Genomic DNA, 45,788 nt, shown 5'->3' with positions numbered 1-45,788 from the left:
GGCGCGGCTCAGCGGCCCGGCATCCGGTCGGCCAGGCCGGCCCGGGCCGCCCGGACGTGGGCGGCCGGGAGAGCGGCGAGCAGAGCGTCGACGTCGGCCTCGGTGTTGGTGCGGCCGAGGGTGATCCGCAGGGCGCCGCGCGCCTCCACTTCGCTGCGGCCCATGGCGCGCAGCACGTGGGAGGGCTCGGCCACGCCCGCCTGGCAGGCAGACCCCGTGGACACCGAGATGCCCGCCACGTCGAGCAGGAACAGGAGCGAGTCACCCTCGCAGCCCGGGAAGCTGAAATGCGCGGTGCCCGGCAGATGGTTTTGCGGGTCCGGGTCGCCGTTCACCACAACGGAGGGTACGGCCGAAGAGACGCCGACGACGAGTCGCTCGCGCAGCGCGGAGATCCGCGCGTTCTCCGCTGGAAGGTCGTGCAGGGCGTTTGCCGCGACCGCGAATGCCACGGCCGCCGCGACGTCCTGGGTGCCGCTGCGTACCTGACGCTGCTGCCCGCCGCCGTGCAGCAGCGGCTCGACCGTGGCCCGGCGCGAGAGGGCGAGCGCCCCGATCCCCACCGGGCCGCCGATCTTGTGTGCCGAGACGCTGAGCGCGGCCACGCCGGCCTGGCTGAGGGCGTGGAAATCGATCGGAACGTGGCCGTACGCCGCCACCGCGTCGACGTGCACCGGGATGCCGTGCGCCGCGGCGAGCGCGGCCACCTCGGCGACCGGCTGCAGGGTTCCGACCTCGTTGTTGGCGCTGAGACAGGTGATCAGGGCGATGTCGTCGGGGTTCGCGGCGATGGATTGGGCAACCGCTGCCAGGTCGATCCGGCCGACGGCGTCCAGCGGCAGCCACTCGACTACGGCTCCCTCGTGCCGATCGAGCCACTCGACCGTGTCCATGGTGGCGTGGTGCTCGCCTCCGGGAACGAGGATGCGGGTGCGCGGCTGCCTGGCCCAGAACAGCCCCTTGATGCCGAGGTTGATCGCCTCGGTGCCGCCGCCGGTGAAGACTACCTCGATCGGGTCGCAGCCGAGGCTGGCAGCGACCTGCTCGCGGGCCTCCTCGAGCATCCGTTTTGCGTTCTGACCCTGGCTGTGAACGGATGCGGGATTGCCCACCACCCCCATCGCCCGAACGTAGGCGTCAATGGCTTCGGGCAGCATGGGGGTGGTTGCCGCATGGTCCAGATAGATCGCCATCTCGCTCCTTTCGCGCTCGCTCGAGTTTCGCCAGGTCCCACCGGCGGGTCTCCTGGTGGTAAATCACGGCTTCTGTACTCATTACTCTAGAACGCATGACCCCGCCTGATCCCCTGCGCAGCCTCGGCGTGCGAGTCACGACCCACGGCGGCGAACTCCGCGTGTGGTCGGAGACCGCCGACGCCATCGACCTGTGCATCTTCGACGCCACCGACCCCCACTGGATCATCAAGACCGTGCCCATGGTCAAGGATGAGCACGGCGTCTGGTCCGGACACTCCCGAACCCTCTCCCCCGGACGCCGCTACGGCATCCGCGTCTCTGGTCCCACCGCCCCCCGCAACTCCTTCCACCCCGAGAAGACACTGATCGAACCCTATTCCCGGGGACTCGTGCGGGTCGGCCCCGACCAGTGGCAGTCTTCCGTAGTCGACGGCGATTTCGACTGGGCCGGTTCGGTCAAACCGAGGATCGCCCTGGACCACACCGTGGTCTACGAGGCCCACGTTCGCGGCCTCACCAACCTCAGCCCCTCGGTGCCGGCGAACCTCCGCGGCACCTATGCGGGCCTTGCCCACGAGTCGACCATCGGCTACCTGAAGAACCTCGGCGTGACCAGCGTCGAACTGTTGCCGGTGCAGGCGTTCGTGTCCGAGCAGCGCCTGATAAAGCAGGGTCTGAGCAATTATTGGGGTTACAACACCTTCAACTTCTTTTCACCGCACGCCGACTACGCCACCCAGAAGTCCCAGGCCGCCGGTCCCGAAGCGGTGCTCCGGGAATTCAAGGGCATGGTCAAGCTCCTACACGAGGCCGGCCTCGAGGTCATCCTCGACGTGGTCTACAACCACACCGCCGAGGAGGGCCCGAACGGCCCCGTCAGCAGCCTCCGCGGCATCGACAACGCCGCCTACTACCGGCAGAACAGCGCCGGCGGATACATCGACGTCACGGGTTGCGGCAACACCCTGAACGTCTCCCACGACGTTCCCCGCCGACTCGTGCTCGACTCGCTGCGCTACTGGGCGAACGAGGTGCAGATCGACGGTTTCCGCTTCGACCTGTCCGCCACGCTCGCCCGGGACGAGAACGTCGACTTCCAGGCGGACAGCCCGCTGCTCGCCTCGATCACGGCCGACCCGGAACTCTCGACGGTCAAGCTGATCGCCGAGCCCTGGGACATCGGGATGGGCGGCTGGCAGACCGGCAATTTCCCGGACGGCTGGACCGAGTGGAACGACCGCTACCGCGACCGCATGCGGTCGTTCTGGCTGACCGACCTGGCGGCCGCCCGCGACGGGCACGCCGGGAGCGGGATCGGGCGCTTTGCGACCCGCCTCGCAGGTTCCGCGAACACCTTCTCCCGGGAGCGCGGCCCGCTCGCCTCGCTCAACTTCATCACGGCCCACGACGGTTTCACGATGGCCGATTTGACCTCGTACAACGTCAAGCACAACGTCGGCAACGGGGAGTCGAACCGCGACGGCACCGACTCCAACAACTCGTTCAATCACGGCGCGGAGGGTCCGACCCGGGACCGGGACATCCTGACCGCCCGGCGCAAGGCCATGCGCAACCTGCTCGCGACCCTGCTGCTGTCGGCCGGCGTGCCGATGATCACCGCGGGCGACGAATTCGGTCGCAGCCAGCGCGGCAACAACAACGCCTACTGCCACGACAGTGAGCTCACCTGGTTGAATTGGGACCTCGACGACTGGCAGGAGGACCTGCACCGGGTGACTCGGCGCCTGCTCCAGCTGCGCCGCGAGAACCCGGCGCTGCGCCCGGTACGGTTCGGACGCCCCGGTGAGACGACCCTCAGCGCCAGCGAAATGAACTGGTACAACGCGGAGGGCCGGTCCATGTCCGAGGACGACTGGCACTCGTCCGGTGAGCGCACTCTGCAGTACCTGGCGGCGAGCACCCCGGAGCACGAGGATTTCAACCGTATCCTGCTGATCGTGCAGGGCCGTGAGGAGGAGGTGACGGTGACGCTGCCCCTGCACACGGGCGTCACCTCGTACTCGCTGCTCTGGGATTCCAGCCACGACGACCTGAGCGACGCCGTCATCGAGCACGCCCCCGGCGACCGGTTCCTCGTACCGGCCGCCTCGATGCAGCTGCTCCGGGCGCACTGAGCGTGGGCAACCGGACCATGGGCAACCGGACCATGGGCAACCGGACCGGGGGCCGCTGACCGTGGCCAAACGGGTGGAGGGAAGCGCCGGTACTCCGGCGACGGTGGCGCTGGTGCGCGCCGGCATCCCGTTCACCCCGCACGCCTACGCGCACGAGGCGTCGTCGACGAGTTTCGGCCTGGAAGCGGCGGAGAAACTCGACGTCGCCGCCGGCCGGGTGTTCAAGACTCTGCTGACGGATGTCGACGGCCGGCTGGTCGTCGGCGTCGTGCCGGTCACCGGCCAGCTCGACCTCAAGGCTTTGGCCACCGCCGTGGGTGCAAAGAGGGCCGTGATGGCAGACCCGTCGCTCGCCGAGCGCAAGACCGGCTACGTGGTGGGCGGTATCAGCCCGATCGGCCAGAAGAGCCGGCTCACGACCGTGGTCGACGAGAGCGCCCTGACGTTCGACACCGTCTTCGTCTCCGGCGGGCGCCGCGGTTTCGACATCGAGCTGACGCCGGCCGATCTGGCCCGGGCCGCCTCCGCGGTCTTCGCGGCGATCGCGCGCCCGTAACCGCACGAAAAAACACCTCCGTCGGAACGAAGGTGCTTTTTCGTGAGGCCGGTCAGCGCTAGCCGGCGACGGCGATCAGACCCATCTCGGCGGGGCTCACCAGAAGCGCGTTGTGCGGCACGACCCGCACCGTGTAGCCGAATGCGCCACCACGGTCGAGTTCTATCGTGCCGGTGAAGAGCGTCGGCGTACTGGCATCCGTCGCACCGGTCCCCAACGGTTCCGTATTGAGCGGCAGGGTGTTGACGTCACTCAGGTCGTCATTGGTGAGGCTCTTGCCGTAGACGACCTCGACGGTGACGTCCTCGGGCGCAAGACCGTTCAACTGCACGTGTGCGCGGAGGTGCAGTTCGTCGCCGACCTGCGGCACCGGGGCGACGCCGCCGGATTCGACGTGGGTCACGGCGACGCCGGGCCAGGCCGAGACGATCCGCCCCTTCCAGGCGGCCAATTCCCGGGCGGCCCGGTAGTTGTTCTCGGACAGGCGGGCCGCGGCCGTGCCGGCAGGCCGGTACAGCTCCTGCACGTACTGGCGCACCATCCGACCGGCGTTGAGTTCCGGTGAGAGCTTCGCGAGCGTCTGCCGAATCGAGGAGACCCAGCGTTCGGGCACTCCGTCGGCGTTGCGGTCGTAGAACTTCGGTGCGACCTGGTGCTCGATCAGCTCGTACAGCGCGTCCGCCTCGAGCCGGTCACGTTCGGCCGCGTCACCGGCGGCGTCTGCGGTGGGGATCGCCCAACCGTTGTTGCCGTCGTAGTATTCCGGCCACCAGCCGTCGAGGATCGACAGGTTGAGGGCGCCGTTGAGGGCCGCCTTCATGCCGGACGTGCCGCACGCCTCGAGCGGGCGCAGCGGATTGTTGAGCCAGACATCCGTGCCTGGGTACATCAGCTGGGCCATACCGATGTTGTAGTCGGGCAGGAACGCGATCTTGGTGCGCAGCGCCGGGTCGGCCGCGAACTGCACGATCCTCTGGATCAGGCGCTTGCCCTCCTCGTCGGCCGGATGCGATTTGCCTGCGATTACGATTTGAATCGGGTGTTCGGAGTGCAGCAGCAGCGCGCGCAACCGCTCGGGGTCGTGCAGCATCAGGGTCAGACGTTTGTAGGTCGGCACGCGGCGGGCGAACCCGATCGTGAGAACGTTCGGGTCGAAGACCCGCCCGATCCAGGACGGCACGATGCCGCCCGGGTTCTGGCCCTCCCAGGCCGCGGCGATCCGTCGGCGGGCGTCCTCGACGAACTGCAGGCGCATCTGGCCGCGCACCTGCCACAGGTCCGTGTCGGACACGGCGGGCGACGCCCAATCGGCGTCGGACGTGTCGCTGGTGCCCAGACGGCTCTGCGCGAGCGCGAGAAGGGCCGGGTCGGTCCAGGTGGGGGCGTGCACACCGTTCGTGATCGAGGCGATCGGCACGTCGTCGGCGTCGAAACCTGGCCATAGACCCTTGAACATCACCCGGCTGACCTCGCCGTGCAGCTTCGAGACGCCGTTGGCGCGCTGCCCCAGTCGCAGGCCCATCAGGGCCATGTTGAAGACGTCCGGGTTGCCATCCTGGAAGTTCTCCGCGCCGAGGGCGAGGAGGTCGTCGACGGCGACGCCCGGAAGCAGGTCGGTCTCGAAGTAGCGCCGCACCAGGCTGCGCTCGAACCGGTCGATGCCGGCGGCGACCGGCGTGTGGGTCGTGAACACCGTTCCGGCCCGGGCCACCTGCAGCGCCTCCGAAAAACTGAGCCCCTCGCCGATCAGGCTGGAGATGCGCTCGAGGCCGAGAAAACCGGCGTGACCCTCGTTGGTGTGGAACACCTCAGGGTCGGCCTGGCCGTTGAGGCTGCTCCACTTCTTCACGGCGCGCGCGCCGCCGATGCCGAGCAGCAGCTCCTGCAGCAGACGGTGTTCGCCGCCGCCGCCGTACAGGCGGTCGGTGACCAGTCGCAGGTCGTCGGTGTTCTCGGGGATGTCGGTGTCGAGCATCAAGAGCCGGATGCGACCGACCATCGCCTGCCAGACCCGCGCGTGCAGGGTCCGGTCGTCGGGAAGTGCGAGGGAGACCTGCACGGGCGAGCCGTCGGCCCGGCGCAGCACCGACAGCGGCAGGCCGTCGGGGTCGAGCAGCGGGTAGCTCTCCAGCTGCCAGCCGTCGGGTGAGATGGCCTGGCTGAAGTACCCGGCACGGTAGAACAGGCCAACACCGACCAGCGGCACGCCAAGGTCCGAGGCGCTCTTCAGGTGATCGCCGGCGAGGATGCCGAGGCCGCCCGAGTACTGCGGCAACGCGGCGGCGATGCCGAACTCCGGGGAGAAATAGGCGATGGATGCCGGCTTGTCGCCCTCGAGCCCCTGGTACCAGCGGGGCTTCTCGAGGTACTCGCGCAGTTCGTCGCGGGTGGCGTTCGCCCACGCCACGTAGTCGTTGTCCTGAGCGAGGGCTTCGAGGCGGGCCGTGCCGACGGCCCCCAGCAACGCGACCGGGTCGGTACCGCTCTCACGCCACAATTTAGGGGCGATGTGCTCGAACAACTGGCGGGTCGGCTCATGCCAGGACCAGCGCAGGTTGCCGGCAAGCTCGTCGAGCGCGGCGAGCGACTCGGGCAGCACGGTTCGGACGGTAAATTTGCGGATCGCTTTCACATCCTCAGCCTAGGCGCGGGGCGTGTCCGGCGGGTGAATAGAGGCAGCATTACACCCCCAATCCGCGCTACGGTCAGTAGGTGGCTAAGACAGTAAAACGCACAGGCGCGGCTCCTGAAACCCTCGGCGCGGTTCAGGAAGTCCAGACGACAGACCCGGCAGAACCCCGGATCGGCCGTATCCCGATCCTCGATCTGTCCCCTCAGTTGAACGACGACCTCTGGCCCGCGAAGGCGTTCGTGGGCGAAGCGGTTCCGTTCGCCGCGACCGCGTTCAGGGAGGGACACGACCTCATCGGCGTCATGCTGCTGCTGACCGCTCCCGATGGAACCGAGTCGCAGCATCCGATGTCCCTGAACTCCCCCGGCACCGACCGCTGGGAGACGCTCGTCACCCTCGGAACCCAGGGCCGCTGGACCTACCGCGTGCGCGCCTACGCCGACGACTGGGCCACCTGGCGGCACAACGCCTCGCTGAAGATCCCCGCCGAGGTCGATGTGGAACTCATGTTCCTGATCGGCTCTGAGCTGCTCATCCGAGAGAGCGCCGTCAAGACCCGCCCTCTGAACGAGCGGCGCACGTTCACCGCGGCCGCGAAGTCCCTCGTCGACCCGGCCAAGTCCGTCGCCGCCCGCTTCGATGTGCTCAGCAGCCCGAAGCTGGCTGCCGCGGCCGCCGTGCGCCCGATGGCTAGCCTCGAATCGGTCTCGGAATCCCGGACCGTGCTGGTCGAACGCACCCGGGCCGGCGTCGGCTCCTGGTACGAGTTCTTCCCTCGGTCGGAGGGCGCCGTGAAGCGCGCCGAAGGCTCCTGGCAGAGCGGCACCTTCCGCACCGCGGCTAACCGGCTTCCGGCCGTCGCCGCGATGGGCTTCAACGTGCTCTACCTGCCGCCGATCCACCCGATCGGCCTGGCTTTCCGCAAGGGACCCAACAACACCCTCAACGCCGGACCGAACGACCCCGGCTCGCCCTGGGCGATCGGGTCGGCGGACGGCGGCCACGACGCCATCCACCCGGACCTCGGCACCGTCGCCGACTTCCAGTTCTTTCTTGCGGTCGCTCGCGAGAACGGCCTCGAGGTCGCGCTCGACCTGGCCCTGCAGGCGTCGCCCGACCACCCCTGGGTCACCGAGCACCCGGAGTGGTTCACCACGCTGCCCGACGGGTCCATCGCCTACGCCGAGAACCCGCCGAAGAAGTATCAGGACATCTACCCGGTCAACTTCGACAACGACCCTCTGGGTATCCGCGCCGAGGTGCTGCGGATCGTGCGGTACTGGATCGGAGTGGGCGTCAATATCTTCCGGGTCGACAACCCGCACACGAAGCCGCTCGATTTCTGGGAGTGGCTGATTTTCGAGATCAACGCCGAATTCCCCGATGTCTTCTTCCTCGCCGAGGCCTTCACCCGGCCGGCCCTGCTGCAGGGCCTGGGCAAGGTGGGGTTCCAGCAGTCGTACACCTACTTCACCTGGCGCAACACGAAGCAGGAACTTGCGGAATTCTTCGATGGCCTCGCCCACGAGACCGCCGACTTCCTGCGACCGAACCTGTTCGTGAACACTCCCGACATCCTCTCCGAGTATCTGCAGTTCGGCGGCCCGGCGGCGTTCAAGATCCGGGCGGCCCTCGCGGCCACCGCGGCGCCGACCTGGGGCGTGTACACGGGCTTCGACCTGTTTGAGTGCGTGGCCCGGCCCGGCGCCGAGGAGAACATCGACAACGAGAAGTACCAGTACCGGCCGCGTGACTTCGCGGGCGCCGAAGCGGCCGGCGCGTCCCTGGCGCCCTACCTCACCCTCCTCAACCGCATCCGCGCCGAGCACCCGGCCCTCGGGCAGCTGCGCAACCTCGATCTCCACGAGAGCGAAGACGAGGGGATCCTCGTCTACAGCAAATTCCTCGACGCGCCGTTCACAGGCAGCGGGCACTCGGACGCATTGATCATCGTCGCCAACGTCGACCCCCACTCCGTGCGCCAAACCGTCGTGCACCTCGACGTCGCCCGGTTCGGTCTGCCGTACGGCTCCGTGTTCGAGGTCGAGGACCTGATCACCGGTGCCATCTGGACCTGGTCGGCCGACAACTTCGTGCGCCTCAACGCATTCACCGAACCGGTGCACATCCTGCACGTGAAAGGACCAGCTCAATGAAGCACGCACAGGGAGGTCCGGCGGCCAAAAGGGCCGCAGACAAAAAGACCGCTGACAAGAAGACCCTGGACAAGGCGGGCGCCGCCCAGCCTCAGGGAACCGTCAAGGCGAGCGTGCCGAAGCCTGCCGGAGCGCTGCACTCCCCCGCGCCGTTCGAGCTGCCGGTCATCGCCGACCACGTCCTCCAGGCCGTCTCCACCGGCAGCTACTACAACCCGCACGAGGTCCTCGGCCAGCACCTGATCGAGCAGGCCGGTATCGCGGACCCGCTCACCGTCATCCGTGCCCTCCGCCCGCTCGCGACCGAGGTCTTCGCCGTGCTGCCCACGGGCGCGCATGTAGAGCTGGCTCACCTGGGCCACGGTATCTGGCAGGGCGTGAGCACTCTCGGCCTTCAGGACTACCTGCTGGAGGCCCGCTACAGCGACGCCCCCACCTGGATCGTCGATGACCCCTATCGCTACCTGCCCACCCTCGGCGAGCTCGACCTGCACCTTCTCGGCGAGGGTCGACACGAACGCCTGTGGGATGTTCTCGGCGCCCACTACCGGCCGAACGCGGGCCCGCTCGGCACCACGTCTGGCACATCCTTCGCCGTGTGGGCCCCGCATGCCCGGGCCGTCCGCGTGATCGGCGACTTCAACGCCTGGACCGGCACGCTGCACGCCATGCGCAACATGGGCAGCACCGGGGTCTGGGAGTTGTTCGTGCCCGGGCTGACCGCCGGCTCCAACTACAAGTTCGAGCTGATGACCCGCTCGGGCGACTGGGTGCGTAAGGCCGACCCGATGGCCCGCTACACCGAGATCCCGCCCAAGACGGCCTCCATCATCGGTGAGACCAGCTACGAGTGGGCGGATGCCCGCTGGCTCACCGACCGTTCGGCCACCGACCCCCACAACCGGGCCATGAGCATCTACGAGATGCACGTCGGGTCGTGGCGTCCGGGGCTGAGCTACCGCGACCTCGCCGACCAGCTGATCGACTATCTGAACGAACTGGCGTTCACGCACGTGGAGTTCATGCCGCTCACCGAGCATCCGTTCGGCGGCTCGTGGGGCTACCAGGTCACCGGCTACTACGCGCCGACGAGCCGGTTCGGCCACCCCGACGACCTGCGCTACCTGATCGACCGGCTGCACCAGGCCGGCATCGGCGTCTTGATGGACTGGGTGCCCGGGCACTTCCCGAAGGACGACTTTGCGCTGGCCCGCTTCGACGGCGAAGCGCTGTATGAGCATCCCGACCCTCGCCGCGGCGAGCAGATGGACTGGGGCACCTACGTCTTCGACTTCGGCCAGAAGCAGGTTCGCAACTTTCTGGTCGCGAACGCCCTCTACTGGCTCGAGGAGTTCCACATCGACGGGCTGCGGGTCGACGCCGTGGCCTCGATGCTCTACCTGGACTACTCCCGCGAAGACGGTCAGTGGGAGCCGAACATCCACGGCGGCAACGAGAACCTCGAGGCGATCAGCCTGTTGCAGGAGATCACGGCCACCGCCTACAAGCGCAATCCCGGAGCGGTCATGATCGCCGAGGAGTCCACTAACTGGGGTGGGGTCACGGCGCAGACCAGTGCCGGTGGTCTCGGGTTCGGTTTCAAATGGAACATGGGCTGGATGCACGACACGCTGGAGTACATGCAGGTCGACCCGATGTACCGGGCGCACCACCACAACCAGATCACGTTCTCATTCGTCTACGCGTTCAGCGAGAATTTCCTGTTGCCGATCAGCCACGACGAGGTCGTGCACGGCAAGGGCTCGCTGGTCGCGAAGATGCCCGGTGACTCCTGGCAGCAGCTCGCCAACGTGCGCGCCTACCTCGCCTTCATGTGGGCGCACCCCGGCAAGCAACTTCTGTTCATGGGCCAGGAATTCGGGCAGCGCTCTGAGTGGAGCGAAGAGCGCGGCCTGGACTGGTGGACCCTCGACCAGCCGGCTCACCGCGGCCTGTGCACGCTTGTCGGTCAACTGAACCGGGTGTACCGGTCGAACCCGAGCCTTTGGGCTAAGGACAACGACCCGAGCGGCTTCGAGCTGCTCGAGGGCGGCGCGGCCGCCCAGAACGTGGTCTCGTTCCTGCGCTGGGACACCGACGGCAACCCCATTGCCTGCCTGTTCAACTTCTCCGGGGCGCCGCACAACGGTTACCAGGTCGGCCTGCCGTTCGCCGGGGTGTGGGAAGAGATTCTGAACACGGATGCCGCGGACTTCGGCGGCTCCGGGGTCGGAAACCTGGGTGCCGTGACCGCGCTCGACGTGCCGTGGGCCGGACGCCCGGCATCCGCTGTGGTGACCCTGCCCCCGCTGGCCGGTCTCTGGCTGCGCCTGCAACGCTGACCCGCTTCGCCCCAGTTCGCGAGAGCGCGGAAATGGCCCCGTCAAAACGCCGACGGGGCCATTTTTTTGCCACTTCGGACGCGTGGGCCTGAGCGACTCCATTCCAAACGAATTCGACGGAGATTTTGCCGAAATCAGCGCTAGACACCACTAAAAAGCGGTTCTAGACCAAAATCTCCGTCGAATTGGCTCGACGCCGTCGTTTAGTACAGCAGCGCGGTGAGGCGGGAGCGGGTGGGCGGCACCCGCGGGTCGTCTTGGCCGATGACCTCGAACATCTCCAGGATGCGCTCGCGGATCAGGTTGCGGCCGGCCGGCTCCTGCGCGGGAAAGAGGGCGAGCAGCCGATCGAAGGCATCCTCGATGTGACCGCCGGAGAGGTCGAGGTCGGCGACCGCGAGCTGCGTTAGCAGGTCGTCGGGCGCGGCCGCGGCGGCTGAGCGGATCTCGGCCATGGTCTTGCCGTGCAACCGGGCCAGGAGGCTCACCTGGGCCAGGCCGGCGACGGCCATCTGGTCCCGGGGGTCCCGCGCCAGCGCGGTCTTGTAGAGAGCGATCGCCGCGTCATAGTCTCCGCGGTCGATGGCGTCGTAGGCCTCTTGGTGCAGCGGCGGCAGCTCGGGTTCTCCGGAGGCCGGCGCCTCCGCTTCGGCGTCGCCGGAGGCCTCCGGGGCGGCGGCAATGGCGGTGACGCCGTGCTGCGCCGCGAGCTCGAAGACCCGGTGCAGAACCTCGCGCACCTGGCCCTCAGGCAGTGCGCCACTGAACAGCTGCACCGGCTGACCGCCGATCACGGCGGCCACGGTCGGGATCGATTGCGCCTGGAAGGCCTGGGTGAGCTGCGGGTTCGAGTCCACGTCGACCTTGGCCAGCACGAACTGGCCGGCGTATTCCAGGACGAGCTTTTCCAGGATCGGCGTGAGCTGCTTGCACGGCTCACACCATGCGGCCCAGAGGTCCACGATGACCGGAACACTCATCGAGAGTTCCAGTATTTCGCCGAAATTCGCATCCGTGCCCTCGAGCACGAGGCTGGGTACCGCGACCGGACCCGCCGCGGGTGTACCGGGCACGCCCGGCGCCGGCGGTGCGCCCGGCGCCGGCGGTGCGCCCGCGGCCGGCGCCGGTGGACGGTTCACCAGCGTAGACAGGTCGACGGCTCCGCGCAGGTTCATGCCGGACAAGGACGGGGGGACAACACTCATGGAAGCTCCGTTGATGAGATCAGACCCTGGGAGAAACCAAGGAAGACGATTTTTTCGTTCGAACCGGCGGCCGGAACATGGAACAGGAGCTGGTCGCCGTAGGTGCTGGTGATGCCCTTGGCCGTGGCGGTGATGCCGGAGAGGGCCTTGCTGGCACCCTCGGGGCTCACGGTCGCGCCGGCATCCACCGGTTTCACCGTCTCGGTCTCGGTCAGGCTCACGGCGACGATACTGCCGGAGTCGTTGGTCGCCAATGCCACGGTGCGCCCGGTGCCGGCGGCCGCACCGAATTCGATCGACGCCGTCGAGGGCAGGCCGGCCTGGCGTGAGGTCTTCAGTTCGGTGACCTGGGTGCGGAAGCTGTCGCCCTCCGCCTCGAACAGGGCGTAGGAGGGGCTGGCCTCCCCCAGCTGGAGCACGTCGGCGTAGGCCGCGGCGACCTGGTCGGGTGAGAGCAGGAGGAACGTGGAGTCGGGTGCAATGATCGGGGCGCCGATGGTCGCCGGGGCGACCTTGGGAACCGTGGCGGCCGCTTCAAGCTGAATCATGTATTCGACCAGGTAGTCGGCCCGCGGCGACTCCTGTCGCAGCACGAGGGCCGTCGGCGCGGCGGCAGTGTCAGCCTCGTCCTGGAGGACCGTCATGACGACGCGCGGCCAGGTGGAGGACTGCTGCGGCAGCGTGAGCCGGAGGGGTGACGTGGGCAGCGCCGGCAGCGCGGCGATGGCCGGGTCGGCCCCCCGGATCTTGTAGTTCGCCAGTCGCTTCTCCAGTGCCGGGCCGGTGAACCGGGTGGCGAGGATGTCGGCGTTGAGGTTCGCATCGGCATCCGCGGTCAGCGAGGCGATATCGGCCACGATGCGTTCGAGCTGCGGCACCGTCACGGCGGGCGGCGGCACGTCCTGGGCCGGGCCGGCGGTGTCGGTCGGAGCCGGCGTCCCGCTGGTGGCGGCGTCGGGAGCGGACGTGGCCGGCCAGAAATCGGCCGAGCAACCGCTGAGCACCAAACCGCTGACCAGGATCAGGGGCATGGCGACCATGGACCGAGCGATCGACTTACCGGATCCGTTGATCTGGCTCGGCTTGATGGCCTTCGGACGGGGCACGCGCGGGAGCCGGGGCATCCGTGGCCCGCGGGGCAGATTGCGGCGGGGACCGCGGGAGCGGCGCAGGTGCAGGAGCGCCAGGAGGTAGATGATCAAGCCGATTAGGCCGACGGCCGCGCCGCCGACGATCAGCGGGCCTGCCCAGGGTGTGGAGTTGTCGGTGGGCCAGGACAGGCTGACATCTGTGGGCGCGGAGGCCGTGCCGTCGGAGGCCACGATCAGGGAGATGCCGTCGGGAACCTTGAGAGTGGTGGTCAGCGTGTTCTCAGCCGTGAACTCCTGCAGCCACAGGTCGGAGCCCTCCGGGTTGGTGACCGTCTCCGACTCAGCCGCGGAGTCCGCTGGCGCCGCAGAGCCGGACTCAGACTCGGCGGCCGATTCGGCCTCCGTAGCCGGATCGATGAGTGTGCTGCTGAGGGCGACCGTGTCCTTGTCCTTGCGGATGTCGACGTACGGTTCGTCTCCGAGCCACGCCTTGACGTCGTCGGTGCGCCCGTAGGCCAGGAAAACCGTGTCGGAACCGCTGACGGTGATCGTCTGGCTTCCCGGCACGGCGTTGAGAGCACTGGGCTCGACCACCGCGAAGCGGGCGTCCTCCACGGATGCGCTCAGGCTCACCGAGGCCGGATCGAGAAAAATGGTCCGCTGGGCGATGCCGAGCACAATCATTGCCGCAGCAAGGACGAATGCCACTATGGCAAGAACAAAACGCACGTCAACCCTCCTGTGTCGCCGGCCGCTCATCGCGCACACGGGCACGTTGGACCCGGATGCGGGCCCGATCAGCAACAGACAGGACGTCTTACGATACTGGTTGCCCCTGAGAGGCACCTAATAATCCCTCGGGTTGGGACGCGCCAGTGCCTCCTGAACAGACTAAAATTGTGGAGGCTTCCTTCGTCAGTCCGTAAACGGGGGTCAGAGGCCCATTTTGAGGAGACAGCGTGGCGAACGACGAAGCAGACTTCACCCAGGTATTCCGCGGCTACGACCGCGACGAAGTCGACAAGACCATCCAGGGACTGCGCCGCGACCTGATTCAGGCGAATACCCAGGGCACCGAGGCGAAGAAGGAAATCAAACGTCTCACCACCCAGATCGACGATCTGAACGCGGAAATCGAAGAGGTCGGCAGCCCCACGTTCTCCGGCCTCGGCACCAAGCTCGAGAACACCCTGCGCGTGGCGGAAGAGCAGTCGACGAGGGTGATCGCCCAGGCGGACATCGACGCCGAACGGCTGCGCGCCTCCGCAGCAAGCGAAGTGCAGACCCTGCTCCGCGAGGGCAAGGAGCAGGCCGAACGGGCACTGTCGGATGCCGCGGTCAAGGCCGGCCGCATCCTCAATGATGCCGTCGCTGAAGCCGACGACTTACTCGCCCGGGCCCACGAGGACTCCACCACGCTCACCCAGGACGCCGTGCACGAAGCGGCGGCCATCCGCGGAGCGGTGGCCACCGAGGCCGCCGAGCTGCGCGCAACCGTGAAGCGGGAAGTCGCCGCGATCCGCTCGGAAGCGGAGCGCGAGGCCGCCGAGGTTCGCGTGGTGGCCCAGCGGGAGGCGACCGAGGCCCGCGAGGTCGCGGCCGGGCTCACGAGCGAGACCGAGTTGACCCGCTCCGAAGTCGCCCACGAACTCGACCAGCAACGCGCCGACCTGGCCCGGGAAACCGAACAGGCTCGCATCGACCTCGCCGCCGAGACGGAACAGCACCGCATAGACCTCGCCCGGGAAACCGAACAGGCTCGCATCGACCTCGCCCACGAGACCGAGCAGGCCCGCAACCTTCTCGCGATCGAGATCGAGCAGGCGAAAACCGACCTCGAACGGGAGACGCTGCAGCAGCGCGCCGATTTGTCCGTTGAAAGCGAGCAGGCCCAGACCGACCTAGCCCGCGACCTCGAACGCCAGCGCGCCGACCTCAGCCGCGAGGTCGACAAGGCGCGCGTGGGCCTCGCGGCCGAGATCGAACAGTCACACGCCGACCTCGGTCGGGACAATGAGCAGACCCGCGCCGACTTCACCGCCGAAAGCGAGCAGCTGCGCATCGACCTGGAGAACCATCTGACGGCCACCCGCAAGCGGGGAGAGCACGAAGCCGCCAAGCTCAAGCGCGAGATCGATCAGACCAGGGCCGACCTCGACGTCGAGCTGAAGGCCCGGCGGGACGAAGCGGAGCAGGGCCAGCTGCAGCGCCACCAGGAGGCGGTGGCCCAGACGCAGAAGTTCGTCGCGGATGCCACCAAGCAGCTTGCCGAGACCAACCGGCGCACGGTCGAACTGCGCGCATTGAACGACCAGCTGGACGCCTCCGCCCGCGACGAGGTCAGGGCATCGAAGAAGGTTGCCGAGGAGTCGGCGGAACGTCTGGTGCGGGACGCCGAGACGCGGGCCGCCGCGCTGGCGACCGATGCCGAACTGCGCACGCGCGTGCTTGTGGCCGACGCGGAGGAGCGTCTGTCCCAGATTAGGATTGAGCGTGACGCCGTGGCCGGCTACTTCGAGAGCCTGCGCGGTCTGCTCACACAGGCGGAAAAGGTCGCCGCCAGCGACGACGACGAGCGCTGACACCAGCCGAGGGGATATCAGTGAAGATCCAGAATGCTTTTCGCGTCGGACTGATCGGCACCCTGGGCGTCGGCGTCGGCCTGCTCATCATCACGTCGGTGATCACTCTGCAAACGATCATCACCTACATCGGTGCGGCACTGTTCCTCGCGCTCGGGCTCGACCCGGCCATCTCCTGGCTGGAGAAGAAGAGGTTTCCCCGCTGGGCAGCCATGCTCACGGTGCTTGTTGCCGTGATCGGGGTTCTGACCGGAGTGATCTTCGCCGTCGTGCCGATCATCGTCAACCAGGTCTCCAACCTCTCCAAGGCCATCCCGGACCTGGTCACGTCGATCAACACCTCCACCTTTCTCGCCGATGTACAGAGGCAGTTTCCGGCTCTCCCGCTGTCGAAAATCACAGAGTCGGTCACCGATTTCGTCGGCGGCAACATCACCAACATCACGAGCACGATCATCCAGTCCGGCCTCGCCATCGTCAGCGGACTTTTCGGCGCCCTGATCATCCTGATCCTCACGCTGTACTTCACGGCATCGCTGAACAGCATCAAGCAGGCCGTATACCAGCTGGTACCAGCCTCGAAGCGGGCTCGGTTCGCCGATCTCAGCGAGCAGATCACGACATCCGTCGGCCGATTCGTGATCGGCCAGGGAGCCCTGGCGCTCTGCAACGGCGTGCTCAGCTTCACCTTCCTGTCGATCATCGGCGCGCCGTTCCCGGCGCTGCTCGCGCTGATCGCGTTCCTGTTCTCGCTGATCCCCCTCGTGGGCACGATCTCCGGGTCGATCATCATCGTGCTGACCTGCCTGATCCCCGGAATCGGCAGCTCGACGTTCACAGCGTTGGTCGCCGCGATCTACTACCTGATCTACATGCAGGTAGAGGCCTACCTGCTCAGCCCCAACATCATGAACCGGGCCGTGTCCGTTCCCGGCGCCGTCGTTGTGGTCGCCGCTCTCGCGGGCGGCAGTCTGCTCGGCATCCTCGGCGCGCTGATCGCCATCCCCGTCGCCGCGGCAACCATCATGATCATCAAGCAGGTCGTGATCCCCCGACAGAACAAACTCTAGGCCGATCGGGTACTAGGCCGACGCAGTCCACTCCGTGGGCAGAGGCGCGGCGGCCGGGTTGACCACGGCGACGATCTCGTCGAGTACGCGGCGGGTGGCACTCTCCCCCACCCACAGGTGCTTCCCGCCCTCCACGGCGATGAGCCGGGTGTCCGGCACGCTCGCGAAGCGTTCCCGGGCCTCCTCGGGGCGGAGATAGTCGTCGAACTCGGGGATGACGGCCACCAGCCGCGCGTTCCGGCCGGTCCAGGCGGCCAGCTCGGCGTCAGAGGCCCGGTGCAGTGGCGGAGACAAGAGGATGGCACCCCGGATCGGGTGCTCCAGGCCGTACTTGATTGCAAGCTCCGTGCCGAACGACCAGCCGAGCAGCCAGGGATCGGGCAGCCCGCGCTCGGCGACGAACGCCATCGCGGCGGCAACGTCGAGGCGCTCATCGACGCCGCCGCCGAAGCTGCCGCCACTCGTGCCGCGCGGCGAGGTCGTGCCGCGAGTGTTGAAGCGCAGCACCGCCAGGTCGGCCAAGGCCGGCAGCCGCCCGGCCGCCTTGCGCAGGATGTGCGAGTCCATGAAGCCGCCGTGGGTGGGCAGCGGATGCAGCGTCACCAGCGTCGCCACCGGTGCCCGGCTCACGGGCGTGGCCAGTTCGCCGACCAAGGTCAGGCCGTCCGCGGTGTGCAGCTCGATCTGCTCGCGCACGGCCGGTAGCTCGACGCCGCCGCGAATTTCCACACTCGAAGTCATGGTTTCTCCCCTGGTGCCGCTTGGGCGGTTATTTGATCTTCCAGCAGTGCGAGTGCCAGTGGCGCCTCGCGGCAAGGTCGGATGCCTCACCCATGACGCCGTCGCCGCGCCAGGCGACCACGTGCGCGGTGCCGGGCGCAACCTGGCGGTGGCAACCGGGGCACACGTACGACTTCACGGCTTGCGGCCCCGGTACGGGTTGCACCGTCCAGAGGCCGTCGCGGCGGGTTTCCGTGCGTCGCCAGCCGGCGCGCATCCGCTCAAGGCCGTCATCAGCGGCTCCCGGACCGGGCTTGCGGCCACGGGGTCGGTTGCTGCGGGCCATTGAGCCAGTCTATGTGCGAGCCTGGAAGAACAAGGAGCGCTAGTACCAGCCGACGTCGCCGGAGTGCGCCCAGGCGCCGCAGGGGGTGCCATAGCGGCCCGAGATGTAGCCGAGGCCCCACTGGATCTGGGTCGCGGGGTTGGTCGCCCAGTCGTCGCCGGCGGTGGCCATCTTGGAGCCCGGCAGTGACTGCGGGATTCCGTAGGCACCGCTGGAGCTGTTCTCCGCATTGACGCGCCAGCCGGACTCCTTGTTCCAGAGCGACACGAGACAGTTGAACTGATCGTCGCCCCAGCCGCGGGCGGCCACCGCATCAGCGGCGATCGCCTGCGCCGAACCGGGGTCAGGAACGGCCGCCGATGGAGCCGAACTCGACGCGGACTTGGACGCGACGGGAGCGGCGACGGGAACGGGAACAGGCTTGGGTTTCTCGGTGACGGTGAAACTGTCACGCGTGAAGATGTTCGAGGCTGCCGCAGCGACCTGGATCTCCTGGGCTGCCTCACCGTTGAATCGGTCGCCGGCAACCTGGAAGTAGGGTGACGCCGTCGCGCCGGAATACGGGTCGACGATAGTGACGAGCACGAACGCCGCTGCGGCGGTGAAGGCGAAGAGGGGGACGCGCCCGCGCGAGCGGGACCTTCTCATTCTCACCTTGAAGGGCCTACCGGCGTGTTCGGATGCAATGATGTTCAAATGTCTACCCACGATTTGCCGATCCTATCGGAAATCCGACATAACAGCCAGATAACGGTGCCGATTGACCTCGACACGGCGCGCGGCGCAACTCAACGGACGGCCAGGATCACATCGACGACGCTGTCCAGCACAACGTCGACCTGGGCTTCCCGGTAACCGCCGCGCTGGGGCCGGAACACGGCGCAGCGCACATCTTCCACCGTTATGGGGAGCCCGTCTTCGAAGTACCGGACGAGCTTGTGGGAGAACCGGTCGACATCCGCCCGGCTGTAGCCGACGCTGAGAACGCTCACCCGGTGGAAGCGGTGTCCGTCCTTCCGGCTGAGCCGGTTCACGAGCACCTGAGCGAGGTCATGCACCTCAGCGAGCCACGCCTCGGTGCCCTGCGCCTGCGCCGCACGGTCCCGGTCGCGCGTCGCGAAGGCGTCTTCGAGACGCTCGAGGGCCGCATCCACGTGCGCAGGCGAATATCCGCCCTTGTGCATGCTGAACGCAGTGTGACGGATGTCCTCGGCGGTCAACCCGACGCTGTCGTCGGTGGCGTCATACGCTTTTCGGGCGACAGCGAGGAACTCCTCCACCTGCGGAGCGCTGTAGCCGAGCGTCTTCTTGCCGGTCCGAGGGAAGGTGGAGGTCACCGGAACATTCTGCCTCACTGCCGCGCGCCTGACTAAACCGAGGCCGCTAAGCGAAAATCAGGTAGAGGGCGTACGCGGCTGCGGCCGACGGCAGGATCGAATCCAACCGGTCGAGGAGACCGCCGTGACCAGGCAGCCAGGAGCTCATGTCCTTGATGCCGAGGTCACGCTTGATCAGGGATTCGGCCAGGTCGCCGAAGGTCGCGGTGAACAAGATGACCACACCGAAGACGAGGCCGAACCACCAGGGCTGGTCGAGCATGAACACTGCCAGCAGCACGCCGATCCCGATACAGGCGACGCCGGCGCCAGCGAACCCTTCCCAGGTCTTCTTCGGGCTGATTGAGGGGACCATGCGGTGCTTGCCGAAGCTGAGGCCGGCGGCGTACGCCGCGGTGTCGGCGGAGATGACCAGCAGCAGGAAGGCGAGGGTCCACCACTGCCCGTCGGGCTGGGCGACCAGGAGCACAGAAAAGCTGCCGAGAAAGACGACGTAGGCCTGGATCAGGAAGCCACCACCGATGTCGCCGAGCACCTCCCGGGAGGGAGCGCGGTGGGCGCGCCGGACGAGAAAAGCCAGCCGCCACAGGGCGATCAACCCAATGCCGGCGAGCGTGCCCAGCCACTGGCCCGCCGCGCCGAGGTAGAACGCGGCAGGCACGACACCCACGGATGCCAGGACGACCGGTACGCGCGGCACGTTACGTCCGGCGAGACGGAGAGCCTGAGCGAGCTCGAAGGCCGTGAAGCCCACGAACGCGATCGCGCAGACCATGAACAGGTCTTTGATGAAGATGAGGCTGAACAGCATGAACAAGCCAAGCGCGAGCCCGATCAGGGTTGCCAGGATCAGGTTGCGCCCGGTGCGCGCCTGGATACGTTCCTGAGTCGCATCCAGCTGCGCCCGGGTCGCCAGCATTTGACGTTCGAGATCGGCCTTCTTCGACTGCATCTGGGCCCTGAACTCGGCGCGACTGACACCATGCTCGCGCTTGGCGCGCAGCCCTTCGCGTTCTCCGGAATCGCCTGATTCGTCCGTCATGAGGCTGGATCGTCCTTAGATCTCGAGGAGTTCTGCTTCTTTGCGCTTGAGGGCGTCGTCGATGGCATCCACGTGGGTCTTGGTGATGTGTTCGAGTTCTTTCTCGCCGCGGGCCACGTCGTCGTCTCCCACTTCACTCTTGAGGGCGTCGAGGTCGTCCTTGGCCTTGCGGCGCAGGTTGCGCACCGACACCTTGGCATCTTCGGCCTTGGTGCGCACGATCTTGACGTATTCCTTGCGGCGGTCCGCGGTCAGCTCCGGCAGCGTGGCCCGGATGACGTTGCCGTCGTTTCCGAGGTTGGCGCCCAGGTTCGGAGTGTCGCGAATGGCCTGCTCAATGTCTCGCAGGGCGCCCTTGTCGTACGGCCCGATCAGGAGCGTGCGGGCCTCCTGGTTCTGCAGCGAGGCGAGCTGTTCCAGTGGCGTCGGTGTGCCGTAGTAGTTCACCAGGATCTTGGCGAACATCTGCGGGTTCGCACGACCGGTTCTCACGGTCGCGAAGTCGTCTTTGGCAGCTTCCACGGCCTTGTGCATGCGGGCGGTGGCGTCGGACAGAACATCCGTGATCACGATGACTCCTTCTTCGATGGCGTTGTCAAGCTTAGTTGGAGACAAGGGTTCCCAGATCGGCGCCGAGAATGGCAGCCGTCACGTTGCCGTGCGGGGCCATGCCGAACACCTGCATGGGCATTCCGTTGTCCATGCAGAGGCTGAAGGCCGTCGAGTCGACGACCTTGAGGCCGCGCTGCAGTGCCTCCTGGTAGGTGATGTGGTCGATCTTGTGCGCGTCCGGGTTGGTGCGCGGGTCGTCGGAGTAAATCCCGTCGACGCCGTTCTTGGCGACGAGCACGATGTCCGCATCGATTTCCAGGGCACGCTGGGCCGCAACCGTATCGGTGGAGAAATAGGGCAGCCCGGCGCCCGCGCCGAAGATGACCACGCGGCCCTTTTCGAGGTGGCGTTCCGCGCGACGAGGGATGTACGGCTCGGCGACCTGGGTCATTGCGATCGCGGACTGCACCCGTGTCTCGGATCCGGCCTGCTCGAGGAAGTCCTGGAGGGCAAGGGCGTTCATCACGGTGCCGAGCATGCCCATGTAGTCGGCACGGCCGCGGTCCATTCCACGCTGCGACAATTCGGCGCCGCGGAAGAAGTTGCCGCCGCCGACGACGATGGCGATTTCCACCGTCTTGGCCGCCTCGGCGATCTCGCGGGCGAGGGCGCTGATGACGTCGGGATTGACGCCCAGGCTGCCTGCCCCGAAGGCTTCGCCGGAAAGTTTGAGGAGGACCCTGCGCTTCTTGACCGTATCTGACATTCTGTGCGCTTCTTCCCTCGTGATGCTCTGTGCCGTGCTGTGCTGTGCAGTGTTGCCTTGGGTTGGGTTGGGTTGTGTTGTGTTGCGCCGTGCCGTGTTCCGGCGGTGTTCTAAAACTACTGGGTGGGCTGGTGGGTGCCCACACACAGAAGGAGACCGGATTGCGACTGCAACCCGATCTCCTTCACTACGATCAAACGACCGGTTACGCGCCGACCTTGAATCGGGCGAAGCCCGAGACGGTCAGTCCGGCGTCAGCCAGGACCTTGCTGACGGACAGCTTGTTGTCCTTGGCATAATCCTGTTCGAGGAGTGCAACCTGCTTGAAGTACGCGGTGACGCGACCCTCGACAATCTTGGGCAGTGCAGCCTCCGGCTTGCCCTCGTTCTTCGAGATCTCGGTGACGATCCGGCGTTCGGCCTCAACGAGGTCGGAGGGAACGTCTTCGCGAGCGAGGTACTCGGGGTTCGCGAAGGAGATGTGCTGAGCCACGCTGCGCGCGGTCTCCGCGTCACCTCCGGAGTAACCCAGAACAACGCCGACCTGCGGGGGCAGGTCCTTGCTCGTCTTGTGCAGGTAGATCGCGAACTTCTCACCCGCGACGGATGCGACGCGGCGAAGTTCGAACTTCTCGCCAATGATCGCGGCCTCGCCGTCGATGAGCTGGCCGACGGTCTGACCGTCGACCGGAGCGGCCAGGCCTTCCTCGACCGTGGTGGCCGCGGCAGCGGCGACCGCGTCCAAGACCTTCTCGGCTAGTGCAACGAACTTATCGCCCTTGGCGACGAAGTCGGTCTCGCAGGCGAGTTCGATCAGGGTGGCGGTGTTGCCGATTTCCTTGGCAGCGACGAGTCCCTCGGAGGTGGAACGATCGGCGCGTTTGGCGTTACCCTTCGCACCCTTCATTCGAAGGATTTCGACGGCCTTTTCCATGTCGCCTTCGGCTTCAACGAGGGCGTTCTTGGTGTCGACCATGCCGGTACCGAGGCGCTCGCGCAGCGCTTTGACGTCTGCGAGGCTGATGCTTGCCATGCTTGGTCCTTACTTGGTTTCTTCGGCAAGAGCGTCGGCTGCAACAACGGCTGCGGCTTCGGCTTCTGCGGCTGGGGCTGCGGCGGCTTCCTCGTCGGCAACCGGCGCGGCCACGACGGCCTCTGCGGTCTCGTCGGAGACGGCGACGGCTTCGTCAGCTGCCGGGGCGTTCTCGGCAGGAGCGGCCAGGAGTTCGGCTTCCCACGCGGCGAGAGGCTCGATTTCAGCCTCCGGCTTGGCGTGGCGCTGGATGAGGCCCTCGGCCGCAGCGTCCGCGATGATGCGGGTCAGCAGGCCGACGGAACGAATGGCGTCGTCGTTGCCCGGGATCGGGTACTGGACGTCGTCCGGGTCGCAGTTGGTGTCGAGGATCGCGATGACGGGGATGCCGAGCTTGCGGGCTTCGTCAATGGCGAGGTGCTCCTTGTTGGTGTCCACAACCCACAGCGCCGACGGCGTCTTCGTGAGGTTGCGGATGCCGCCGAGGCTCTTGTGCAGCTTGACGAGCTCGCGCTTCTTGATGAGCATTTCCTTCTTCGTGAAACCGCTCTTGGCGGTGTCCTCGAAGTCGAGCTCTTCAAGCTCTTTCATGCGCGCCAGACGCTTGGAAACGGTCTGGAAGTTGGTGAGGAGGCCGCCGAGCCAGCGCTGGTTGACGTAGGGCTGGCCCACGCGGATGGCCTGTTCGGCGATCGATTCCTGCGCCTGCTTCTTCGTTCCGACGAAGAGGATGGTGCCGCCGTGGGCAACCGTCTCCTTGACGAAGTCGTAGGCCTTGTCGACAAACCCGAGCGACTGCTGCAGGTCGATGATGTAGATGCCGGAGCGCTCCGTGAAGATGAAGCGCTTCATCTTCGGGTTCCAACGGCGGGTCTGGTGCCCGAAGTGCACGCCGCTGTCGAGCAGCTGGCGGATGGTTACGACGGCCATGAGCCGTTCTCCTTGTCCGGCGCGCGCTGCGATGCAGACGAACGCCAATCGGTTTGTGTCGTGATCGGATGATCACCACTCCTGGTGCCCGGCACAGAACCGCCTCGCATCTGAAAGAAACGAGGACCGAGTGGGTCTGGAGGCCGAATGGGCACGCGTAGTCAGCACGCAAGCGCTGCTCCTCAAAGGTTAGCACCCACGGGGGTGCCCCGTGCGCGCACCGGCACGTGCGGGCGTCCCTCCCCAGGCGGGGTGGTACGGGATCCGGTCACGGATACCGCCCTCGCCGGTTTAGGGCGGGACGGAGGCCGCACGGTGGTGGCATGAATGCCTTCCGTCTGCTCATCGCGGCCGCGCTGCTGCCGCTGTCCTGCCTGTCCATGGTGCGGAGCGACGCGGCGGGTGTGACATTGCCCGGGGCGGCGTCGGTCACGGAGACGGCCGCGGAGACGGCCACCTCCGGCACCTGGCACTGGCCGCTGGCTCCGCCGCATCCGTTGCTCCGGGGTTTCCTGGCGCCGGCCACCCAGTATGCGCCGGGCCATCGAGGTCTGGACCTGTCGGCCGAGGCCGGCCGGGAGGTGGTTGCACCGGCCGAGGGTATCGTCTCGTTCGCCGGGGTCGTGGTCGACCGCCCCGTACTCTCGATCGAACATGACGACGGCCTGGTATCCAGCATCGAGCCGGTGTCGGCCAGTGTCGCGGTCGGTGACCGGGTCGCGGCAGGGCAGCCCGTCGGCCAGGTTGCCGACGGCGGGCACTGCGCTGGGCAGTGCCTGCATCTTGGCGCCCGGTTGAACGGTGGCTATGTGTCACCACTGCTGTATCTGGTCGGAGTTCCTCGCGCGGTGCTGCTGCCGGCACTGCTCCTGAGAGGAGACAGCTGAGGGGCCGGCAGCCGCGAGGTAGTCGCGGAGCAGTCCCGGAACCCGTCGCCGGGGAGTCAGGCGCGCGGGTGCGCGGTGCGGTAGCTCTGTTTGAGGCGTTCGGCCGAGACATGAGTGTAGATCTGGGTGGTGCCGAGGCTGGAGTGGCCAAGCAGCTCCTGCACGGCCCGGAGGTCGGCTCCGCCGTCGAGCAGGTGGGTGGCCGCCGTGTGGCGGAGGGCGTGCGGGCCGGCCGGCCCGTTGCCGGGCACATCGGCGAGCAGAGTGGCGACCAGCCGGTAGACCGCCCGCACGCCGAGGCGCTGGCGGCGCGCACCAAGGAACAGCGCGCTCACCGGCGTCGCGGCGTTCTCGGCTGCGGTTTTCGCTGCGTGCGCGCGGTTCTCGGCAGCGGGCCCCACGGTCCCGGCGGGGGCTGCGGTCTCGGCGGGCGCTGCGGTCTCAACGAGCCGGGGGCGGCCCCGTTCGAGATAGGCGAGGATCGCGTGCTGGGCCGGCACGCCGAAGGGAACGACGCGTTCCTTGGAACCCTTGCCGGTGACCCGCACGGTGAGTCGGTGCAGATCGACGTCGGTGACGTCGAGGCCAACGAGCTCCGAGACCCGCAACCCCGACGCATAGAGTAGTTCCACTATCGCGAGGTCGCGCAGCGCCGCCGGGTCGGGACCGGCGGCACGAAGTTCCAGGTGGGTGAGTAGCTCCTGCATTTGGGTGTGGTTGATCACTCGGGGCAGTGGTCTGCCGGGTTTCGGCGAGCGCAGCCGCACGGCGGGGTCGGTTGCGCTGCCGCCGGTGCGTGCCAGCCAGGCCGTGAAGCTGCGGGCGGAGGCCGACCGCCGGGCAATGGTCGCCCGCGCCAGCCCCGACTGGGTCCCGACCCACAGCCAATCGCGGAGCAGATCGAGGCTCAGCGCCGCCGGGTCGATGACGCTGCGAGTTTCGGCGAAGGCGATAAGTCCCGCCAGGTCGGTGCGGTAGGCGCGCACGGTGTGTACGGAGAAGCCGCGCTCAACGGCCAGGTAGACCACGAAGTCGTCGACAGACGCATTGAGGAGGTGCACCGGCGCGGGAACCGGCGGTGGTATGCGAACGGACTCAGGCATAGTCACCTCGGTCAGACCTGCCGCGAGAAGGCCTCGGTGCGCTCGTCGGGCGTAAGCGCCTCCATCCGATCGAGGAAGGCCGCGTCGAAGCCGGTCGCTGCCGGAAACTCGCCGAGAGCCACATGCGAGTGCACGATCTGGTCGTCGTAGACGTGCACGAGGTTGATCGATTGCCCACCCTGCAGACCGCTGAGCGCCCCCTGCGGCGCGGTCGGATCGATCGTGTAGCAGGTCGCTGCGGCGACCGACACCGGGATACCCGCGAAGAGTCCGGTCGTCGCGTAGTGCAGGTGTCCGCCCAGGATCGCCCGGATATCGCTGCCGGCCACCACCTCGGCCAGTCGGGGCTGCCCCCGCAGCTCGAGGATGGACAACAGCGGCAACATCGTGGGCACGGGCGGATGATGAAGCGCCAGCAGGGAGCCGTGCGGAGCAGGCTCGCTGAGCACCTCGGCCAGCCACGCTAACTGCGCGCCGGACAGGTCGCCGTGGTGATAGCCCGGAACACTCGTGTCCAGTGCGATGATGCGCACTCCCCCGATTTCGAATACCCGGTCGATCGGCGCCGAGGATCCTTTTTCCCGGAGCAGCTCGGTGCGGAAGGCCTCGCGCTTGTCGTGGTTCCCCATCACCCAGATGACGGGGGCGCCCATCCGTTCGGCCGCGGCCTCGACAATGTCACGCACCCGGCGGTACGCAGCGGCTTCACCGCGGTCGGCGATGTCACCGGTGAAGAGCAGCGCGTCGGGCCGGAGACCGGACCGCTCCAACTGTGCCATCGCCTGGTACACGGTGGTGTCGGTGTCGACCGCGCCGTAGAGCGCTCGACCTCCGCCGAGGAAGTGGGTGTCGCTGATATGCGCGATGAGGTGGGTGGCTGGAGGGTACTGGCCCAGTTGCACGGCTGACATGGCTCACCTTTCGTGGGTGCCGCCCAGACTACGGCCTGCCCCCGACGTCGGCCTGTCGTCGCGCAAATTCACCCTTCGGTGGGATTCGCGCGAACCCACTATTGGGGGGGCCCGCAGCCCCATTCTGTGGGCTCATCCGGCCTAACGGCGCACACGAGACCGCCCTAGCTTTCAGCACGTGTCCTCACAGATGAGGACTGTCGAGACCCGAAATCGATAGAAGGGCATCACATGACCAAGAAGACCACACCCGAGGCAACCGCCGGCACCGCCAAGCAGCTGCGGGTGAGGAGCATCGCGCTCGTCGCGGCCGCGATGCTCCTGGTCGGCGGAGGCGGAGCGTACGCCTACTGGTCGACGACCGGCTCCGGCACCGGTGCGGCGGCCAACGCCAAGTCCAACGGCTCGCTGGTGCTGAGCGCCCACCTGGCCGACGGTCTGACCCCGGGCGCCTCCGTGCCGGTGACGTACTCCGCAAAAAATGCGGGCACGTCCAGCCTCAAGGTCGCAACCATCTCCCAGACCGGCAGCACTGACGCCCCGGGGTGTGTCTTCGCCGACAACTTTACGATCGCCCCGTCCGTCGTCTCCGACGCGCGCGTGATGGGCATGCCCAGGAGCCAGACCGTCGTCGATGTGACCATCACGGGAGCCTCGACGCTCATGTTCCTTGACACCGCTGACGACCAGGACGCCTGCAAGGGCGCCACCGTCACGCTGACGCTCAAGTCCAACTAGCTCGATCACAGGTGGGCAGGCTCTCTCCGAGCCTGCCCACCTGTGCGATTTTCATTTTGGTACATCTGAGTCCCTGAACATTCATGCTCGTTCGACAGCTGTGAGAGGTTGACGTGACTTCCCTCCGTGCCCACCGTTCCGCATCCGGAAACACCCGCCTCTCATTCTTCGGCCTCACCGCCGCCGTGACCCTTGCCGTGTTGGTCGTGTCCGTAACCGGTGGCGCCTCCGCGTATTACACCGCCCCCGGGTTCGGCTCCGGCTCGGCAGCCCTCGGCACGCTGCTTCCGCCCACCGACGTGCTCGTTCCCGCGACGAGCGCTGGCACCGTGAGCCTGCGCTGGACGGCATCCGTCGGCACGCCCGCGCCGACCGGCTCCTGCGCCACCCGCACCAAGACCGGCACCGGCACGCCGACCCCGGCCTGCGGCACCAGCCCGACCATCATCGTGGCCACCGCGTTTTGCGACGACCTGCTCGTTCTGACCGGCGACTATACCTTCACGGTCACCGCCGTCTACAACGGCTGGACCGCGGCGAGCGCCCCCAGTGGCAGCGTGACGATCTCGAATCCGACGAAAGTCGCGTTCCAGGCCCAACCGTCCGACGCGACCAGCGGCGCCGTCTTCACTGCCCAGCCCAGCGTCGCGATCCAGAATGCCGCCGGAGACACCGTGCCCACCAGTACCAGCCCGGTCACACTGGCAATCACCGGGTCGCCCGCCGACGCCAGGCTCACGTGCCCAACCAACCCGCTGGCGGCAGCATCCGGTGTCGCGGTCTTCACCGGCTGCGCCATCGACAGGGCCGGCACCTATACGCTCACCGCGGCCTCCGGTGCCCTGACCGCCGCCACGAGCACCGCCCTGACCGTTTCCGTGGGCTCCGCGAAGAAACTGTCCTTCACCCAACCTGCCGTTGACTTCTCCATCACCAGCCAGACCACGTTCGCCGCGCCCGTCCAACCGGTGGTCACCGTTCAGGACGCCGGCGGAAACACCATCACCGGCAGCACCGCAACAATCAGCCTCGGCCTCACCTCACCCGCCGGGGCCAGCCTGACCTGCGCCGCGAACGCCCGGGCTGCCGTCTCAGGCATCGCCGCCTTCGCCGGCTGCCAGATCGACAAGGCCGGCAGCTACACGCTCACCGCCACCTCGGCCGGGCTCGTCGACGCCACGAGCAACGGCATCAACGTCACCGCCGGGCCTCCTGAGAGACTCGTCTTCACCGCACAGCCCGCCAATAGCAGTAGCGGCGGAACCCCGTTCTCAACCCAACCTGTCATTGCCGTGCAGGATGCGTTCGGAAACACCGTCACCACCAGCCTCAGCCTCACGACCCAGGCAGGCGCCGCGCTGTCCTGCACCTCAGGCAACCCGCTCGCGGCCGCGTCCGGTGTCGCGGCCTTCACCGGTTGCCGGATCGACAAACCCGGCAGCTACACACTCACGGCGGCCTCAGGGACCTGGACGGCCGAGTCCAGCAGCCTCACCATATCGGTCGGCTCCGTAGCGAAACTAGCCATCGCCTTCCCGACCAGCACCGCCATCAGTCAGAGTGCCTTCTCCACCCAACCGGTTGTCACGGTGCAGGATGCCGGTGGCAACACCGTCACGAACAGCACCGCAGCCGTGACATTGAGCCTCACCAACACACCCGTCGGGGCCACCCTGTCCGCGTGTGCTTCCGCCAGCACCGCCGGCGTCACGACCTTCACCGGTTGTCGGATCGACAAGGCCGGCGCCTACACACTGACGGCCGTCGTGGCAGGCCCCATCACGGCCACGAGCAACACCACCACGATCTCGGCCGGGGCCGCGTCAAAACTCGCTTTCACCGGAACATTCCCTCAGAAGAGCCATAAGAGGAACGACTTCTTCGTGCCTCAGCCGGAAATCACGATCCAGGATGCCTTCGGCAACACAGCGAACGCCGCTGTAAGCGTCACGCTCTCTGCGAGTCCACCGTCCAACAGATCCGGCACGCTGTCGTGCGCGGCGACAACCAGGACTTCTCTCAACGGTGTTGCTACGTTCAGTGGCTGCCAGGTCAGTTACCAAGGCAATCAAGCGGGCCTGTACACGTTCACGGCGGAAGCTTCAAGGCTTGTGAGCGCCTCCGTCATCGTCACGATCGTCCAGTGATCAGGAGTCTTCCAGTGATCATGGATGACAACGACGGGGCCACGGTCGACGTGCTCGTACGCCGAAAGGACGGGGACGACCAGGGGGGTGGTCGGGTGAACGGCGAACCGTTACCGGCCGCGCACCCAGCCGGTCTCCTTCTCCCGAACCACCCCCTCCAGGTCGAGGGCGCCGAGGGACCCCTGCACCGTTGACATCGACAGTCCGGCCCGACGGGCGATGTCGGTCACGCTGCGCGCCGCCCGCGTGCTCAGAGCGTCGAACACGCGCACCTGCTCGCTCGTGCGGCCGCCGAACCCGGCCGTGTCTCCATCGGCGGGCGGCAGGTCGAGGGTGAGGCCCAGCATCCGTTCGCCCACCAGTTCGGCCATTTCCGCGGCTGTGCTGACGCAAACGGCGTCATACTCGCGGATCAGCCGATGGCAGCCGGCCGACGTCGGCGAGGTCACCGGGCCCGGAACGGCCCCGAGCGGCCGGCCGAGAGCGGCGGCATGCCCGGCAGTGTTGAGCGAACCCGAGCGCCAGCCGGCCTCGAGCACGACCGTGGCCGCGCTGGCAGCGGCGATCAACCGGTTGCGTTGCAGGAACCTCCATTTGGTGGGCGCGGCCCCGCACGGCAGTTCGGAAATGATCGCCCCCATCGTGGCGATACGGCTCAGCAGGGCGTCGTGGCCGCTCGGGTAGTAGCGGTCCACTCCCCCGGCGAGGAACGCGACGGTCAGCCCCGAGCTGGCCAGTGCCGCCCGGTGCGCCATGCCGTCAATGCCGTACGCCGCCCCGGAGACGATGAGGAAGCCGCGGTCGACGAGCCCGGCGGAGGCCTCCATCGTCACATGCTCGCCGTAGCCGGTGGCCGCGCGGGCACCCACCAGGGCGATCGAGTTGGACAGCGCCGTCAGAGCGGTCGGGATGCCCCGCCACCAGAGTGCGATCGGCGCGTGGACTGCCAGGTCGTCGACGCCTCTCGGCCAATGTGCATCAGTGGGCACCAGGAGCCCGGCGGACGCGCGCGCCGCCTGCTGCAGGGAACGGATCACCTCGGCCGAGGATAACCGCGGCCGCCAGCGTTGCAGGGCCTGCTCCAGTAGGGCCTGCAGGTCGTCGGTCAGTGGCAACCCCGTTGCGGCCAGCGCGCCCGCGAGCCGGGCCCCGGTCCACAGGTCGAGGACGGCACTGAGTGCCGGCCCGGCCCCCAGCCCCTGCACGAGCAGTCCGGCGGCGCCGTCGCCCGGCTCCGAGATGCCGGTCCACGCGGCGCGCGCGAACACATCGGCGGCGGCCGCGGCATCTGTCGGGCCAGACCCGGCGGATGCCCGCACGCCCCCGGTCAGCGCAACCACCGTGGATTCCTCCAGCCCAAACAGCATCATGACGTCATTCCCTTCCGCAGGTACAAGGCCTGCCCTACCTGTTCAATGCCGGGCCGGGACACGCCCTCGAGGTCGGCGATGGACCAGGCCACCCGCAGTACTCGGTCATATCCGCGCATGGTGATGCCTCCGCGTTCAAGCGCCCGGTCAAGGATGGCCGTGGCCGCTCTGCCCAGCCGGGCCTGGGGGCCGCGCAGCCAGGGGCCGGGCACATCGGAGTTCAGCGTCCACGGCGTGCCGGCGAGGCGCTGGGCCGCGGCGGCTCGGGCCTCGATCACCCGTCCGCGGGCGACGGCGCTCGCCAGTCGGGGCGTCTCGGTGGCCAGCCTCAGCTGGGCGGCAGTGATGCGCTGCACCCGCAGCTGAATGTCGATACGGTCCAGCAGCGGTCCCGAAATGCGCGCCAAGTACCGTCGCCGGGAGCTCGGCGGGCAGGTGCAGTCCAGGTCAGGGGCGCCGTACTGCCCGCAGGGGCACGGGTTGGCCGCCATCACCAGCTGGAAGCGGGCCGGGAAGTGAGCGACCGCGTTGGCGCGGTGAATGCTGATCACCCCGGATTCCAGCGGCTGCCGGAGCGCGTCGAGCACCGCCGAGGCGAATTCGGGAGCCTCATCGAGGAAGAGCACCCCGTGCGAGGCGCGCGCCGCCGCGCCAGGCCGGACCTGCCCGCTGCCTCCGCCGACCATGGCCGCCGCCGTCGCCGTGTGGTGCGGGGCCTCAAGCGGCGGGCGGGTGATCAGGGCGCGCCCGACGGCGCGGCCGCTGAGCGACCGCATGGAGCTGACCTCGAGGGAGGCCTCAGCGTCGAGGTCGGGCAGCAGTCCGGGCAGCCGGGCCGCCAGCATGGTCTTGCCGGCGCCGGGCGGCCCCACCATGAAGACGTGGTGACCGCCGGCCGCCGCGATCTGCAACGCCAGGATCGCATCGTCATTGCCGATGATGTCGACCAGGTCGGGTTCGGCCGTCTCCGCCGCGGCGTCGCCGGGAACGAGGATGGGGTCAACCGGGATCGGTTCGAGTTCGGCGCCATGCCAGATGGCGGCGTCCCGCAGGGAGGCGACACCGATCACCCGCACGCCCGGCACGAGGGACGCCTCATCGACGTTGCCGGCGGGCACCATCACCGTGCCGTGGCCAAGCCGGGAGGCCGCGATCACCGCCGGGAGCATGCCCGGCGTCGGCCGCAGCCGTCCGTCGAGGGCCAGCTCGCCGATGTGCACCACCCGGCCCACCGACGCGGCCGAGACCACCTGGTCGGCCCCGAGGCAGGCCAGCGCGATGGCCAGGTCGAAGCCCGACCCGTGCTTCGGCAACGACGCCGGGGAGAGGTTGATGGTGAGCTTGTTACGGGTGAGCGGACAGCCCGAGTTCTTCGCCGCAGCCCGCACCCGCTCGGTGGCCTCCGACAGGGCCGCATCGGGCAGCCCGATCAGGATGATACCCGGCAGCTGCCCGGAGATGTCGGCCTCCACCTCGACCAGTGCCCCGGTCATCCCGGCCAGGGCCACCGCATGCGTGCGGGCGAGCCCCATCAGAACACGCCCGTCAGGTGCTCGATCACGGGCTCGGTGCCGGGACGGATGATCACGGCGATGGCGTCGACACGGATGCGGGCGGGCCGGGCATCCGCCTGTTCGCACCACGCCGCCGCGAGGCGACGCAGCCGGGCGAGCTTGGCGACAGTGATGGCCTCGAACGGATGCCCGAAGCGGGTTCCCGAACGCGTCTTCACCTCGACGAAGACGACCTCTCCCCCGAGCTCGGCGACCAGGTCGATCTCACCCTGCCCGCAGCGCCAGTTGCGCTCCACGACCCGGTAGCCGGCGGCGGCGAGGAAGAGGGCGGCGCACTCCTCGCCCTGCCTGCCCAGTTCGTCTTTGCGTGCCACGAGCACCTCCGCCCCCAGCGTGCCGGGTAGGCGCTCCCGGCACTCGCGGGGTCGAGAAGCTGTGCGGTCGGCGGCGCGGCCGCGTCTGGGGAGGACCACCCCCGGCCCGGCCTTCAGCACCACCGTCCCGAACGAATTCGACGCCGGCACGGCGGTCCGTCTGTGCTGACCAGCGTCCACGCGGTGCAACCAGCTCTGCCGTTCCGGGAGCGACACAACCAATCGATCAGGACTCCCCCAGCTACAGCCCCAGCGCGGCGAGCGCCGCGTCCATCCGCTCGGCGAGGGCTGCGTAGCCGGCGTCATTGGGGTGCAGGCCGTCGTCGGCCATCCACTCGGGGTGCCCGTCGAGCCAGTAGGAGGCGCCGGAGATGTAGTCTGCGTCGGCGCCGAGCGCGGCCGCCTGAACCCAGCCGATGATCTGCTCCACGGAGTCCGGGCGCTCCTCGGTGTACCAGAACGGCTCCACGACGATGAGGCGCGCCTCTGGCAGGGCCGCCCGGATCGTCTCGAAGTCGCGGGTGATCGCCGCCTCGATCTCGTCGGCGCGGGACGGCATCGAGAAGTTGTCGTTGAGCCCCATGGTGCTGATCACGATGTCCGGCCTGGCAGCGATGACCTGGTCGATCAGATCATCCCCCCGCCGCTGGTTCACGAAGCCGAGGCCGTTGCGGCTCGGGTTGACCTCGGTCCAGTCGCGCTCGGCCGAGACGATGGTCGACCAACGTTTGTCCGCAGCCGAGCCGCCGGTGCCGCGCGTGTAGGAGTCGCCGTAGAAGGCGACCACGGTCTCGCCGGGGCCGCGGGCCGCGGGACCCGGGTCGGCCTCGCCCAGGCCGCGGCCCAGGACGCCGCTCTGGGCGAGCATTGCCAGGGCCACCGCCCCCGCGAGCAGCACGGCGGCGGCGATCCACACGGTGATCCAGAAGGCAGGGCGTCGTCGAGGGGTCATGACACTGATTCGGAGCCGGGCACCGGCAGGGTTGGCGGAACACGCCGGCCCGGCATGCTCAGCGCACCAACCGGGGCACCGAGGCGCCGGATGCCGCGTGTCCGGCGGCCGCGAACGCGGCATCCGTCTCGCGCAACACCCGCAGCACGTTGGCGCCGGCAAGAGCCGCGAGGTCGGCGGCCGACCAGTCGCGCCGGGCCAACTCGGACAGCAGCGCCGGGTAACCGTCGACGCCTTCGAGGCCGGCAGGGAACTCGTCGGTGCCGTCGAAGTCGCCTCCGAGGCCGATGTGGGCCATTCCGGCGACGCGGCGGGCGTGTTCGACGTGGTCGGCGACATCCGTCAGCGTCACGACCGGCGCCGGCCCGGCCCGGTCGCCCTCGAACCAGACCGAGTAGTCCTCGGACAGGAATTGGGGCACGAAGGTGAGCATGAGCACCCCGCCGTTGGCGGCCAGTCGGCACAGCACGTCGTCGGGCACATTGCGGGGGTGGTCACTGAGGGCCCGGCAGGAGCTGTGACTGAAGATGACGGGCGAGTCGGACGCGTCCAACGCCGCGTGCGCCGTGGCCGGGGAGACGTGCGAGAGGTCGACCAGCATGCCCAGCCGGTTGAGTTCGTGCACGTAGTCGACGCCGCGGGGTGTGAGGCCACCGTGCTCGGGTTCATCGGTGCCCGAGTCGGCCCAGGTCGTGTTGTGCACGTGGGTGAGGGTGAGGTAGCGCACGCCCAGCCGGGCGAACATGCGCAGCGCGGCTGGGGAGTCGTTGAGGCTGTGTCCGCCCTCGGCGCCGAGCAGGGAGGCGATGCGCCCGATCGCTCGGGCGGCCTCCACGTCGGCGGCACTGCGCGCGATGCCGAAGTCGTCGGGGTAGCGCGCGGCGAGGCGGTAGACCCAGTCGATCTGCTCAAGCGTGCCCTGCACGGCGTCGGCGCCTGTAAGGTCGTCGCTGACGTAGACCGACCAGAACTGCGCTCCGACCTGCCCTGCCCGCAGCCTGGCGATGTCGGTGTCGGTGGACAGACCGCCCCCGAGACCCTCCACGGAGTAGTCGCGGCTCTGCCGGCACTCCCACGCCCAGTCGTTGTGGCCGTCGATCAGCGGGGCCAGGGCCAGCGCCTGCTCCACGACGACGGATGCCGCGGCGGGCGCGGACGGAACCGGTGTGCTCATGCCCCCACGCTAGTGCCGGCCGGCACGGGCGGGGAGCGGAAGCCACCTACAGTTGAACGGGAACTGGTGAACCGGCTTAGTCGAGGCTCGGCATGCCCCCGACGGCCTGAATCAGACTTGGACCAGTTAGGACCCCCTCTCATGATGGGTGCACACCATGCCATGACCGGCGCCGCCGCCTGGATCGCCGTCACGGCGACCGCCGGGCACGGCCTCGGGCTCTTTCCTGTGACGCCCGTCGGCACGATCGCCGGCTCGCTGCTCTGCGCCGGGGCGGCCCTCCTCGCCGACGCCGACCACAACTCGGCCACCATCTCGCAATCCGTCCCCGTGCTCGGCCGGCTCGTCACCACGGGGATCTCCCGGGCCTCCGGCGGCCACCGGCACGGCCTGCACAGCCTGCTCGGCCTGTTCTCGGCGTGGCTGCTCGCCACCGTGATCGGTCTGGTGCTCTGGGAGCCCGTCTGGGCCACGGAACCGGTGCGCGTCGGCCCGGCCCTGATGAGCGCCGCGGCGATCGCGTTTGCGGCCAAGGTGCTCGGCCTCTCGAAGCAGTCGTGGGGGCTGGCCTGGGCAATCGGCTTCGCCGTGGCGGCTTTCATCGCCGTTTTCGCCCCGGAGCAGCACTCGTGGTTCGTGATCTGCTTCACACTGGGCTACGGCGTGCACCTTCTGGGCGACCTGCTCACCACCGGCGGGCTGCCCCTGTTCTGGCCGTGGATCCCGAAACCGCCCAGATGGTGGTGCCGGGTGCCGGTGCTCGAGAATCTGTGGTCATCGGGCGGCTACCTGTCCGTGCCGGTGCTGGGCAACGCCGGCTCCCTGCGGGAGTGGCTGCTGCTGATCCCGGTCACCGCCTATGCGGGCTACGGCGTGCTGTTCGCGCTGCTGGAGACCTGGGGCGTCAACCTGGAGGCCGCGCTGGTGGACATTGCCGGGGCGCTGCCCCTGTAGCGGGGCAGAAGACGCCGGGACATCCGTCGGTCGCCCCTGTTCACCTCGTAGGCTGGAGGCATGGGACTGCGTAATCGGCTGACGGATCTGCAGATGAAGACGATGAGCGTGCTGCACCGCGCGGTGCTGACGGCCTCCGGCGGGCGCCTGCTCGCCTCGTTCGGGTCGATGCCGGCGGTCGAGCTGCACACCATCGGCCGCTCCAGCGGCAAGCGTCGCACGACGATGCTCACCGCCCCCGTGCACGGGCACCAACGCTTCGTGCTGATCGCCTCGAAGGGCGGCGACGACCGCCACCCGCAGTGGTATCTCAACCTGGTCGCGAACCCCGACGTCGAGCTGACCGTGCGCGGCACCACCCTGAAGCTGCGGGCGCGAACCGCGTCCCCCGCGGAAAAAGCCGAGCTGTGGCCGCAGATCGTGGCGGCCTATCGGGGCTACGACGGCTACCAGCAGAAAACCGGCCGTGATATCCCGGTCGTGATCTGCGAGCCCCGGCCGCGCTGACCCGAACCCGGGCCAACGCCGCTCGGTGACTCAGACCAGGGCGACCGGCTCGATCAACACCTTCGGGAACACCGGCGGATGCACGCCCGCCATCTCCTCGAGCACCCGGATGACCTGGCAGCTGTACCCGTATTCGTTGTCGTACCAGACGTACAGCACGGCCTTCGTGTCGGTGCAGATGGTGGCCAGGCCGTCGACGATGCCGGCCCGGCGGGAGCCGAGGAAGTCGCTGGAGACCACCTCGGGCGAGTCGATGTAGTCGATCTGCTTGTGCAACTCGGAGTGCAGCGACATGGTGCGCAGGTAGGTGTTGAGCTCGTCCTTGGTGGTGCCCTGCGTGAGGGTGAGGTTGAGGATCGCCATCGACACGTCGGGCGTGGGCACCCGGATGGCGTTGCCGGTGAGCTTGCCGGCCAGCTCGGGCAGCGCCTTGGCGACGGCCTTCGCGGCCCCTGTCTCGGTGATCACCATGTTCAGGGCGGCGCTGCGCCCGCGGCGGTCGCCCGAATGGAAGTTGTCGATCAGGTTCTGGTCGTTGGTGAACGAGTGCACCGTCTCCACATGGCCTTCCCGGATACCGAAGCGGTCGTTCACGGCCTTGAGCACGGGCGTGATCGCGTTGGTGGTGCAGGATGCCGCCGTGATGATGGTGTCGTCCGCGGTGATGGCGTCGTGGTTGATGCCGTGCACGATGTTCTTCAGCGCGCCCTTGCCCGGAGCCGTGAGCAGCACCCGGGCGACACCCGGGCAGGCCAGGTGCTGGCGGAGTCCGTCGGCGTCGCGCCAGCGTCCCGTGTTGTCGACCACGACAGCGTTCTGGATGCCGTATCGGGTGTAGTCGACGGTGGCCGGGTCGCTCGAGTAGATGACCTGAATCAGCGTGCCGTTGGCGAGGATCGTGTTGCCCACCGGGTCGACGGTGATGGTGCCCTCGAATGGTCCGTGCACCGAGTCGCGGCGCAGCAGGCTCGCCCGCTTGACGATGTCGTTGTCCGACCCGCGGCGCACCACGATGGCCCGCAGGCGCAAACCCTGTCCCCCGCCGGCGTGGTCGATCAGGATGCGCGCGAGGAGACGTCCGATCCGGCCGAAGCCGTACAGCACGACATCCGTGCCCGCGGTGACGAAGTCACCCTGCCGGTCGACGACATCCGCCAGCTCGGCCCGGAGGAATTCCTCCCGGCCGCGCCCGGCACTTTCGAGTTTGTAGGTCATGGCCAGCCGGCCGAGGTCGATCGACGCGGTCCCGAGCCGGAGGGTGCTGAGGGTCTGCAGCAGCGGCAGGGTCTCCTCCAGGGGCAGTTCCACATCGTCGATGTGGCGCGCGAAGCGGTGCGCCTTGAGCAGTCCGATCACCGACTGGTTGACCAGTCCCCGGCCGTGCACGCTCGTGACGACGTGATTTTCCCGATACAGACGGCCGATCAAGGGGATCATCTCTTCAGCGAGTGCCTCCCGGTTGATCCACGAGGCCAGAGCGCGATCAGATTCCTGAAGCAAAAGACATACCCTTCGTTCTCGACCGCATCGTTGCGCCGAGTGTGCAGACCCCCAGGCCTGAGTCTTCGTTGTGCTACTCGTCGAGCGCGAGTTCCTTCGGCAGTTCGAACTCCTTGGACGCGAGTTCCTCGACGTTGACGTCTTTGAAGGTCAGCACCCGCACCGACTTCACGAACCGGTCGGAACGGTAGACGTCCCAGACCCAGACATCTTTCATGGTCAATTCGAAGTAGAAGTCGTGCTCCGTGTCACGGCGCACCAGCTCGACCTCGTTCGCGAGATAGAAGCGTCGTTCGGTCTCGACGACGTACTGAAACTGCCCCACAACGTCTCGGTACTCGCGGTACAGGGCCAGCTCGACCTCGCGGTCGTAGTCCTCGAATTCATCTTCTTCCATGGTTCCTCAATCCTACGCTGTGATCTTCAGCCAGGATTTGCGATGCAGCAGAGTGGGTCCGAGCAGGGCGATCGCCGCCATGTGGGCGGGGCTGCCGTAGCCCTTGTTGCCGGCCCACTCGTAGCCGGGCGTCACGGCATCCGCCTCGATCATCAGAGCGTCGCGGTGCACCTTCGCGATCACGGATGCCGCGGCCACCGACGCGCAGTCCTGGTCGGCCCGCACGCGCGTCACCACGTTGAGCGGAGTGCTCAGTGCCCTGTTCAGCCAGTCGTCGTTGCCGTCCAAAAGCACCACGGCGCCGGTGATGTCGACCCCGGCCGCGAACAGCTGCGCGAGGGCCCGCTTGCCGGCCAGGCCGAGCGCGGCGATGATGCCCAGTCGGTCGACCTCCAGCGGCGTCGCGAGGCCGACCGCTGAGTGCAGCGCCCAGGCGACAGCCAGCGGCGCAAGGAGCCCGCGCCGGAGTTCACTGAGCATCTTGGAGTCGCGCAAACCGGCCGGGAAGGCCGAAGCTGAGGCGTTGACGACGGCCACACCTACCCCCACCGGACCGGCAAGGGCGCCGCGGCCGACCTCGTCGACGCCGATCACGCAGGTCGCCCCGGCGGCCAGCAACGCCCGTTCGACGTCGAGGGTCGGATCCACGACCATTCCCTACCTCGTCTCCGTGGGGACGCCCTGGAAGACCTCCGGGTAGTCGTCGAGCCAGGACCAGCGCGCGGTCGGCCAGCTGATCACGAGGGCGCGCCCGACGACGTTGTCGATGGGCACGAACCCCTTGCCGGGGGTCTCGGTGTTGTAGCGGGAGTCCTTGGAGTTGTAGCGGTTGTCACCCATCACCCAGAGCGAGCCGTCTGGCACGACGATGTCGAAGTCGTCCTGCGAAACGCTCGTCTCCCCGGTCGGCAGAGACACATAGGGTTCGGACAGAGGCACGTCGTTGACGCTCATCTGGCCGAGCGGGTTGCAGCAGGTGACGTGGTCGCCCGGCAGCCCGATGACGCGTTTGATCAGGTGGTCGTTGCTGTCCGGCGCCGACAGCCCCACCGCGGCCATGACCCAGTCCACGGCGGCGATGACGGCGTTCTGCTCGAGGGGCGCCTGCGGCAGCAGCCAGCCGCCCGGATCCCGGAACACGACGACGTCGCCGCGTTCGACCGGGATCAGTTTCGGTTCGAGCTGGTTCACGATGATCCGGTCGTTGATCAGGAGGGTGGTCTCCATCGACCCGGAGGGAATGTAGAACGAGCGCACCAGGAACGTCTTGATCAGGAACGAGATGAGCAGCGCCACCACGAAGATGACCAGCAGGTCACGTATAAAGAGTGCAACGCCGCGCTTCTTGCGCTTTGTTTCTGTTCCCTGGCGATTGGATCGCGTGGGCAGAGAATTATCTGTCATTAAACCGCCTGAGCTCCTGACCCAGTGTACGGGTGAGGAGCTCAGGGGGAATTCAGCGCAAGCTGGAAGTCGACTGCGACGGGTGTTAGTCGCGCTTCTCCTTGATCTTGGCCTTCTTGCCGCGCAGGTTGCGCAGGTAGTACAGCTTCGCGCGACGCACGTCACCACGGGTGACGACCTCGATGCGGTCGATCACCGGGGAGTGCACCGGGAAGGTACGCTCGACGCCGACCTGGAAGCTGACCTTGCGTACGCAGAACGTTTCGCGCACGCCTTCGCCGGAGCGTCCGATGACGACTCCCTGGAAGACCTGCACACGAGAGCGAGCGCCCTCAACGATGTTGACGTGGACCTTGACGGTGTCGCCGGCGCGGAACGCCGGAATGTCCTTGCGGAGGGATGGGGCATCCACCTGGTCGAGAATATGCATACTGTTCGCTCTCTGTATCCGCCACAGGACGACTACGGCTTATGCGATCCGACCCGCGAGGCGAGCGAATCAGCAAATGAATGAGTGTGTTTCGTGCCGATACCTTGCAGCTCCCCTGTGGCAGAGGCTTGCCACGGCACAAGCGATGATTATGTCACGAAACGCACCATGCCCGCAAAAGCTGGGTGAAGGTCAGGCCTCCGGCGCCTGACCGTGCTTCTTCCCGGATTCCTTCTTCTCGAACGACTCCCCGGGCGGGCGGAGTGAATGCTCGCGCACGATGATGACGGAGGGATCCGGCGTGGGGATGAAACCGTCGGTCGGCGGCAGCGTGGGCGGCACGGTCGGCAGGAACGCGGGGCCCCTCGCCGTCTCCTCGACCAGGAGCATCATGGCCCGCATGCTGCGGCGGGCGGCGGCGATCAGCTCCCAGATGGCGAACCAGAACGCGCCGATTCCGACCACGATCACCAGCGCGGCGAGGCCCGGCGCGACGTCGTAGGTAAAGCCCATGCCCACGATCAGGGCGTGCCAGAGCGTGAGGATGCCCACGTCGGCCCACGACACCATGCGGGTGCTGCGCACCTCGGTGCGGGCGAAGAAGATCAGGCTCACGGTGAGCAGGCCCACACCGACCACGAGGCCGCCGAAGAAGCTGCCGACCACGTCCCAGCCGCCGCTGCCGTAAACGGAGGCGCCGACCAGGAGCCACGCCGGAAGCACGAGGACGGCAATGAACTGCCAGTAGTAGAAGAACCTGCGTACGAACACGAAACCAGACTACCCGGGCGACCTGCTCCGGCGAGCTCAGTTCGCTGGCGGCAGAAGGTCCGGGCGCACCCGGGCCGTGCGCAAGAATTGCTGCTCCCGCCGCCACGCCGCGACGGCGCCGTGGTTGCCACTGAGCAACACCGACGGAACGTCGAGGCCGCGCCAGGCCGCGGGCTTCGTGTAGCTCGGATATTCGAGGAGGCCGTCCTCGTGGGATTCCTCGACAAGGCTTTCCGGGTTGCCGACGACCCCCGGGATCAGACGACCGACGGCCTCGATCATGGCCATCACGGCCACCTCTCCCCCGTTGAGCACGTAGTCGCCGAGACTGACCAAGCGCACCCGGCCGTCCTGCTCGAAGTGGTCGAAGACCCGCTGGTCGATGCCCTCGTAGCGTCCGCAGCCGAAGATGAGGTTCGATTCCTCGGCCAACTCCCGGGCCATGGCCTGCGTGAACAAATCCCCAGCCGGGGACGGGAAGATCAGGAGCGGACTGGCATCCGTCGCCGTCGTTTCGGGCATGACGGACGCATCCGGCGGCTCGGCACCCGGGTGCACGTCGGTGAGGATCGCGTCGATCGCGTCACCCCATGGCTCCGGCTTCATCACCATGCCGGCGCCGCCGCCGTAGGGCGTGTCGTCGACGGAGTGGTGCCGGTCGTGGGTGTGGTCGCGCAGGTTGTGCACCCGAAGGTCGATCAGCCCCGATTGCCGGGCCTTGCCGACCAGGGAGACGTCGAGGACGGAGAAGAACTCCGGAAAGATCGTGATGATGTCGATACGCACGGGAGAAGTCTACGAGCGAACGAGCGTGGGTTCGGCAGGCTCGGTCGCCTCGGCGGCCACCTCCGCGTCGACGTCGACTGCTTCACCGGATGCCGGGGCGCGGTTCACATGGGTACGGTGCGAGAAGTAGATTGGCAGCGCGGTGAAGAGGATGGCGCCCAGGACGTTGCCAAGGAGCACCGGGGCCTGGTTCCATACCCACCACTGCCCGACCGTGACGTCGGCGCCGAGCATGATGCCGGCCGGGATCGCGAACATGTTGACGATCGCGTGCTCGAGGCCGAGGCTGAAGAAGGTCGTCACCGGCAGCCACATCGCGAGGATCTTGCCCCCCGTGGACTTGGACGTATAGAACATGATGGTGCCGATGGCGACCATCCAGTTGCAGAGCATGGCCTTGATGATCACGACAAGGATGCCGCCGGCACCGACCGCCTCGTAGGGCAGCACCTTGTGCTCGGCGAGGTCGATGATGGCCTGGACCATCGGGTCGGACATGTCCGTGCCCAAGTAAGTGATCGACGTCGTGTAGAGGAAGGCGTACAGTCCGGCCCCGAAGAGGTGGGCGAGAATGACCACGAAGAAGTTCCTGAGTCCCCGGGTGACCGTCGTGCGCCTTTCCATGATCGCAAGCGGGACAAGGGCGAAGCTACCGGTGACCAGCTCGAGGCCCAATAGCAGGATCATCGCGAATCCGACCGGGAAGAGCACGGCCCCGACGATCGGCAGCCCGGTCTGGGCCGTGGCGGTTAAGGCGACGGTCGTGGCCGCTCCGAGAATCGCCCCGGCAAGCGCACCCCGCATCACCATTTGCCCCAGGGTCAGTTGCGTTTTAAGCATGCCGGAGTGAGTGATGTCATCGACGAGTTGGCTCGGTTTAACGTACGACATGCGACGGTGCTCCAATAAGAGGTCTGCCGCGTCGTGACGAGGTGGGGAGCCGGTCGGGCGCGGCGCGCCTCTCCCCGAGGAGGTGTTTCAGCTCCGGCCGGGGGCTCCGTCAACCTCGGCCTGGGGTTCTGATTCAGTTTCGGGGGCAGCCGTGGCTGCGGTGTTGTCACTATTGTCGACGTTGTCATCGTCGTCGTCCGGTTCCTCCGGGAGCTCTTCGAGCAAGCCGGGAGGCGGGGTGATGGTGACGATGCCGGTCGTGATGTCGACGGAGGGCACGATGGCCTTCACGAATGGGATCATGACCTCGGCGGCGGGGGTCTTCACGATCAACAGGTCCTGCGCGGGAAGGTGCTCCAGCCGCGCGATGGTTCCGATCTGGACGCCGTCGCGCACGACGGAGAGGCCGATCAACTGGTGGTCGTACCAGGCGTCTTCTTCGCCGGACTGTTCCGCGTCGTCTTGGTCGATCCAGAGGATCGCCTTGGCGAGGGCTTCGGCCGCTTCACGGTCGGGGACATCCTTGAAGAAGCCGACCGCGTGCTGGTTGTACCAGCGGAGCTCGACGAGCTCGATTTTCTTGCCGTGCCAGGGTGAACCCGTGGGCACCTGCAGGGTGAACACGGCGCCCGGGACGAAACGACGTCCCGGGTCATCCGTGAACAATTCCAGCTTGATCGCGCCCTTGAGACCGTGCGCCTTGGTCAGGCGCCCCACCCTCAACTGGCTGCGCGGAGTCGTACTGTCGTTCACCGAACTCATATCCAACTACTCATTTACCAGTTCAGAAATCGGTGTCGACGACGTCAACGCGCACGCGCCGGCCGTCGGCCAGCGCGGCCACGAGGGTGCGCAGTGCCTTGGCGGTGCGCCCGGAACGCCCGATCACGCGGCCGAGGTCTTCGGGGCTCACACGAACCTCGAGAACCTCGCCCCGTGGGGACGTCTGGGTCACAACATGCACATCGTCCGGGTGATCGACGATCCCCTTGACAAGATGCTCGAGCGCGGGAGCGAGCAAAATTACGCCTTGTCCTCTTCGGTTGCCTCCGCGGCAGCCTCGGTCTCCTTGGGTGCCTCTTCCTTGGCCACAGGCTTGACGGCCTTCGGCTTCAGAACCGGCTTCTTCTTCTCGTCGGCGACGAACGGAGCCTTCGGCTCCTTGAACTTCACGGTACTGACGGCGTTCTTGTCACCCTTGAAGATGCCCCAGTCGCCGGTCAGCTTGAGGAGAGCCTCAACCTGCTCTGTCGGCTGTGCTCCAACGCCCAGCCAGTACAGGGCACGCTCGGACTTGACCTCGATGACGGAGGGCTCCTGCGTGGGGTGGTAGATGCCGATCTCTTCGATGACACGACCATCGCGCTTGGTGCGCGCGTCGGCAACGACGATGCGGTAGTACGGTGCACGGATCTTGCCCATGCGCTTCAAACGAATTTTGACAGCCACAATTCTCCTGTGTATTTGATTTTTGGCGAACTGAGGGCCGTGAGCGTGGGGGCACACTCGGCACAAGCTCAATAAGGTTTTTTCCTGCGCCTGAGTAGAGGGTCGGACGCAAGAGAACTCGACTAACTATTCTGTCAGACATCGACGACTTTCTGATAATCGACCGGCTGGGCGGCGCGGTCATCACCGGACCCGCGTCCGGCTGGGGCGCCGCTTCGCCAATCGGTGTCAGGATTGTCACACAACCACGCCCGAAGGGGTGAACCAGGATCGGAAGGACCGCGCATGGGGATCGAATTTGCCCGGTCGAAACGGTCAACCATTGGCATCGAGTGGGAACTCGCCCTCGTCGACCGCGAGTCGGGTGACCTGGTCTGCCTGGCCGAAGAGGTGCTGACGGCTCTGGCCGCGCCCGACGGCACGCCGCATCCGCACATCACCGGGGAATTGCTCCTGAACACGGTCGAACTCGTGTCGGGGGTGCACCATACAGTTGCGGGCGCCGTCACGGATGTCGCCGTCCAGGTTGACGAGGTGCGCGCCATCACGGATCCGCGGGGCGTCGAACTCATCTCTAGCGGATCGCATCCGTTCAGCCAGTGGTTCGACCAGAAGGTTACAGACGAGGCCCGCTACCAGCGGTTGATCGACCGCACCCAGTGGTGGGGCCGCAACATGATGATCTGGGGCATCCACGTGCATGTGGGGATCGAGGACAAGGCCAAGGTCATCCCGATTTTGAACGGCCTGCTCGGCTTCCTGCCGCACCTGCAGGCCCTGTCGGCGTCGAGCCCGTTCTGGGCCGGCGTGAACACGGGCTACGCCTCCAACCGCGCCCTCATGTTCCAGCAGTTGCCCACCGCCGGCCTGCCGTGGATCCTGCAGGACTGGGAGGCCTGGGAGCGCTACGTGGCCGATATGACGGCCACCGGGGTGATCGAGGATGCGACCGAGGTGCGCTGGGACATCCGTCCTTCGCCGCGATGGGGAACCATCGAGGTGCGCGCCTGCGACGGCGTGTCCACGACGGAGGAACTCGGCGCCATCGCCGCGTTCATCCAGTGCCTGGTCGACTGGATGTCTGGGCGTCTCGACGCCGGCGAGACGGTCGGGCCGATGCAGCCGTGGTTCGTTCGTGAGAACAAATGGCGGGCCGCTCGCTACGGCCTGGACGCCGAGATCATCACGGATGCCGCGGGCGCCGAAAGCCTGGTGACCGACGATGTGCGCCGGCTGATCGGCATCCTCTCCCCCGTCGCCGAGCGTCTGGGCTGCCTGGACGAGCTGCAGAGCCTGAACCGGATCATCACCGCGGGTGCGAGCTACCAGCGGCAGCTGCGCGTCGCCGAGGCGCACGGCGGCAGCCTGCCGGCCGTCGTGAAGTCGCTGACCCGCGAACTCCGCACGGGCCTCCCCGCATAGCTGACTGAGCCTTCATGGCCGTGGACGATGCGGGATCGCGGCTTGGGGGTTCCGAGCCGGGTGTTCGTGATGTCGACGCAGGCAAGCAGTGGACCGTGACGCGGGATGTGAGTGCGTTCCGGCCACCGTGTCTCTCGGGTCCGCGGCCCTGCAGCAACTCCGTCCCCAACGAATTCGACGGCGATTTTGGCTCTCCTGCTGCTTCTGTGGGTTAAACCCGGCCGGGGAGCACTGGTTTGTGGCCGCCGAGGCTGAGCATGGCGAGGGCGATGAGGGCGTCGGGTGATTTGAAGCCGAACGCGATGCGGGTAATGAGCCGGATCTTGGTGTTCATGGATTCGATGCGGCCGTTGGAGAGGCCGTGCTCGATCGATGCAAGGATCGCGGCCCGGTGCTTGACGATGGAGCGTTGGAGT

Annotated in this window: 44 protein-coding genes; 12 read left to right on the top strand and 32 right to left on the bottom strand. The window is 67.4% G+C overall.

Annotated elements, in window-relative coordinates:
- Positions 1-8: 8 nt before the first annotated feature.
- Positions 9-1,193, bottom strand: a complete 1,185-nt coding sequence (locus tag E3T34_RS11445) for a cysteine desulfurase family protein (protein ID WP_104103217.1) — start codon at positions 1,191-1,193, stop codon at positions 9-11.
- 95 nt (positions 1,194-1,288) lie between these two features.
- Here E3T34_RS11445 and glgX point away from each other — a divergent pair, with 95 nt between their 5' ends.
- Together glgX and ybaK are read left to right on the top strand one after the other, a co-directional pair.
- Positions 1,289-3,331 carry a glycogen debranching protein GlgX gene (glgX, locus tag E3T34_RS11440; protein ID WP_104103214.1) on the top strand — a complete coding sequence of 681 codons (2,043 nt, stop codon included), beginning with the start codon at positions 1,289-1,291 and terminating at the stop codon, positions 3,329-3,331.
- A 61-nt stretch (positions 3,332-3,392) separates the two neighbouring features.
- On the top strand, positions 3,393-3,887 hold the full coding sequence (gene ybaK / locus E3T34_RS11435) for a Cys-tRNA(Pro) deacylase (protein WP_198412283.1): 495 nt from the start codon (positions 3,393-3,395) through the stop codon (positions 3,885-3,887).
- Positions 3,888-3,945: 58 nt separating this feature from the next.
- On the opposite strand, the gene glgP is transcribed toward ybaK, so the two are convergent.
- Entirely contained in the window at positions 3,946-6,519 is a 2,574-nt protein-coding gene (gene glgP / locus E3T34_RS11430) for an alpha-glucan family phosphorylase (RefSeq protein WP_134343046.1), read from the bottom strand.
- A gap of 80 nt (positions 6,520-6,599) precedes the next feature.
- Between glgP and E3T34_RS11425 the strand changes: the two genes are divergently transcribed.
- Positions 6,600-8,675, top strand: a complete 2,076-nt coding sequence (locus tag E3T34_RS11425; protein ID WP_174843138.1) for a maltotransferase domain-containing protein — start codon at positions 6,600-6,602, stop codon at positions 8,673-8,675.
- On the top strand, positions 8,672-11,017 hold the full coding sequence (gene glgB / locus E3T34_RS11420; RefSeq protein ID WP_134343045.1) for a 1,4-alpha-glucan branching protein GlgB: 2,346 nt from the start codon (positions 8,672-8,674) through the stop codon (positions 11,015-11,017). The genes E3T34_RS11425 and glgB overlap by 4 nt, the downstream gene beginning before the upstream one ends.
- A gap of 203 nt (positions 11,018-11,220) precedes the next feature.
- Here the strand turns inward: glgB and E3T34_RS11415 are convergent, their stop codons facing one another.
- Positions 11,221-12,222 (bottom strand): tetratricopeptide repeat protein, encoded by a 1,002-nt coding sequence (locus E3T34_RS11415; protein WP_134343044.1) that lies wholly within the window; start codon positions 12,220-12,222, stop codon positions 11,221-11,223.
- Complete coding sequence (locus E3T34_RS11410; RefSeq protein WP_134343043.1) at positions 12,219-14,021, bottom strand: hypothetical protein; 1,803 nt, start codon at positions 14,019-14,021, stop codon at positions 12,219-12,221. The genes E3T34_RS11415 and E3T34_RS11410 overlap by 4 nt, the downstream gene beginning before the upstream one ends.
- Before the next feature lie 251 nt (positions 14,022-14,272).
- Between E3T34_RS11410 and E3T34_RS11405 the strand changes: the two genes are divergently transcribed.
- The gene (locus tag E3T34_RS11405) at positions 14,273-15,895 is read left to right on the top strand and encodes a hypothetical protein (RefSeq protein ID WP_104103195.1); all 1,623 of its coding nucleotides are present in this window, start codon (positions 14,273-14,275) and stop codon (positions 15,893-15,895) included.
- A 20-nt stretch (positions 15,896-15,915) separates the two neighbouring features.
- On the top strand, positions 15,916-16,965 hold the full coding sequence (locus E3T34_RS11400) for an AI-2E family transporter (RefSeq protein WP_104103192.1): 1,050 nt from the start codon (positions 15,916-15,918) through the stop codon (positions 16,963-16,965).
- Between the two features lie 12 nt (positions 16,966-16,977).
- On the opposite strand, the gene E3T34_RS11395 is transcribed toward E3T34_RS11400, so the two are convergent.
- From E3T34_RS11395 to rpsB, 9 genes are all read right to left on the bottom strand, one after another.
- Entirely contained in the window at positions 16,978-17,706 is a 729-nt protein-coding gene (locus tag E3T34_RS11395; protein ID WP_134343042.1) for an alpha/beta hydrolase, read from the bottom strand.
- Positions 17,707-17,734: 28 nt separating this feature from the next.
- Positions 17,735-18,031, bottom strand: a complete 297-nt coding sequence (locus E3T34_RS11390) for a hypothetical protein (protein ID WP_134343041.1) — start codon at positions 18,029-18,031, stop codon at positions 17,735-17,737.
- A gap of 39 nt (positions 18,032-18,070) precedes the next feature.
- Positions 18,071-18,679 (bottom strand): lytic transglycosylase domain-containing protein, encoded by a 609-nt coding sequence (locus E3T34_RS11385; RefSeq protein WP_104103181.1) that lies wholly within the window; start codon positions 18,677-18,679, stop codon positions 18,071-18,073.
- Between the two features lie 140 nt (positions 18,680-18,819).
- Positions 18,820-19,368 carry a DivIVA domain-containing protein gene (locus tag E3T34_RS11380; protein WP_104103179.1) on the bottom strand — a complete coding sequence of 183 codons (549 nt, stop codon included), beginning with the start codon at positions 19,366-19,368 and terminating at the stop codon, positions 18,820-18,822.
- A gap of 46 nt (positions 19,369-19,414) precedes the next feature.
- On the bottom strand, positions 19,415-20,410 hold the full coding sequence (locus E3T34_RS11375; protein ID WP_233191535.1) for a phosphatidate cytidylyltransferase: 996 nt from the start codon (positions 20,408-20,410) through the stop codon (positions 19,415-19,417).
- Between the two features lie 15 nt (positions 20,411-20,425).
- Positions 20,426-20,980 (bottom strand): ribosome recycling factor, encoded by a 555-nt coding sequence (frr, locus tag E3T34_RS11370; RefSeq protein ID WP_104103176.1) that lies wholly within the window; start codon positions 20,978-20,980, stop codon positions 20,426-20,428.
- Positions 20,981-21,011: 31 nt separating this feature from the next.
- Complete coding sequence (gene pyrH, locus E3T34_RS11365; RefSeq protein WP_104103173.1) at positions 21,012-21,728, bottom strand: UMP kinase; 717 nt, start codon at positions 21,726-21,728, stop codon at positions 21,012-21,014.
- A gap of 205 nt (positions 21,729-21,933) precedes the next feature.
- Positions 21,934-22,761, bottom strand: a complete 828-nt coding sequence (tsf, locus tag E3T34_RS11360) for a translation elongation factor Ts (RefSeq protein ID WP_134343040.1) — start codon at positions 22,759-22,761, stop codon at positions 21,934-21,936.
- A gap of 9 nt (positions 22,762-22,770) precedes the next feature.
- Positions 22,771-23,691: a 30S ribosomal protein S2 gene (gene rpsB / locus E3T34_RS11355; RefSeq protein WP_134343039.1), complete on the bottom strand. Its 921-nt coding sequence runs from the start codon at positions 23,689-23,691 to the stop codon at positions 22,771-22,773.
- 323 nt (positions 23,692-24,014) lie between these two features.
- On the opposite strand from rpsB, the gene E3T34_RS11350 reads away from it, so the two are divergent.
- Positions 24,015-24,578 carry a M23 family metallopeptidase gene (locus E3T34_RS11350; protein ID WP_134343038.1) on the top strand — a complete coding sequence of 188 codons (564 nt, stop codon included), beginning with the start codon at positions 24,015-24,017 and terminating at the stop codon, positions 24,576-24,578.
- 56 nt (positions 24,579-24,634) lie between these two features.
- Here the strand turns inward: E3T34_RS11350 and E3T34_RS11345 are convergent, their stop codons facing one another.
- Complete coding sequence (locus E3T34_RS11345) at positions 24,635-25,681, bottom strand: tyrosine-type recombinase/integrase (protein ID WP_134343037.1); 1,047 nt, start codon at positions 25,679-25,681, stop codon at positions 24,635-24,637.
- 11 nt (positions 25,682-25,692) lie between these two features.
- Positions 25,693-26,592 (bottom strand): phosphodiesterase, encoded by a 900-nt coding sequence (locus E3T34_RS11340; protein ID WP_134343036.1) that lies wholly within the window; start codon positions 26,590-26,592, stop codon positions 25,693-25,695.
- 231 nt (positions 26,593-26,823) lie between these two features.
- On the opposite strand from E3T34_RS11340, the gene E3T34_RS11335 reads away from it, so the two are divergent.
- Together E3T34_RS11335 and E3T34_RS15880 are read left to right on the top strand one after the other, a co-directional pair.
- The gene (locus tag E3T34_RS11335) at positions 26,824-27,330 is read left to right on the top strand and encodes a hypothetical protein (RefSeq protein ID WP_134343035.1); all 507 of its coding nucleotides are present in this window, start codon (positions 26,824-26,826) and stop codon (positions 27,328-27,330) included.
- A gap of 113 nt (positions 27,331-27,443) precedes the next feature.
- A complete protein-coding gene (locus E3T34_RS15880) occupies positions 27,444-29,477 on the top strand; it encodes a hypothetical protein (protein ID WP_166785892.1) in 2,034 nt (677 codons plus the stop codon).
- 110 nt (positions 29,478-29,587) lie between these two features.
- On the opposite strand, the gene dprA is transcribed toward E3T34_RS15880, so the two are convergent.
- The 5 genes from dprA to E3T34_RS11305 form a co-directional block, all read right to left on the bottom strand.
- Positions 29,588-30,847: a DNA-processing protein DprA gene (gene dprA, locus E3T34_RS11325; RefSeq protein WP_104103149.1), complete on the bottom strand. Its 1,260-nt coding sequence runs from the start codon at positions 30,845-30,847 to the stop codon at positions 29,588-29,590.
- Positions 30,844-32,379, bottom strand: coding sequence for a YifB family Mg chelatase-like AAA ATPase (locus E3T34_RS11320; RefSeq protein ID WP_134343034.1), 1,536 nt, complete (start codon positions 32,377-32,379; stop codon positions 30,844-30,846). The genes dprA and E3T34_RS11320 overlap by 4 nt, the downstream gene beginning before the upstream one ends.
- Positions 32,379-32,735 carry a YraN family protein gene (locus E3T34_RS16550; RefSeq protein WP_104103537.1) on the bottom strand — a complete coding sequence of 119 codons (357 nt, stop codon included), beginning with the start codon at positions 32,733-32,735 and terminating at the stop codon, positions 32,379-32,381. Before E3T34_RS16550 ends, E3T34_RS11320 begins: the two co-directional genes overlap by 1 nt.
- 241 nt (positions 32,736-32,976) lie before the next feature.
- On the bottom strand, positions 32,977-33,687 hold the full coding sequence (locus E3T34_RS11310; RefSeq protein ID WP_104103143.1) for an SGNH/GDSL hydrolase family protein: 711 nt from the start codon (positions 33,685-33,687) through the stop codon (positions 32,977-32,979).
- A gap of 58 nt (positions 33,688-33,745) precedes the next feature.
- Complete coding sequence (locus E3T34_RS11305; RefSeq protein ID WP_104103141.1) at positions 33,746-34,861, bottom strand: dipeptidase; 1,116 nt, start codon at positions 34,859-34,861, stop codon at positions 33,746-33,748.
- A gap of 141 nt (positions 34,862-35,002) precedes the next feature.
- Here E3T34_RS11305 and E3T34_RS11300 point away from each other — a divergent pair, with 141 nt between their 5' ends.
- Entirely contained in the window at positions 35,003-35,815 is an 813-nt protein-coding gene (locus E3T34_RS11300) for a metal-dependent hydrolase (RefSeq protein WP_104103138.1), read from the top strand.
- A 60-nt stretch (positions 35,816-35,875) separates the two neighbouring features.
- Positions 35,876-36,322, top strand: a complete 447-nt coding sequence (locus tag E3T34_RS11295; RefSeq protein ID WP_104103135.1) for a nitroreductase family deazaflavin-dependent oxidoreductase — start codon at positions 35,876-35,878, stop codon at positions 36,320-36,322.
- A gap of 30 nt (positions 36,323-36,352) precedes the next feature.
- Here E3T34_RS11295 and E3T34_RS11290 read toward each other — a convergent pair whose 3' ends face one another.
- From E3T34_RS11290 to rpsP, 11 genes are all read right to left on the bottom strand, one after another.
- Positions 36,353-37,822, bottom strand: coding sequence for a glyceraldehyde-3-phosphate dehydrogenase (locus E3T34_RS11290; protein WP_134343033.1), 1,470 nt, complete (start codon positions 37,820-37,822; stop codon positions 36,353-36,355).
- Positions 37,823-37,895: 73 nt separating this feature from the next.
- Positions 37,896-38,219: a DUF2469 family protein gene (locus E3T34_RS11285; protein WP_066596196.1), complete on the bottom strand. Its 324-nt coding sequence runs from the start codon at positions 38,217-38,219 to the stop codon at positions 37,896-37,898.
- A 12-nt stretch (positions 38,220-38,231) separates the two neighbouring features.
- Complete coding sequence (locus E3T34_RS11280; protein WP_134343032.1) at positions 38,232-38,873, bottom strand: ribonuclease HII; 642 nt, start codon at positions 38,871-38,873, stop codon at positions 38,232-38,234.
- A gap of 3 nt (positions 38,874-38,876) precedes the next feature.
- Positions 38,877-39,623: a signal peptidase I gene (gene lepB / locus E3T34_RS11275; RefSeq protein ID WP_104103128.1), complete on the bottom strand. Its 747-nt coding sequence runs from the start codon at positions 39,621-39,623 to the stop codon at positions 38,877-38,879.
- Between the two features lie 85 nt (positions 39,624-39,708).
- Positions 39,709-40,053, bottom strand: coding sequence for a 50S ribosomal protein L19 (rplS, locus tag E3T34_RS11270; protein ID WP_104195167.1), 345 nt, complete (start codon positions 40,051-40,053; stop codon positions 39,709-39,711).
- Between the two features lie 192 nt (positions 40,054-40,245).
- Positions 40,246-40,824 carry an MFS transporter gene (locus E3T34_RS11265; protein ID WP_104103120.1) on the bottom strand — a complete coding sequence of 193 codons (579 nt, stop codon included), beginning with the start codon at positions 40,822-40,824 and terminating at the stop codon, positions 40,246-40,248.
- 36 nt (positions 40,825-40,860) lie between these two features.
- A complete protein-coding gene (trmD, locus tag E3T34_RS11260) occupies positions 40,861-41,610 on the bottom strand; it encodes a tRNA (guanosine(37)-N1)-methyltransferase TrmD (RefSeq protein WP_104103117.1) in 750 nt (249 codons plus the stop codon).
- Positions 41,611-41,619: 9 nt separating this feature from the next.
- A complete protein-coding gene (locus E3T34_RS11255) occupies positions 41,620-42,501 on the bottom strand; it encodes a formate/nitrite transporter family protein (protein WP_134343031.1) in 882 nt (293 codons plus the stop codon).
- 87 nt (positions 42,502-42,588) lie between these two features.
- Complete coding sequence (gene rimM, locus E3T34_RS11250) at positions 42,589-43,263, bottom strand: ribosome maturation factor RimM (protein ID WP_134343030.1); 675 nt, start codon at positions 43,261-43,263, stop codon at positions 42,589-42,591.
- A gap of 22 nt (positions 43,264-43,285) precedes the next feature.
- Entirely contained in the window at positions 43,286-43,522 is a 237-nt protein-coding gene (locus tag E3T34_RS11245) for an RNA-binding protein (RefSeq protein WP_104103108.1), read from the bottom strand.
- Between the two features lie 2 nt (positions 43,523-43,524).
- Positions 43,525-43,950: a 30S ribosomal protein S16 gene (gene rpsP / locus E3T34_RS11240; RefSeq protein ID WP_104103105.1), complete on the bottom strand. Its 426-nt coding sequence runs from the start codon at positions 43,948-43,950 to the stop codon at positions 43,525-43,527.
- Between the two features lie 285 nt (positions 43,951-44,235).
- Between rpsP and E3T34_RS11235 the strand changes: the two genes are divergently transcribed.
- Complete coding sequence (locus E3T34_RS11235; protein WP_134343029.1) at positions 44,236-45,372, top strand: glutamate--cysteine ligase; 1,137 nt, start codon at positions 44,236-44,238, stop codon at positions 45,370-45,372.
- A 211-nt stretch (positions 45,373-45,583) separates the two neighbouring features.
- On the opposite strand, the gene E3T34_RS11230 is transcribed toward E3T34_RS11235, so the two are convergent.
- The coding region (locus tag E3T34_RS11230) for a transposase (RefSeq protein ID WP_166785891.1) at positions 45,584-45,788 on the bottom strand (205 nt) is incomplete at its 5' end.

The organism is Cryobacterium sp. TMT1-62 (genome assembly GCF_004403145.1).
Classification (GTDB): domain Bacteria; phylum Actinomycetota; class Actinomycetes; order Actinomycetales; family Microbacteriaceae; genus Cryobacterium; species Cryobacterium sandaracinum.
Note: the sequence above shows the minus strand (reverse complement) of the source record. Positions and strands in the feature narration are given on the sequence as shown.

Bases quoted from the DNA above. Each gene is read 5' to 3' on its own strand.
- E3T34_RS11340 (WP_134343036.1), bottom strand. From the start codon at position 26,592: ATGTCAGCCGTGCAACTGGGCCAGTACCCTCCAGCCACCCACCTCATC.
- E3T34_RS11300 (WP_104103138.1), top strand. From the start codon at position 35,003: ATGATGGGTGCACACCATGCCATGACCGGCGCCGCCGCCTGGATCGCC.
- E3T34_RS11345 (WP_134343037.1), bottom strand. From the start codon at position 25,681: ATGCCTGAGTCCGTTCGCATACCACCGCCGGTTCCCGCGCCGGTGCAC.
- E3T34_RS11350 (WP_134343038.1), top strand. From the start codon at position 24,015: ATGAATGCCTTCCGTCTGCTCATCGCGGCCGCGCTGCTGCCGCTGTCC.
- E3T34_RS11310 (WP_104103143.1), bottom strand. From the start codon at position 33,687: ATGACCCCTCGACGACGCCCTGCCTTCTGGATCACCGTGTGGATCGCC.
- glgB (WP_134343045.1), top strand. From the start codon at position 8,672: ATGAAGCACGCACAGGGAGGTCCGGCGGCCAAAAGGGCCGCAGACAAA.
- rpsB (WP_134343039.1), bottom strand. From the start codon at position 23,691: ATGGCCGTCGTAACCATCCGCCAGCTGCTCGACAGCGGCGTGCACTTC.
- E3T34_RS11445 (WP_104103217.1), bottom strand. From the start codon at position 1,193: ATGGCGATCTATCTGGACCATGCGGCAACCACCCCCATGCTGCCCGAA.
- rplS (WP_104195167.1), bottom strand. From the start codon at position 40,053: ATGCATATTCTCGACCAGGTGGATGCCCCATCCCTCCGCAAGGACATT.
- E3T34_RS11320 (WP_134343034.1), bottom strand. From the start codon at position 32,379: ATGGGGCTCGCCCGCACGCATGCGGTGGCCCTGGCCGGGATGACCGGG.
- E3T34_RS11255 (WP_134343031.1), bottom strand. From the start codon at position 42,501: ATGTCGTACGTTAAACCGAGCCAACTCGTCGATGACATCACTCACTCC.
- lepB (WP_104103128.1), bottom strand. From the start codon at position 39,623: ATGACAGATAATTCTCTGCCCACGCGATCCAATCGCCAGGGAACAGAA.
- dprA (WP_104103149.1), bottom strand. From the start codon at position 30,847: ATGATGCTGTTTGGGCTGGAGGAATCCACGGTGGTTGCGCTGACCGGG.
- E3T34_RS11385 (WP_104103181.1), bottom strand. From the start codon at position 18,679: ATGAGAAGGTCCCGCTCGCGCGGGCGCGTCCCCCTCTTCGCCTTCACC.
- E3T34_RS11235 (WP_134343029.1), top strand. From the start codon at position 44,236: ATGGGGATCGAATTTGCCCGGTCGAAACGGTCAACCATTGGCATCGAG.
- pyrH (WP_104103173.1), bottom strand. From the start codon at position 21,728: ATGTCAGATACGGTCAAGAAGCGCAGGGTCCTCCTCAAACTTTCCGGC.
- E3T34_RS11390 (WP_134343041.1), bottom strand. From the start codon at position 18,031: ATGGCCCGCAGCAACCGACCCCGTGGCCGCAAGCCCGGTCCGGGAGCC.
- E3T34_RS11395 (WP_134343042.1), bottom strand. From the start codon at position 17,706: ATGACTTCGAGTGTGGAAATTCGCGGCGGCGTCGAGCTACCGGCCGTG.
- E3T34_RS11415 (WP_134343044.1), bottom strand. From the start codon at position 12,222: ATGAGTGTTGTCCCCCCGTCCTTGTCCGGCATGAACCTGCGCGGAGCC.
- E3T34_RS11285 (WP_066596196.1), bottom strand. From the start codon at position 38,219: ATGGAAGAAGATGAATTCGAGGACTACGACCGCGAGGTCGAGCTGGCC.
- E3T34_RS11375 (WP_233191535.1), bottom strand. From the start codon at position 20,410: ATGACGGACGAATCAGGCGATTCCGGAGAACGCGAAGGGCTGCGCGCC.
- E3T34_RS11280 (WP_134343032.1), bottom strand. From the start codon at position 38,873: ATGGTCGTGGATCCGACCCTCGACGTCGAACGGGCGTTGCTGGCCGCC.
- E3T34_RS11335 (WP_134343035.1), top strand. From the start codon at position 26,824: ATGACCAAGAAGACCACACCCGAGGCAACCGCCGGCACCGCCAAGCAG.
- rimM (WP_134343030.1), bottom strand. From the start codon at position 43,263: ATGAGTTCGGTGAACGACAGTACGACTCCGCGCAGCCAGTTGAGGGTG.
- E3T34_RS11295 (WP_104103135.1), top strand. From the start codon at position 35,876: ATGGGACTGCGTAATCGGCTGACGGATCTGCAGATGAAGACGATGAGC.
- E3T34_RS11305 (WP_104103141.1), bottom strand. From the start codon at position 34,861: ATGAGCACACCGGTTCCGTCCGCGCCCGCCGCGGCATCCGTCGTCGTG.
- glgX (WP_104103214.1), top strand. From the start codon at position 1,289: ATGACCCCGCCTGATCCCCTGCGCAGCCTCGGCGTGCGAGTCACGACC.
- tsf (WP_134343040.1), bottom strand. From the start codon at position 22,761: ATGGCAAGCATCAGCCTCGCAGACGTCAAAGCGCTGCGCGAGCGCCTC.